The sequence below is a fragment of the Streptococcus sp. oral taxon 071 str. 73H25AP genome (assembly GCF_000146755.1).
Lineage (GTDB): Bacteria > Bacillota > Bacilli > Lactobacillales > Streptococcaceae > Streptococcus > Streptococcus oralis_T.
This window is the reverse complement of record NZ_GL397254.1, coordinates 1,615,728-1,671,968: the sequence shown is the minus strand read 5'-3', so window position 1 is coordinate 1,671,968 and position 56,241 is coordinate 1,615,728. Positions and strand designations below refer to the sequence as shown.

The window sequence follows — 56,241 nt, the reverse complement described above, 5'->3', positions numbered from 1 at the left end:
TCCTAACATCAGAAGAAAATGAAGACAAGTACCTCCGTGGATGCTCACACGAGTGTCGTGTTCACCCACGCAACCGCTACGTCTCAGAAAATGAATTGACACAAGCAGAAGTGGTGGAGCGCCTAGCAGCTATCGGTGAAAGCTTGGATCAAGTCGCTACAGTATAAAGCAAACAGCCCCTGAAGGCTGTTTTTCTATGCTTTTTATCTAAAAATCTAAAGTTTGTTTCTGTATCTTTCAGGAAAAAAGGGTATACTGTGTGTAAACGATTTCAAAGGAGGCCAGTTATGGCGAAAACATTTTTTATCCCAAATAAAGATAGTATTCTAGGACAACAGGAGATCTTGACTGCCAAGTCTATCTTGGCCTTGGTGGAGGGCTTGGAGTCACACAGTTATGATGCAGTCTATCTCCGTCAGCCGCTTAATCGTCTCGAGTATATCGAGTGTGGGATTGTAGGCCAGTCGCAATTTCTCTTCAGGGTGAACTATGCGGATAGTCGAAAAGGCTATCAAGTGGTGATTCCAGACTTCCTTACCAGAGCGGACTGGGAGATTGTAGAGGCTCTCCACCAAGCCCTATCGAACAAGTTGGGGCATGTGGTAGAAGGGTTAGAAGGGTTTGAATTTGAAGCTTATTTCCGACAAATAGTTCAGAATTATCTAGCGGATAAGGCGGCTCGTCTAGTATACTGCCAAGGGCTCTTGTCCCCTATCTATCTCAACAAGGAATACCTAGAGAGCTTTTTGGCTGAGGATGGATTGGCACGTTTTGAAGAACTGGTCAAGAAGGTTCAAGGCTCTGATGCCTACCTTGCCAGTGTGAAATTTTACCCAGACGCCCAAGGCAAGGTACACGGCATCTACCACCTAGCCCAGGGAGTCAAGACAATTTTGCCAAAGGAACCCTTTGTACCAGCTCCTTATACCGAGCAGCTGGCAGGCAAGGAGCTTGTTTGGGAGATTGACCTAGTGACGATTTCTGGTGATGGGTCCAAAGCAGAAGACTATGAAGCCATCGCTCGCTTGGATTATGAAAAATTCCTAGAGTCACTACCAGAAGCATTTTACCAGCAATTAGATGCTAATCAATTAGAAGTACAACCCATTCTAGGACAAGAATTTGAAGGATTGGCAACCATCAAGTAGACACTGTTCAAAAAAGAGTAAGCATAAAAATCCCTGTCATTAACAAATGGCAGGGATTTTGGTTAAAAGAATGTCAGGATGCGAAGGTAGTCCACTGTCAGCGCTAACTCTGCAATGAAGAAGGGTAAGAGAATAGCAGCATCAAGTAAGACAGTTAGCAGGAATCGATAAAATGGGTCGAGGCTACTGGCTTTACTTGGCTTGCTAATCACAAAGAGATTGCCGAGGGCAAAGATGGCCATGCTTAGAAGAGTGAGGATACCAGCAAATCGTAAGCCACCAAAGAGTGCAAAGAAACTTGCTAGAGCCGTTAGAACAAGTGGGATAGCAAAGAGTCTGCTATACCGATCAAAGGCTTCTTGGAATGTGAAGTCGCTCTCCTGATCCAACACACGTCGGACAGTAAAGCCTCCCAAAATGATGGAAAAGTAAAATAGAGCGCTAGCGACCAAGATAGAAAGTCCAGCAAAGAGATCTAAAGGTGGGAGCTGGTTAGGAGAACTATTAGCAATAGAAATCATATAGCCATAGTAGAGGTGCTTGATATGATAGATACTAAAGAAAAGATTAATAGAAGACAGCAAGGTGAGTAGGCCAAAGACACTATAACGATGCCTTTGGTCCGTAGTCTTGCTGGTAGTTGGTTCTTGGATAGCATCCAGCAGCCAAGACCAAAATAGTGCGATTTCTTCCTTTAATCGAGCAGTTTTACGAGGGTCAATGTCTGGGATATAGGGGCTTTCTAAAGCCTTGCTGAGGATGCTTTTTTCTTTTACAGAGTTTTCTTGGTTGCGTTCTTCTTCAGCTTTCCCATCTCCCTCTTCCTCGGTTTGGGTTTCCTCAATCATTTCGGGAGCTTCCTCCTCATGCGTTTCCAACTCTTTAGGTGAGACAGGTGTTTCTTCGCTTGCTTGTGGTTCGGTCTCCACAGTTTCCGAAGTCTCAGGCTCGTCGGGATGGATTTCTGATTTCGTCTGAGGTGATTTCTTTTCAAGATCGGCACTTTCAAACCATTCTTGTGTCATGATGGGACCTCCTTTTTTATGGTCGTTTTCTATTTTTAGATTAGCAGATGAAAGCGTTTTTGTCAATGGTTTCTAGATGGAGCAGAGTGCTCCTCTTTAGGTAGGTAGATATCCTGGTTGGCTTTTGCAATGAGTAAATCCTTGATATCTGCTTTTTCGGTTTTATAAGGGTTGGCAAGTACATTCTCTTTTTGTCCACGATGTTCTTCTTTGGGTTGACGATAGATACCACCATGCTGAGAAGAAATTTCTAGATTGATACGGTCGGTCTCTTTCTGGGAGAGAATGAGTTGTAGAGTTGAATAAGCCTCTAGCTCGACCTTGCCGTGAACTTGGATATTTTCAGCATAGATGTGTGCTCCCTCCGTCTTGACCTGACTATCTGTCAATTCGGCATCAAAGATATTGATGATATGAGGTGCCGTTAGTGTGCTGTTCTTGATAGAACTTTCTGTTAGTCTTAAGAGATAGCCTTTTGTTTTGATGGTTGCATTTTCAAGGTTGGCTTGACGAATATTAGTTTGTCCACGATTGGCTGAGACGGTGATAGCTTGCAGCTTTCTTCCTTTGGGTAGGGAGAGAACGACTTCGTCAAAACGATTAGAATAGTTGCTGGCGATACGAAGTAGGCTTTCGATTCCTGAACCGAGAAAACGATGTTGGGAGGCTTGTTTGTCAGTGACGCTCAGTGTTTTGTCACTCATACCAGTAGTCAAATCGTGACGACCAGACACGGAAGGATGATAGGTGATGTGGAGCTTGTCATCTACAGACTCTGTGATGGTTAGGCTATGTTCCTCAAGGGTCAAATCAAGTTTTTCCACTTCACTTCCAAAGGTTACTTCTTCGATACGATTGTCATAGACGGGGTCTTTTGACATGGCAAGCAAACTTTGAATACCATTGGACTGGGCGCCTACAATGATCATGATAAAACCAAGGATTGTAGAAACCACACCAAAAATGAGAAATCCTTTTGTCAATTTACGCATGTCTGTCACCTCTCTTTCCTTTTTTAAGAATCCATTGCACCAAACGGACGACTAGAAGGCCAAAGAAACGAGCTACATAGGAGATGCCTAGCAGAACAAGAGAAGAAGCACCGATAGCAAGCAAACCAGCCCCGAAAATCAAGATAAAGGCGGATTTGGCTTCGACCAGGATACTAAAACTCTCTACGATAAAGAGTCCGCCTAGCAGGATACCCGTCACAGAGACGGTAAAGAAGGCTAGAATGACGGAGGCAGCCGCGATAAAAAGCCCGATAATGGTTAAGATAATTGCAATTCCAACAGGAATTCCGATAGGGGCTGCTAGTAAGGCCAAGAGAGCAATGTGTAGCAGTTGACGGTCATTCTTTTGAGCAGGGGCTTCATTGACTTTTTTGTTGAGGAGGTTAGAGAGGACATCGTGAGCTGCTTCTTTTGGTGTACCCAGACTGGCGATGAGCTCCTCTTCACCCTCTGTACCTGCATCGTCAAATAGTTCCTTAAAGTAGTCCATGGCTTCGATGCGGTCAGCTTCAGGTAGTTTATGGAGATAGGTTTCTAACTGAGTCAGATAGTCAGTTCTTGTCATGGCGGATACTCCCTTCTATGATGCCGTTGACGGTGTCGGTATAGAGCGTCCACTCTTCCTTTAGAGTAACGAGCTGCTCTACGCCCCGATTGGTCAAGGAGTAGTATTTGCGCATACGCCCCTGAAACTCTCTAGAGTAGGTGGTCAGAAAGCCACTGGCTTCCAATTTTTTGAGAATGGGATAGAGCGTAGATTCTTTGATATTGGCGATGAGCTTAATGGTTTGACTAATCTCATAACCATAAGAATCTCCCTGCTCCAGTACAGCCAAGATGAGAAACTCGATCAAGGCAGAGGATGTTGGGAAGTACATGGGAAACCTCCTTTATATTATATAAAAATTTTATATATACTCTTTTCAAATATATTGTATCTCAAGTTGAAAGCCCTGTCAAGAAATATGTGTAAAAATTTTATATATAAAAAAACTCCTAGTATAAACTAGAAGTTTAGAGGATTATAGTTTATTGTGCATCTAGAAGCGGCGGAAGATTAAAATACTTGTCTCCAATCTTGATTCTGGCACGGAGTATGCCATCTTGATAGGTATAGCCTTCAAATGGAGGGTATTTGTCCAATCTTTCTAGGATGTCATCAGGCAAACATCTAAAATCATAATCCCTCAACGCCCCTGCACCAATCATTCTTTCAGTCAGATGTGCCTTGATTTCTTTTTCATATTTTTTGAGAAATGTTTCTCGATCGATTTCAAAGAGAGCTCTATCACCTTCATCCAACTCATAATAGCGGTCGTAGCCTGCAATCCAAGAGATATGAACACACAGTAGATGTTTTGCTATTTCTGGACAATAACCGATGGCAAACAAATTTTCCCTGTCGACTTGCCGATTTTCTATTGTGATATTTTGTATAAAGCGACTCATAATGGCCTCCGGTTCAAACATTGACTTAAGCAAACTTTCTATCTAAAAATCTTTTAACTCATCAAAGAAATTCAAAAGATTTTCTTTATCGATATTGAATTCGGCTGGGATTAAATCTAAAATGTCATCAAGTGCAGTATAAATATCTTCTCTCTCGACTGTTTCGATGAAATACTTCCCTTTATCCATTTTATTAAAGCCTTCTGTATAGAGTTTTACCAACTCTGTGGCTCCCTGCATCATTTCATCAGGTGAACTTTCAACGAGCTTTACCATACCGGCTCGAGTCTTTCGATATAAGGCTGCCGCTTTCTTGGCATTGGCAGGTGTAATATTCTCTTGTCCGTCCCATGAACGAAATGGGTTGTCCAAGTTTTGCGCTAGCCATTCCGGTTTTCTCGGTTTTGTGACCCAAAGATCAAGTCCTTCTCCCTTGCGCTTTTTATAAAGTTTCTTTGCTACTTTAGCTGCATCTTCAGGTAAACTATTCATCCAAAATCTACGCAAATTCGGAAGGCTATCTGGTCTAGGAATATCTTCTGCGGTAAAACCAAACAAGTCCATCGTTGTCAAGACTTCCAACTATTTAAACTCTGATAATGTATCAAAATGAAGAAGATTTCCCGGTTTTCCCCACAATCTTAACTCTGTAAGTTTTGGATATGCGTTCAAAACTTCCTCAATATCGAGTTCTTCGATTTTGATAACATGTAATTTCCCTAAAGCTTGCAATCCTTTCAACTTAGGAATCACTTTATCACATTGTAACAACAATGTCTGTTCGTTTCCATTCGCCTGTATGTTACAATCTTTCCTTATTTCTCCCAATAAAATAAGTTGCTCCAAACCGTCATTTAAGATAAGTTCTTCTACATCTGTCATATCAATGGAAAGCGTACAAACTGATGTTTTTGAGAAATCCAGTTTTGTTTGGTTATGGTTCTCGAGAACCAGTTCAGAAATAAAAGGAGTGGATTGCAAATACTCATATAAATTTTTGTGCCATTTGTTTAATGTTAGATGAGTCAAACAAGGAAAAACCTTTAATTCCATTGCATCTTCAAAAGGTTTCCACTCATCATTCAAACGGCGCTTGGAAATGCCACACTCCTCTCCTGCAAAGATGACTTTTTCTTCGCTCTTATCTGCTTCCTTAAATGCATCTCTCTGTTCTTTCGGTATTTCCTGCCATTTCAGCTGTCTGTAGACCTCATAACCGTTTCCCCATGTTGCGTATGAATTTGTACTCTCATCAGTTAAAGGAGTAACATTTCCAACAAAAGTATAGTTTGTCGGTACATTCACATCAACATTCGATAGATGTATCCCTCGGTTCCAGTACATAAAGTCCTTATAAAGTGGTTGTAAAGAAGATAATTCTGCCTCTTTCAGAGGCTCTTCTCCCGACCAATCCAATGAAAGTATGACCGCCTTTGGGTTCTTATCATTTTCTTCTATCTTTGTAATTTGACAAGCTGTATATTTTTTTAGATAGTTATTATAAACACAATAGACGTCTCCAGCTTTTGCTAGCATATTTTTCCTCCTTCTGGTTTACAAGCTTGCTATTTGACTATCAGAAATTTATCGGCTTTCTTGTTCGCCTAGAACAGTTAGGCGTCATTGAAAATTTCTATTTCAGATAAAGTTCCGGCTTATCGACCAAGGAACCGTATTTCAATTTTGGCAGTTTCCTTATCTCGCCATAGAGGTCTTTGAGCTCCTTGGATGGCTTAAGTGTTAAGTGCTCTATATTTTCAAGATTTAAAATCGGAGTATAATCCTTGCTTTTTAGTATCCCAGCTAAAAAATTAAAATATCTTAATTGCTTCATCTCATTAAGAAAATCAAAAGAATCTACATGGATATTTTTAGGCGCAAAACAATCTCCTTCGATTGAAAGACTTTCTAGCTTTTTCAGATTTGCAAACGGACTATAGTCGTCTATTTTTGAAAATTTTCCACGGATAAAGTAAGTAAATTGTTTAATTTAGCAATCGGCTCGATACTCTCAACACTGGATCCAGAACCCAGATGCAAATATTCGAGATTAGTCAGATTCGCAATCTTAGAAATATCTGGATAAACACCCCATTCTATATGTAGTTTTCTAAGATTTTGTTGGGCGCAAACAGCATCAAATAATTCTTGAGGCATCCTCGTACAAAATGTCAGTTCGGTAAATGCTGTCGGATTGTAAGTTAAAAAATCACCCCACTCTTGGATAACACGCTTCTTTTCTTTTGCAGTTTTATATTGAGGGGTAAAGCTATCGCCTAATTGAGTGCAGTTGATTGTCAGTGTACTTTCTCCCTTGTACTCCGACACTTCAATAATGCACTTGCTCTGCGGTTCATCTTGATGAAAGTAATCAACACCGTATTTTATTTGTTTGTCTGTTAGAAGACCCATCTGTATCATTCTTCCTGTCAGTATTTTATTCGAAGGGAAGCCCTTGTTGTTTTGGTTGCAGTTGTATACCCTCTTTGCCTTCATAAAAGAGTATTTCTTTGTCTAGGTTGTTTATATAATTATATCACTTTTCTCCTCACTAACTAGTCTATCAAGTGCAGCTGTCATGATATTGGAAGCGATATTCTGAATAGTCAGTCAACGAAAAAAACCAGACAGAGTCTGGCTTTGCATTGTTTATATCTGAGAAGTATTTTAGAAAAATTAAAGAATCTTATCAGCCCGATCCACCATAAAGAGTGAGATAGTCAAGATGATATCGATGGCTAGAAGGGCAAGGACAGCTGGAATCCAAGATTGGAAAAGTTCAAAACTATAACCAAATAAGGTAGGACCAAAGGCCGCTAAGATGTAGCCTCCTGTTTGCGCCAGTCCTGATAGCTGAGCCGTCTTTTCAGGAGAACTGGTTTTAAGAGAGAAGCAAACCATAAGGTAGGGAAAGAGGGCACTGCAGGCTGTTCCAATCAAGAGATGGACGACTAACCAGTAGAGGAAATTATTGGTTGGATACAAGAGCATGGCAATTCCTGTCATACCAGCGATAGAGATAATGGTTAGCATGATTCGACGGTGGCCGTCTGACAGATGAGTCGTCAGACTTGGAACAGTCATTGAAAAAGGAATGCTGATCAGTGAGAAGATAGAAGCGAGGAGGGCCGCATCTTTATTAGAAAGACCAGCACTAATGGCTATCGTTGGCAGCCAGGTCATGCTCGTATAAAAGAGCAAGGACTGAAGACCACCAAAGATAATGATGGCCCAGACATCTTTACTTTTTAGAATATTCTCTTTGACTTGCTTTTCTTTTTGGCTTTCTAGGTGGTGGTTGTGGCGATGATTTGGCAACCAGACTAGAAGAGTGACTAGACAGAGAAAGCTGAGCACGAGGATGAGGCCCTTCCAAGAACTGGCTTGGGTGATAGGGACCGAAAGATAAGAAGCGATGGCCGTTGAAACCCCCATGGCAGTGACATAGAGAGTTGTTAGGAAACTAATCTTTTGAGGCTGATTTGCCTGAATCATACTTGGGAGGAGTACATTGAAAATAGCAATGCTCGCTCCGATGATCAGAGTTCCTAGATAGAGAAGGGGAAGATTGAAAATCCGAATGACAGAGCCAACAGTTAAGAGGAGGAGACAGTAAGTAAAGAGGTGCTCCAACCCGATTTTTTGTGCCAAGCGACTTGCAAAAGCAGAGAAAAGAGCAAACATCAAGAGAGGGAGACTGGTTAAAATCCCAAGAGAACTAACCTCAACTCCTAGTCCCTGAGCGATATCTCCTAAAATGGTTGGAAGAGCAGTGAAAGGAGAGCGTAAAACAGTCCCGATTAAGACAATTCCTAGAACAAAAAAGAGCGATTGTTTTTTCATAAAAACCTCGAATAGATGATTTTAATAACAGCTTATTTTAAGGTTTTTTCTATATAATGTCAAGTAATGACAGCTAAGAAAGTTCGATTGATTTAAGCGAGAATAGAGTGAAAGGAGATACATTTCTTTACTAGAATTTTCCTTGATTTGATATAAAAATAGGAAAGTGAGAAAATTTGTGATAAAATAGTGGAAGGAAATCTATATATTGGAGAAAAACGGTGCCTGAAAAGCAAAAAATCAGCGTCTTGATGTCGGTCTATGTAAAGGAAAGCCCGACGTTTTTGAGAGATGCTATCAAAAGTGTTCAAAATCAAACCTTGAAACCGAGTGAACTTGTTCTTGTTGAGGATGGGCCCCTCACGCCAGAGCTCTATCAGGTGCTAGATGAAGTGGAAGCTCAGTCAGACATTCCAGTGAAACGGTGCCCCTTAGAGCAAAATCAAGGTTTAGGCTTGGCTCTTCGATACGGTGTTTTACAGTGTCAGTATGACATTATTGCACGGATGGATACGGACGATTTAGCCGTTCCGGATCGTTTTGAGAAACAGCTTCAGCTAATGGAGAAAGAAGATCTCGATCTCTTAGGTGGGCAGATTGCAGAGTTCATTGACAATCCAGATGAGATTGTGTCTTATCGTCGTGTTCCAACTCAGCACGCAGACATTGTGGCTTATCAGAGAATGAGAAGTGCTTTTAACCATATGACAGTCATGTTCAAAAAGGACATGGTCCTCAAAGCGGGCAACTACGAAGACGGGCTTTACATGGAGGATGATCTCCTCTGGCTCAATATGATTACGGCAGGTGCCAAGACTGGCAACCTAGATCAAATCTTGTGTAAGGTTCGTGTAGGTGCAGGAATGTTTGAGCGTCGAGGTGGCTTGCGTTACCTTAAATTCTACCGTCAAGCTCGCCAACGGATGCTTGAGCGAGGGCAAATTTCTTACATGGAATATGCTAAAAGTATGTTCATTCAGGCAATTGTTGCACTTTGTCCAGGCTTTGTACGTCAGTTTATCTTTGTCAAACTTTTAAGAAAGAGCAAGTAAGACCTGATAGATTGAACGATTCGGGTTATCATAACAATAGTATCATCTGACTCTTTTAAGGGGGAGTAAATTCCTATGAATAAAAAACTAACAGATTACGTGATTGATCTGGTTGAAATTTTAAATAAACAGCAAAAACAAGTGTTTTGGGGGATATTCGATATTCTGAGTATGGTGGTTTCCATCATCGTGTCTTATATCTTGTTTTACGGCCTAATAAATCCTGCGCCTGTGGACTATGTGATCTACACTCTTTTAGCCTTCCTTCTCTATCAAATCATAATTGCATTTTGGGGGCTGAATGCTAGTATTAGTCGCTACAGTAAGATTACGGATTTTATGAAAATCTTTTTTGGAGTGACACTCAGTAGTGTTCTTTCTTATGGAATCTGCTATGCCTTTCTTCCATTATTTTCAATCCGTTTCATCGTGCTCTTCATTTTGTTGAGTACCTTCCTCATCTTGCTTCCTCGCATCACTTGGCAGTTGATTTATTCCAAACGTAAAAAGGGTAGTGGAGATGGGGAGCATCGTCGTACCTTCTTGATTGGTGCGGGAGATGGTGGTGCCCTCTTTATGAATAGCTACCAACATCCAACCAGTGAGCTTGAGATAGTGGGGATTTTGGACAACGATGAAAAGAAAAAAGGGCAAAAACTAGGTGGAATCCCAGTTCTAGGCTCTTATGACAATCTACCTGAATTGGCCAAACGTCACCAAATCGAGCGTGTTATCGTAGCAATCCCTTCGCTCGATCCATCAGAGTATGAACGTATCTTGCAGATGTGTAATAAATTAGGTGTCAAATGTTACAAGATGCCTAAAGTTGAGACAGTTGTTCAAGGATTACATCAATCAGGTAGTGGTTTCCAAAAAATTGATATCACAGACCTTTTGGGCCGTCAGGAAATTCGCCTTGACGAATCACGTCTGGGTGCAGAAATTACAGGTAAGACCATCTTGGTGACAGGAGCCGGTGGTTCGATTGGTTCGGAGATTTGTCGCCAGATTAGCCGCTTCAACCCAGAGCGTATCGTCTTGCTTGGACATGGTGAAAATTCAATCTACCTTATTTATCATGAGTTGATTCGTAAATTCCAAGGGATTGATTATGTTCCTGTCATTGCAGATATTCAGGATTATGATCGTCTTTTACAAGTGTTTGAACAGTATAAACCAGCAATCATCTACCATGCTGCAGCCCACAAACACGTTCCGATGATGGAGCGCAATCCAAAAGAAGCCTTCAAGAACAATATCCTCGGGACTTACAATGTTGCCAAGGCTGTTGATGAAGCCAAAGTACCTAAGATGGTCATGATTTCGACTGACAAGGCGGTCAATCCTCCGAATGTTATGGGTGCAACTAAGCGCGTGGCAGAATTGATTGTCACTGGCTTTAACCAACGTAGCAAATCAACCTACTGTGCAGTTCGTTTTGGGAATGTTCTGGGTAGCCGTGGTAGTGTGATTCCTGTCTTTGAACGTCAGATTGCTGAAGGTGGTCCTGTAACGGTGACAGACTTCCGTATGACACGTTACTTCATGACTATTCCAGAGGCTAGCCGTCTGGTCATCCATGCTGGTGCTTATGCTAAGGACGGAGAAGTCTTTATCCTTGATATGGGCAAACCCGTTAAGATCTACGACTTGGCTAAGAAAATGGTCCTTCTAAGCGGGCACACAGAAAGTGAAATTCCAATCGTTGAAGTCGGTATTCGTCCAGGCGAAAAACTTTACGAAGAACTCTTGGTTTCGACCGAATTGGTTGATAACCAAGTCATGGATAAGATTTTCGTTGGTAAGGTTAACGTCATGCCTCTAGAAGCCATCGATCAAAAGATTGAAGAATTCCGTTCACTCAGTGGAGATGAGCTCAAAGAAGCGATTATTTCCTTTGCAAATGAGACAACCCACGTTGAGTAAGATCGCCCAACTAATTATAAATAAAAGGCCAAGGTTCTGTTTGTACAGGACCTTGGCCTTTTTACTCTGTAATTTCAAATCGTTGTACTATTTATAGTTGCTTAATGATATCGTCAATGGTACGGGCAATCCAGTCAGGTTGATAGCTGAGCAAATCAGCCTCTTCTCCAAATCCCCAAGTAACAGCGAACTTTTTGATGCTAGTTTCTTGGGCTCCAATCATATCAAACTTGGTATCTCCGATGATAAGGACTTGGTCTGCAGGGAGTTGATGCGTTTGCAAGGCAAAACGGATGACATCCGCCTTGTGTGGTGTTTCCGGACTAGAGCCGTAAATGCCATCAAAGAAATGATGGATTCCCAGATTTTTAGTCATATCATGAGCAGTAGGAGTATTCTTTGTTGTAGTGATGTAGAGAGGGTAGTTTTGTGAAAGTTCTTGGAGTAATTCCGTTATTCGGGGGAAGAGTTGGGCTTCGTGGATCCCTTTTTTCTTGTAGTAAGAACGGTATATCTGCACAGCCTCTGAGATTTGTTCCTTGGGAAGGCATGTTGCAAAACTACTTTCAAGTGGCGGTCCCATAAAACCACGAATGGTTTTGGCATCAGGGCTTGGAACTCCTAGCTCTTTAAAGGTATGGGTAAAGGCATTGTGGATCCCGATGGAACTGTCAACCAGGGTTCCGTCCAGATCAAAAAAGATTGCTGAGATAGAGGGCATAGTTTCTCCTAATAGATATAGATAAGCTTATTCTCCGAAGATTTCTTTTTGTAGGCGACGACCAGTAGGTGTAGCGGCAAGTCCACCCTCAGCTGTTTCACGAAAGGCAGTTGGGAGGCTCGATCCGACTTGGTACATGGCATCGATAACTTCATCGACAGGGATCTTAGACTCGATACCTGCTAAGGCCATATCTGCCGCGATAAAGGCAAAGCTGGCTCCCATGGCATTTCGTTTGACACAAGGAACTTCAACCAAACCAGCGACAGGGTCACAGATGAGACCCAGCATATTTTTAATGACAAAGGCGATGGCTTGGCTAGCCTGATAGGGGGTTCCACCTGCAGCCAAGGTCAAGGCTGCGGCACTCATGGCAGAGGCAGAGCCGACTTCGGCCTGGCAGCCACCTTCAGCACCTGAGATAGAGGCGTTGTTTGCGATAACCAATCCAAAGGCACCAGCAGCAAAGAGGAAATCCAGCTGTTCTTCGTGGCTAAGGTCTAATTTTTGGATAGCGGCAGTGAGAACGGCTGGCAAACAACCAGCACTTCCTGCGGTTGGGGTGGCACAGACCAAACCCATTTTAGCGTTGTGTTCGTTGACCGCGATGGCATTACGGGCTGCTGATAGGATAGTAAAGTCAGACAAGGCCTTGCCACTTTTGAGATGGCGGTCTAGTTTGGCAGCATCGCCACCCGTTAAGCCACTACGGGATTTATTTTCACTGAGACCGAGCTCAACAGAGGCTTTCATGACTTCTAGATTGCGTTCCATGAGGAGGAGAACTTCTGGCCGTTCTCGACCGGTTAATTGATATTCTGTCGCAATCATGAGTTCTGCGACATTTCCTTGGAAGTCTAGATCTGCCTGCTCGACCAATTCTTTGATAGAATAAAACATGTTTCCTCCTACTTAAAGAAATTGACATTGTGGAGATGAGGGATTTTTCGAATTTCTTCAATCGCCTCTTCGCAACTTCGACTATCGACTTCGATAATCATAATGGCTTTTTCTCCAACTTTTTCTCGAGTCACATTCATCTGAGCGATGTTGATATCGAAACGAGAGAGGGCTTCAGTAACATGGGCAATCATACCTGGAACATCCTGATGCACGATGATGATGGTCGGTGTGTTCATGTTGAGAGAGACAGCAAAGCCGTTAAGCTCCGTAACTTGGATATTTCCCCCACCGATAGAAATACCTGTCACGCTAATGGACTTATGGTCATTCTTCACAGTGATTTTAGTGGTGTTTGGGTGAGGAGCGTTGCTGTCTTTCTGAATGGTCCAGACAATCTTGATACCACGTTTATGGGCAATCTCGAGACTATTTGGAATGTCGGGATTGTCCGTATCCATACCTAAAATACCAGCGACGAGAGCAAGGTCAGTTCCATGACCACGGTAGGTCTTGGCAAATGAATTAAATAATTGGAATTCGACTTCTGTTGGCGTATCGTCAAAGATGGAGGAGACGATTTTCCCAATACGAACAGCTCCAGCTGTGTGGCTACTTGATGGGCCTATCATGACTGGTCCGATAATATCAAAGACAGATTGAAAACGAAGTGAGTGCATCTGTTTCCCCTTACAAAGATTCTTGTTTCTATTATATCAAAGAATGAAGTTCTGTGCTTATTTCCCTTATAAAACTGAAAAAATGGATAAAAATAGTATAAAATCTTGTCTTTTATGACAAAAATATCAATGTTTCAGTAAATATAAAACATTTTTGTAATATTTCTACATATAACCGTTAAACAACGGTAACATTTAAAAGGTATCATAGATATATTCAATGGAAGGAGAATTTTTAGATATGTCATTAACAACTAAAAAAATCAAAACAACTATCGCAGGAGTAGCAGCTTTACTTGCTTTCTTTGCCCCAGCTCTTGCCTCTGCACAAGAAACTGTAACATACACTGTTAAATCAGGTGATACTCTTTCAGAAATCGCTGAGAAGTACAACACGACTGCTGAAAAATTGGCAGCAAAAAACAATATCAAAGATATCCACCTTATCTATGTTGACCAAGTTTTGGTCATCGAAGGAACAGCTTCAACTGTAGCTCCAGCTGCGGCAACGGAAGAATCAGCTCCAGCAGCTACAGAAACTGTTGAAGAAGCTCCAGCAGCAACAACAACTTATGAAGCACCAGCTGCACCTGCAGCTCCAGTAGCAGAAAGCAACACTGCAGCAGCTTCAACTGTAAGTGGTTCTGAAGCAGAAGCCAAAGAATGGATCGCTCAAAAAGAATCAGGTGGTAGTTACACAGCTACAAATGGCCAATACATCGGACGTTACCAATTGACAGATTCATACTTGAACGGTGACTACTCAGCTGAAAACCAAGAACGTGTAGCAGATGCCTACGTTGCAGGACGCTACGGCTCATGGACAGCTGCCAAGAACTTCTGGCTTAACAACGGTTGGTATTAAGAACTAGCTAACAGAAAAATATGTAAAAGTCGAGGAATTTCCTCGACTTTTTTATATTTCCTTCGGTTGATAATAGATCTCCACTTCTTTTTTGAGATGAGACAGCATGGAGGTTTCATCGGTTAGTTCCAGAAGGGAGAAACCTTTTTGGATAAGTTTAGAATCATCCGTACAAATCCCAATACGGACATAGCAGATAGCAAGCCTATCGTAGCTTTTCTTGTTCTTGGCATCTTCTAGTAAAGTATAGCATATTTGTTTACACATATTTCTATCTTGATTGTATAAGTAAATGGTGGAGAGGTTGAGTAGGATTGCCATTCGCAAGTCATATAAATGTTGATAGTTTTTATAGACTTCTAAGCGTTGCAAGATTTTTCCAGTGATGAGATGGATATGTTCTATAGGAAAGGTAAAGAGAATGGTATTGAGAATTTTTAAGTCATTCTCGTACCAAGTGTCCTGCTTTTCTATCTTCTTCCATAGCTTCTTTACAGTATTGTTAACTTCGATTGACAGTTTTTTAGTCCCATTTTGGCGGATATAGATAACAATTTTTAGCATATCTCGTATCTCTTTTATAGGGAGGTCGTGGTGAGTTTTGAGGTAGTCTTGACATTTTTGAAATAGTTTTTCGAGTTCACTAGTCCCTAGGATTGAGCTCATATTGAGATAGGTTTGCATAATTTCTGTGCGTTGACTTGGTTGATAAAGTTGACAGATATATTCAAACTCTTCAAAACTCATATTGACTTGTCGGAGAAGAAACTCCATATTCTCATATTTAGGAGTTGTTTTCCCGCTTTCGATTTTTGATAGGCTGGTTCTTGAGAGAACATCCCCACAGACCTCCTCTTGGGTTAAACCTTTTGACTCACGTATTTCTTTATAAACATTTCCAAAATCGTAGCGCATGATTTCCTCCTTATTTGTGAAAAAAGTTAACAAAAAATAGAAATTGATTAAAAATATTGTATCATAAAGACAGAAAAAGTAAAATAAAGATCTAAGATAATTTTGTGAAAAAGCCAACAAAGATCTTTGGCATTACGAAAAAGAGTTATAATATAGCTATAAAAAGATAGGAGAAACATTATGGATAAAAAAGTATTTCGCTTTTTGGTCTTTTTTGCATTCTTGGTCACCTTAGCTTCACAGTTTCCATGGAATTGGCCAATCTAATGTGCTAGTTATTTAATCAAGAGAGGAGGGAGCTTACGACATATAGAGACGTAATGTGCTATCATTAGCCAATTGGTGTTAGATTTGTATAGTGCTAGGGGGTGATATTTTTGAAAAGAAATAAAAATGACTATATAGTTGATTTTATTTTTGGTGTCGTTTTCATGGGATTGTTGTTGACGGGTTGTTATATTTCATTTTTTCAACCAGATATTTATAAGATTCAAATTATATTTTTGATACTGTTAACATTCCCTATTAGTTATGTTGTCATTAAATATTTTATAAGAAAGTAGGTTTGCAAAATAAAAAAATGTTCTCTGTTTCTTTTGACCATAATTTTTCTTAATATATTCTCTCCAACGGCTTTAGCTTTAGAATCTGCTATGAAAAGCAAATCTAATTTGACAACGTCTGATTTTCAATCCAATCCGTCGTATGTTCGTGTTGTAGATTCACATAATCTAGCAATCACAAACGAAGATGGAACGGTGTCAAAAGTATATATTGATGACGAACACAATGTTTTTATTGATGGGGTCTTAGAACTAACCTCAGATGAATTTGATAGTATGGTTCAAGTAAGTAAAAATGAATAGCAGTCAACTGAACAGCCTGTTATGGCGAGATCAGCTACTACTTGGTATTATCTTGATACACATACTTATAATATCGACTTTCAAAATAGAAGTCGTACAGTATTGCTAGGTGTTATTTCTGCTCTAATCCCTTATTTAACCCCTGCGATTGGTATTGGTTCAATATTAGATGCCTTATTAGGACAAGGAGCTCCGGGCATGTATGTAAAACTAAACAGATACTATCGAAAAGGGTATCAATTTTACAAATACTGTTACCATTTTTACTATGATGCAGCAATGAGATATAAGGTCGCTTATAGAGAAGAAATCAAACGAATGTGGTAATATATTACAATTTCTAGTTTTAAGAATAAAGATAATAGTTAAAATATTTTTCAAATCAAGGGAGTCAATATGGGACTCCCTTGTATTCTTCAAAAAATGTTATAATCAATCTTGTTTAAAGAACAGAACTTCGATGTTTACAAATGAATAATTCTATCTTTTTTTCTGAAAATACTGTATAATATGAAGCAAATATGAAAAAAATGGTGTAGCAACCGTAATGGCATGCGGTTTGCTTGCTACTACAAATGCTTTAGCAGTATGGGTTGATGGTGGTCAATGGAATTATGGAGTAGGTTGGACAGGAACTTTTGGATATTCTGATTATTTACATTCTACTCGATCTCATACAGCAACGGTCCGACATGGTAGTAGAATCTCTAAGGAGCGTGAAGCTCCCTAGGTTTGGGCTCAAGCTTCCCTCACAAAGATTCCGCCAACAGGATTAGAATATTTCTATGGATTTTAAGTGGAATTTTCCCTCTCCTATTAGGAGAGGGAGAACTTTATTGGAGGTATCTTTATGAAAAAAATCAGTAATTTCTGTATGTTACTCCTGCTTTTGTGTACCACTTTTTTTGTTTTTAATATAAACTACACACGAGAAGTGGTGCGGATTCGGGAAATGGGAAAGACTGTAGATTCTTTGGATTTGTATTTGAAAGATATTAATGAACCTGCAGTATCTGTTCTTCGATTTTTTGAGGATGTATCAAAGGAGTACAAAGTCTCCATTATCAAAACAGACAGTGGTGATGAGGTGGTCAAGTCTGGTGTTTTTGATAAAGATACCTTCCCCTACCAAGAGTTTGGGATTTCTTCTCTTGATTTTACCACAGATGGTGAGGGAGTTTACAGTAATAAAGAAATTTCCAATAAACTTGGTACGATTCCGACTTTTCTAAAAGCCAAGCCTATTCAGCTTATGACTTTTCAAACCTATATCAAGGATACATCTCGTAGTTTAAATGGTCGCTATACGATAACTTCTACACAAGAGATGGACAAGGATAGGATTGTACAGAAATGGAGCGATTTTTTCAAGATAGACCAGGCTACCTTGCTAGAGCCGACCTATAAAAGTGCAGTGGAAGTCATAAATCGAGATTTGCTCTTATCTGCCATTGTTTTTGTCTTGGCTATTTTGCTTCTTGTCTTAGTAACAGTGTATCAGCCGATGATGGAAATGAAAAGAGTTGGGGTACAAAAATTACTTGGTTTTCAAGATAGGGCTGTTTTAGCTGATGTTGTAAAAGGCAACCTTTACCTCCTCCTAGGTGGAGCGCTTGTGATCAATCTAGGAGTGTTTTTCTTGCTTGATTACAAGCCAAAAGATTTGTTCCCTATGTTATGGTTGTCGCATTTTTTGCTTTTGCAACTTTATCTCTTTATCAGTTGGTTGACTTACCTCTTAATCCAAAAAATGACAATCAGCTCTCTGCTGAAAAGTTTTTCATCTTTCAAATTTGGTCTACTCTTTAATTATTTGATGAAAATTGGAACTACTATTTTACTGACAGTCTTGCTAGTTGGGGTAGGAAAAAGTTTGGAGCAAGAAAACAAAGAGTTGGATTACCAGAAACAGTGGATCAGTCAAGGAAATTATCTGACCTTGGAAACTTTCCAACTCAATGATAACCTGTGGCAAGAGCAGTTGGCAGGCTCAGGGCAGGCAGTAGATTATTTCTATCGATTTTATCAGGATTTGGTAGAAAAAACGCAGGCGGGCTATGTGCAAACTAGCAACCTGCCTATAAAAAATTTTGCCACTGCAGAACAAGTGCAGCGGTATCAACTGGCTGATATGCTAACTGTTTACTATGCCAATCGTCATTTTTTAGAAAGTCAGGGATTCAAGTTACCAGATACCGGCGCAAAAAAAGTTATTTTGATGCCAGCAAGTACGAAAGGTGAAGAAGATAAAAATCAGCTCTTGGGGAAATTAATTGCCTATCTTTCGATGAAGTATGAAGAGCAGCAAAAACGAACGATAGAGGAGATGGATGTCGAGATTGCCTATTATGAAGGAGATTGGTCGTTCTTTCCATATAGTGATAAGCGAAAGGAAAATCTCTACAATCTAATTATTAGCTTGGTCAATGATTCTGATATGATGTGGGATGAAAAAGCTCGCCTGTCAACAACAGGTTTAAATAACCCGATTAAAATCGAAAATACGGCTCAACACCAAAAAGAGGTGACAGCGTTAGTTGAGAAATTATCAGATGGGAATTATTTAAAATTTTCATCTATTCAAGCCATTCAACAAGAGAAAGTAGATTCTTATCGAGATGCTGTTCGGAATTTCAACATACTCTTTGCTTTGGTTGGCCTTCTTAGTATGATGATTTCCTACTTCTTACTAGCAACAACTTTCTTATTGAAGCGAACAGATATTATTACCAAGAAGTTCATGGGTTGGAAATTGATAGATCGGTATCGTTCTTTCTTGAGGATTCTCTTGTTGGTATATAGCTTCCCTTTTATAGTCCTGCTATTCTTTACACAGGCACTGTTCCCGCTCTTGCTTTTCGCAGGATTTACAGGCTTAGATATTCTGTTTGTACTTTTCTTGGGCTCTAAGATGGAAAAACGAAATGTAGTGCAGTTATTGAAAGGGGATCACTTATGATAAAGTTGGAAAATGTTACGAAAACCATTGGGGAAAAAGTTATTTTGGAGAACTTATCTCTAAAAATTAACCAAGGAGATTTAGTTGCCATTGTTGGAAAAAGTGGCAGTGGCAAGTCAACCTTGTTAAATCTCTTGGGTTTGATAGATGGCGATTACAGTGGACATTATGAAATTTTCGGTCAGCAAAATGTACCTGTCAATTCTGTTAAGTCGCAAGCGATTATCCGCGAACATATCTCCTATCTGTTTCAAAACTTTGCTCTGATTGATAATGAAACGGTAGAGTATAATCTCATGCTCGCTCTAAAGTATGTAAAATTATCCAAGAAGGACAAAGTCAAAAAGATAGAAGAAATTTTAGAGAGAGTGGGGTTGCCATCAATTCTACATCAAAAGGTTTCAGAGTTATCTGGAGGAGAACAGCAGCGAATCGCAGTTGCTAGAGCCATTTTAAAACCCAGCCAGCTCCTTTTAGCAGATGAACCAACCGGTTCTCTAGATTCTGAAAATCGAGATTTGGTTTTGAACTTTCTCTTAGATATGAACAAGGAAGGTAAAACGGTCATTATCGTTACCCACGATGCCTATGTGGCTCAACAATGCCATCGAGTTATTGAATTGTGAAAGAGAATGTGGAGAGTTCGTTGATCTCTTCATCTTACTTGTAATTGGACAATTGTATTTTTAAAAAAATTAAATAGTATAAATAAGCTTATTATATGTAAAAATATATCATGTAATAAGCTTTTTCTTGATTAAAATGAAATAAAATACAGTTTTCTATTGACAAACGAGGATGAGAAGAGTATTATTTATACAATAATAAAGTATAAAAATAAAAGGAGGCTTTTCTATGAATAAAGTGAAGAAGGTGTTGATGACGATGTTTGGTTTGCTTATGCTTCCCTTATTATTTGCTTGTAGTAACACTCAATCCCAAGGTGTTGAAGCCATTAAGGCTAAAGGAAAATTGGTGGTGGCCCTAAATCCAGAGTTTGCTCCATTTGAATACCAGAAATTGGTCGATGGGAAAAATCAGATTGTAGGTTCAGATGTTGAGCTCGCCAAAGCCATCGCAAAGGAACTAGGTGTAGAAGTGGAGTTCTCTCCAATGAGTTTTGACAATGTACTGGCTAGTCTTGATTCAGGCAAGGCCGATCTTGCCATATCAGGTGTTTCTAAAACGGAGGAGAGAAGTCAAGTTTACGATTTTTCAATTCCCTACTACACTTCGAAAAATAAGGTTATCGTAAGAAAATCTGAATTAACGAATTATCAATCAGTGAAGGATTTGGCTCAGAAAAAGGTTGGAGCGCAGAAAGGTTCTATCCAGGAAACTCTGGCCAAAGAAACCTTGCAGAATGCTTCTCTCGTTTCACTTCCTAAAAATGGAAATTTGATAACAGATTTGAAATCAGGGCAACTAGATGCGGTTATCTTTGAGGAACCAGTGGCGAAAGGATTTGTAGAGAATAATCCAGACCTAGCCATCGCTGAGTTTGATTTTGACAATGACAAAGAAGATTCCTACGCTGTTGCGATGAAAAAAGACAGTAAAGAATTAAAAGAGGCGGTTGACAAAACCATCCAGAAGTTGAAGGATTCTGGGGAATTGGAAAAATTGATTGACGATGCTTTTAAAGCCTCTATCGAAAAATAGAAAGAAGGAAGAGAAATGAGTAAGGAAAAAGTTATTTTAGCCTATTCAGGTGGATTGGATACATCAGTTGCTATTACATGGTTAAAAAAAGACTATGATGTGATCGCTGTTTGTATGGATGTGGGCGAAGGAAAAGATTTGGAGTTCATCCATGATAAAGCTCTCAAGGTTGGGGCTGTAGAGTCTTATGTCATTGATGTTAAGGAAGAATTTGCTAATGACTATGTTTTAGTGGCTCTTCAGGCACATGCTTACTACGAACAGAAGTATCCCTTGGTATCTGCTCTGAGTCGCCCTCTTATTTCAAAAAAACTCGTTGAAATAGCTCATCAGACGGGGGCAACCACAATTGCCCATGGTTGTACAGGTAAGGGAAACGACCAAGTTCGGTTTGAAGTCTCTATTGCAGCTTTGGATCCCAATTTAAAAGTAGTTGCGCCTGTTCGTGAGTGGAAATGGTCTCGTGAAGAAGAAATCCAATATGCCAAAGAAAACGGCGTCCCAGTTCCTGCTGACCTTGACAATCCTTACTCTGTCGATCAAAATCTTTGGGGACGCGCAAATGAATGTGGTGTCTTGGAAAATCCTTGGAACCAAGCACCAGAAGAAGCATTTGGAATCACATCTTCGCCAGAAGAGGCGCCAGACAGTCCTGAATTTATTGACATTGAGTTTAGCTGCGGGGTGCCTATCTCCCTTAATGGAGAGAAGATGAAGCTGGCTGAATTGATCCAAAAGCTAAATGAAATTGCAGGCAAACACGGTGTTGGTCGTATTGACCATGTGGAAAATCGCCTAGTCGGTATTAAGTCAAGAGAGATTTATGAGTGCCCAGGTGCTGTGACTTTATTGGCAGCTCATAAGGAGATTGAGGACTTGACTCTTGTGAGAGAAGTGGCTCATTTCAAACCTATTATCGAAAATGAGTTGTCCAATCTCATCTATAATGCCTTGTGGTTTAGCCCAGCAACTCAGGCTTTGATTGCCTATATCAAGGAGACACAGAAAGTTGTCAATGGAACTGTAAAAGTTAAACTCTATAAGGGGAATGCTCAGGTAGTGGCTCGGAAATCTCCAAATTCTCTTTACGATGAAAATTTGGCGACTTATACTAGTGCGGATACCTTTGACCAAGATGCGGCTGTTGGTTTTATCAAGCTTTGGGGGCTTCCGACTAAGGTTTATTCAGAAGTTCAGAAAAATGTTGAGTAGTGACGCGATAGAAAGGGACGACAGAATATGTCGAAAAATACAAAATTATGGGGTGGTCGATTTGAAGGCACTGTGGAAGATTGGGTAGAGCAGTTCGGTGCGAGTATTTCCTTTGACCACCAGCTGGCAAAATTTGATTTGATGGGTTCCCTAGCTCATGTTCAAATGCTTGGACAGACTGGGATTTTGAGCTTGGAAGAGGCAGAGCAGATCCAAGATGGTCTGCAAGCTTTGTTGCGAGATTTAGAGGCAGGAGAGCTTCATTTTGATATTGCAAATGAAGATATTCATATGAATATGGAAGTGTTGCTGACAGAGAAAATCGGTCCTCTGGCTGGGAAACTACATACGGCTCGTTCTCGGAATGACCAAGTCGCAACGGATATGCACTTATATCTAAAGGAGCAGCTTGGCCATGTCTTGGATAAGTTGGCGAATCTGAACAGTGTTTTGCTGGATTTGGCTGAAAAACATGTGGAAACCATCATGCCAGGCTATACCCATTTACAACACGCCCAACCGATTAGTTTTGCCCACCATCTCATGGCTTATTACAATATGTTTCAAAGGGACAGCGAGCGATTCGCATTTAACCTGAAACATACGGACCTATCTCCACTGGGTGCAGCTGCCTTAGCGGGGACAACTTTTCCAATCGATCGTCAATTATCGAGTGATTTACTGGGCTTCCAACAACCTTATACCAATTCCTTGGATGCTGTGAGTGACCGTGATTTTATCTTGGAATTTCTATCAAATGCCAGCATTTTGATGATGCATATGAGTCGTTTTTGTGAAGAAATCATCAATTGGTGCAGTTTTGAGTATCAGTACATTAGCTTGTCTGATAGCTTTTCAACGGGTTCATCTATCATGCCCCAGAAGAAAAATCCTGATATGGCCGAGTTGATTCGAGGGAAGACAGGACGGGTTTACGGGCACTTACTTGGACTATTGACCGTCATGAAGTCTTTGCCTCTGGCTTACAATAAGGATTTGCAAGAGGACAAGGAAGGCATGTTTGATACAGTAGAAACGATTTTAAATTCTCTGGATGTGTTGGCAGGTATGCTATCGAGCATGCAGGTTAATAAGGTCAAAATGCAGCAATCTACAGAGAATGATTTTTCGAATGCGACCGAACTGGCAGATTATTTGGCAGAAAAAGGCCTCCCCTTTAGAGAAGCACATGAAATTGTAGGGAAATTGGTTCTAGACTCTATCAAGCATGGTAAAAATATCCAAGATTGGGATTTGAAGGAGTTGCAAGTCTACCATCCCCTGATTGAAGAGGATATTTATATCTACTTGCGTCCAGAAACCGCTGTTCAGAGACGGAATTCCTTAGGAGGAAGCGGCTTTGAGCAAGTGAAATACCAGATAGAACAAGCGAAGAAAGAACTTAAAGGGGAAAATTGATTCATTTGCAAAGTATGAAAGAGAGGCTGAGATGATTTATCAGCCTCTTTCTTGTCTTCTCCAACCAAGCGTGTTATAATGAATACTGCTCAAGCGACCTTCAATCGTTGAAGCACACACGACCTTCAATCGTGAACTAGTCATTTCGTTTATCTTTTATTACGTCGTTAACTCGAAATGAGATGCAAGCAGAGCTTGTCTGATTTATAACCTCAATCAGTCTCCCAGACTGATTGAGCGAACTCAAGTTATGCCTGCGACTCGTTGCCTAGTCCTAAAAGCAAACGAAAAGACTATACTTAAAGAAATTCTATTGAAAGTCATAGTAAATAGAATTTTGAAGGGTATGAATAAACGAATAGATGGGAGACTTACCATGAGTGATAACTCTAAAACACGTGTTGTTGTGGGGATGAGTGGTGGTGTTGATTCGTCGGTGACGGCTCTCTTGCTCAAGGAGCAGGGCTACGATGTGATCGGTATCTTCATGAAGAACTGGGACGACACAGATGAAAACGGCGTCTGTACGGCGACCGAAGATTACAAGGATGTGGCTGCGGTTGCAGACCAGATCGGCATTCCTTACTACTCTGTCAATTTTGAAAAAGAGTACTGGGACCGCGTCTTTGAGTATTTTCTAGCGGAGTACCGTGCAGGACGTACGCCAAATCCAGATGTTATGTGCAACAAGGAAATCAAGTTCAAGGCCTTTTTGGACTATGCCATGACCTTGGGTGCAGACTATGTAGCGACGGGGCATTATGCTCGAGTGGCGCGTGATGAGGATGGTATCGTTCACATGCTTCGTGGCGTGGACAATGGCAAGGACCAGACCTATTTCCTCAGCCAACTTTCGCAAGAACAACTCCAAAAGACTATGTTCCCCTTGGGACATCTGGAAAAGCCTGAGGTACGAAAACTAGCAGAAGAAGCAGGACTTGCCACTGCTAAAAAGAAAGATTCGACAGGGATTTGCTTTATCGGAGAAAAGAACTTTAAAAACTTTCTCAGCAACTACTTACCAGCTCAGCCTGGTCGCATGATGACTGTGGATGGTCGCGATATGGGCGAGCATGCAGGCCTTATGTACTATACGATTGGCCAGCGTGGTGGACTGGGTATCGGTGGACAACACGGCGGTGATAATGCGCCTTGGTTCGTTGTTGGAAAAGACCTCAGCAAGAATATCCTCTATGTCGGACAAGGTTTCTACCATGATTCGCTCATGTCAACAAGTCTAGAGGCCAGTCAAGTTCACTTTACTCGTGAGATGCCAGAAGAGTTTACGCTCGAATGTACGGCTAAGTTCCGCTACCGTCAGCCGGATTCTAAGGTGACAGTCCATGTCAAAGGAGACAAGGCAGAGGTCATCTTTGCAGAACCGCAACGCGCCATCACACCAGGACAGGCAGTTGTCTTTTACGATGGCGAAGAGTGTCTCGGTGGTGGCTTGATTGACAATGCTTACCGTAACGGTAAGGTTTGTCAGTACATATAGATTGACAAATTTTCTTAATTTGCTACAATAATAAAAGCAATAGAAATGATGGTCAAAGCTCATGGATGTTGCAGGCTTTTTTGTCCTGCACTTCTTTGGAGTTTTGACTGTTTTTGTGTCGTTTAAGGGAAAGGACAAGAATGACTCAGCAAGACTTTCGGACAAAAGTGGGGAATACGGTTTTTGGTGTTCGGGCGACAGCCTTGATTGTCCAAAATGGCAAGCTCCTAGTCACCAAAGATAAGGGCAAGTATTACACTATTGGCGGTGCGATTCAAGTCAATGAAAGAACGGAGGACGCTGTAGTTCGTGAAGTGAGGGAAGAACTAGGTGTCAAATCTGAGGCTAGCCAACTAGCTTTCGTGGTTGAAAATCGTTTTGAACAAGACGGTATTTCCTATCACAATATCGAGTTTCATTATCTGGTGGATTTGCTTGAGGATGCCCCATTGACCATGCAGGAAGATGAGAAAATGCAACCCTGTGAATGGATTGACTTGGATAAGCTTGAGGCTTACCAGTTAGTTCCAGCCTTTTTAAAAACAGCCTTACCCGATTGGGACGGCCAACTAAGACACATTCATCTTGAGGAATAGGAGAGAAAATAATGGTTAAGCTTATTGCCCATGTACTTGTTCATAGTGGTGATGATTATTTGCTCATTCAGCGTTCGGAAATTAAAAGAGGAGAACCCAACGTTTATCCAACTTACTGGGATATTCCTGGTGGTGGGGTTGAAAAGGGTGAACTTCCGCGAGATGGAGCTCTTAGAGAATGTGTTGAAGAAGCGGGAGTTAGGCTAGATAGCAATTCGCTCAAACTTCTTCACGAAGATAGTCAACTGGATACCTCTAAGGATACTGTCTTTACTCGCTTAGTTTATAAAGCAGAGTGGGTTGGGGAGAAGCCAATTATCAGATTAGATCCTGAAGAGCATACGCACTTTAAATGGGTTACTATGGATCAAGCTCTAGAGGAGGAGAAGATAGTTCCTTATTTACGAGAAATTTTTGAAAGGTTAAGAAATGACTTATAATTTTACGGAAGAATACGATATTATTGTAATCGGTGCGGGACACGCTGGGGTGGAGGCATCCCTAGCTGCTAGCCGTATGGGCTGTAAGGTCTTGCTTGCGACTATCAACATTGAAATGTTGGCGTTCATGCCTTGTAATCCTTCTATCGGTGGTTCTGCCAAGGGGATTGTCGTGCGTGAAGTTGATGCCCTCGGTGGTGAGATGGCCAAGACTATTGACAAGACTTACATCCAGATGAAGATGCTCAACACAGGGAAGGGTCCTGCCGTTCGTGCCCTTCGTGCGCAGGCTGACAAGGAGCTTTACTCTAAGGAAATGCGCAAGACGGTTGAAAATCAAGAGAATCTGACCCTCCGTCAAACCATGATTGATGAGATTTTGGTGGAAGATGGCAAGGTTGTTGGTGTTCGTACAGCGACCCATCAGGAATATGCTGCTAAGGCCGTTATCGTGACCACAGGGACTGCCCTCCGTGGGGAAATTATCATCGGGGATCTCAAGTACTCATCAGGACCAAACCACAGCTTGGCTTCGATTAACCTTGCTGACAATCTTAAGAAACTGGGTCTCGAAATCGGTCGTTTCAAGACAGGAACGCCTCCACGTGTCAAGGCTTCTTCAATTAACTACGATGTGACTGAGATTCAGCCAGGAGATGAAGCACCCAATCACTTCTCTTATACTTCGCGCGATGAGGATTATGTCAAGGATCAGGTGCCATGCTGGTTGACCTACACCAATGGTACCAGTCATGAGATTATCCAAAATAACCTCCACCGTGCGCCTATGTTTACAGGTGTGGTCAAGGGAGTGGGACCTCGTTATTGCCCGTCGATTGAGGATAAGATTGTGCGCTTTGCGGACAAGGAACGCCATCAGCTCTTCCTTGAACCAGAAGGACGCAATACAGAGGAAGTCTATGTCCAAGGCTTGTCAACCAGTCTGCCTGAGGATGTCCAACGCGAGCTGGTTCATTCCATCAAAGGTTTGGAAAATGCAGAGATGATGCGAACAGGTTATGCCATTGAGTATGACATGGTCTTGCCACACCAATTGCGTGCGACTCTGGAAACCAAGAAGATTTCAGGACTTTTCACAGCTGGTCAGACAAATGGAACGTCAGGTTACGAAGAGGCTGCTGGTCAAGGGATTATCGCTGGTATCAATGCGGCTTTGAAAATCCAAGGCAAGCCTGAATTGATTTTGAAGCGCAGTGACGGCTATATCGGGGTGATGATTGATGACTTGGTAACCAAGGGAACCATTGAACCCTACCGTCTCTTGACCAGTCGTGCCGAATACCGTCTCATCCTACGTCATGACAATGCTGATATGCGTTTGACCGAGATGGGACGTGAGATTGGGCTTGTGGATGATGAACGCTGGGCTCGTTTTGAGATTAAGAAAAATCAATTTGACAATGAGATGCTGCGTCTCGACAGCATCAAACTTAAGCCAGTCCAGGAAACCAATGCTAAGGTTGAAGCGATGGGCTTCAAGCCGTTAACAGATGCGGTGACAGCCAAGGAATTTCTCCGTCGCCCAGAAGTTTCTTATCAAGATGTGGTGGCCTTCATCGGTCCAGCTGCAGAGGACTTGGATGACAAGGTCATTGAATTGATTGAAACAGAGATCAAGTACGAGGGTTATATTTCCAAAGCCATGGATCAGGTTGCCAAGATGAAACGCATGGAAGAAAAACGCATTCCAGCCAATATTGATTGGGATGATATTGATTCTATTGCGACGGAAGCCCGTCAGAAGTTCAAAGTCATCAATCCAGAAACCATCGGCCAAGCCAGCCGTATTTCGGGAGTAAACCCAGCAGATATTTCTATTTTGATGGTGTATCTTGAAGGTAAAAATCGTAGTATTTCTAAGAATCAAGAAAAGAAAGCATAGAGAAAAACAGCCCCGTCTTCGGAGCTGTTTTGTTGCTTTATTCTTCATCTGGTGTGAGGATCATTGGAATGATGATCGGTTCACGTTCCGTATTTTCATAAAGGAAGGGACGAATAGCGTTGACAATAGCACCATTGACAGATTGGATGCTAGCATCTTTGTTTTTCAATGCGATACGGATAGCATTGAAAAGGATGCGTTGGCTTTGACGAATCAAGTCTCCAGACTCTCTCATGTAGACAAAGCCTCGGCTGAGGATGTCTGGACCAGACAGAATCATCTGCGATTTGAAGTCAACAGTTGCGACTGCTAGAACGACACCGTCTTCGGATAGATCGCGACGATCTTTGAGGACAGCAGCGCCGATTTCACCGATACGATTGCCATCAACATAGATATCTTGAGCATTGAAGTGCCCTGCGATACGGGCAGAGTTAGCAGTGAGGGCAAGTACATCACCATTGCTCATGATAAAGATATTGTCCTTGTCGACACCTGTATCCACTGCTAGTCCAGCGTGGACTTTCTGCATACGGTATTCACCGTGGACAGGCATGAAGTATTTGGGCTTAATCAAGCGGAGCATGAGTTTTTGCTCTTGCTGACCACCGTGTCCAGAGGTGTGGATATTGTTAATCTTTCCGTGAATGACTTCGACACCAGCTTCTGAGATAATGTTAATCAACTTGTTGACGCTAGTGGTATTTCCAGGGATTGGACTAGAAGAGAAGATAACGGTATCGCCGGGTTGGAGTTGTACCTGACGGTGGGTTCCGTTAGCGATACGAGAGAGGGCTGCCATCGGCTCGCCCTGACTACCTGTACAGAGGATAAGAACCTCGCCTGCAGGGTAGTCTTTGATTTCATTTGGCTCGATAAAGGTTCCCTTAGGAGCTTTGATGTAGCCAAGCTCGATTCCGTTGACAATGGCCTTTTCCATAGAACGTCCAAAGACCGCAATCTTACGTCCAGTCTTAACAGCGGCATCTGTTGCTTGTTGGAGACGGAAGATATTTGAGGCAAAGGATGCAAAGATGATGCGTCCTTCAATACCTTGAATGATCTTCATGATGGACTGACCAACGACTTTTTCAGAGTTGGTAAAGGTTGGCACTTCTGCATTAGTTGAGTCAGAGAGGAGGCAGAGCACACCCTCTTCACCAAGGGTAGCCATCCGGTGCAAGTCTGCAGGTTCTCCAACTGGAGTGAAGTCGAACTTAAAGTCACCCGTACAGACGATTTTCCCTTGAGGAGTATGAATGACAATCCCCAAAGGCTCTGGAATAGAGTGAGTCGTTCTAAAGAAAGTTGCCTTGAGATTTTTAAAGGTCAACTCAGTGTTGTGATTGATTTCGTAAAGTTTGGCGTTGCGCAAGAGGCCGTGTTCTTCGAGTTTTCCACGGATCAAAGCCAAGGCAAGTGGTCCAGCATAGATAGGGACATTTGCTTGCTTGAGCAGGAATGGAATCCCACCGATGTGGTCCTCGTGTCCGTGGGTAATCAAAACAGCCTTGACGCGGTCGATATTGTCTACGATGTAAGAGTAGTCGGGGATAACGTAGTCGATACCCAGCAAGTCATCTTCTGGAAATTTAATCCCAGCATCAACGATAATAATCTCATCTTGGTATTCAATTCCGTATGTGTTTTTCCCGATTTCTCCCAGACCACCGATGGCAAAAACGCCGACTTCTTCAGGTTTAAGAGTGTAGGCCATATTAGAACTCCGTAATCTCGAAAGCGCCAGTTTCTTTTTCGTAATCTAGCAATTTGTCAGACAAGAGTTCGATATACTCGATGTTGTACTCTGGGCGGTTTTCTTCGACAAGTTGGCGAGCAGCGATACGGCCCTCAAGTTCTGAGTTGGCATCGATGTCTAGGTAAAGTGAGCGTGTTGTTTCACGACGTGGGCTACGTTCTTTTGTTTCTTGATAAAAAACTTTGTAAATCATATAGTTCCTTTCTATTTATAGGTCAACTTATTCCAAACTTTTAGCAGAGATTTGCTTGATTTCATTCCATTTTGTGTCTAGATTGACCTTGATTCGTTACAATTATTTCAATTATACCACAAAATGAAAAATTAGTAAAAGACGGAAATGGAGAAAGTCGGGAGGGAAAGAAGGAGCAAAAAGACAGGTAGGGCTTGGTTGGATAGCTCTAAGGTGTTATAATGGAAAGGGAAGTTTATGGATGGGAATATTTCCTATAGTTTTTAAAATAAGGAGGATTAAGGATGTTTAGTTTGTTTGAATTTGCAGTAGGGGTTCGCCTCTTGATGTTTATAGTTTTTGTAGCCTGTGTCTATGGTGGAAATCTTATTTTTACGTATCTAGAGCACCGTAAAACAAAATTCCTTTGGAAGCTTGCTTTTGTGACGCTCTATTCAATTTTTCTCCTCCTTGTCACCTACGTTGTATGGCTCGTTTTTCACTTTGGTTTAAATGTTTGAGCTCAATTATTCATCTAAATATAGAGAAAAACCACCTCATCTTGATAGATGAGGTGGTTTTTGCATTTTTCTAAAATGACATGACAATGGAATAAATGTTTGCTTTCAGAATTTACTCTTATTTTTATGTTAACAATTCTTCTGTTCAAAAATAGAGTTGAAGCATAAAAATAAAACAATACAAACAGATAGGTCAATTGGTAAGGGGATCCTAGTTATGTTTAAATCATTTAGAAGATAGAGCAAGCAATAGCCGAAGAAGAGAAAAAAGTTAACCCTTCTAAAAATGTAATTTTTATCTAGCATGACTTATCCAAATTTCTTACGAAGATCTTTCCCGATAGTGTAAGCAGCCATGAATAAAGCGATGCCAACACCTACACCAAAACCACCCTTGATTTCTTGCAATTCCTTATTAGAAATTTCACGATAGTTGTTCAAATCTTTAATCATATTAATCTCCTCCTAAAAAATAACCAGCTGCCAAACCAGAACCTATAAGTGCTGCTCCACCTGCGATAGCTTTCCAAGATACTGCTACTCCAAAGATAACCAAGGGAGCGAGACCGCCATCAATATCTGATAATTCATTTTCAGACAGGGATAAAAATTGATTATCAAGAACGTCAAAATTTGTCATTGAACTTTCCTCCTTTTTATTGTTCACTTTTATATTCGGAAAAGAAAAGGAAAAGTGAAGATTTTTTGAATTTTATTTGCGAATTGTTTTTTAGTTAAGTGTAGGCATTTTTGTTTGGGGGCAAAGAAAATTCCCATGCGTCAGCTTTTGTAGTATAATAGTAAGCAGACAAAAAGATAGGAATGTGTTATGAAAGTATTAGCTTTTGATACGTCTAGCAAGGCTCTTTCTCTCGCCATTTTAGAGGATAAGCAGGTTCTTGCCGAGACGACGATTAATATTAAGAAGAATCACAGTATTACCCTCATGCCTGCCATCGATTTTTTGATGTCGAGTCTGGATCTGACGCCCAAAGATTTGGATCGCATCGTGGTGGCAGAGGGACCTGGTAGCTACACAGGTTTACGAATTGCGGTAGCAACTGCCAAGACCTTGGCTCATACCCTGAACATTGAGTTAGTTGGGATGTCTAGTCTATTGGCTCTGGTGCCACGCCAACAAGAAGGCTTGGTGGTTCCTATCATGGATGCACGTCGCAATAATGTTTATGCAGGATTTTATGAAAATGCTCAACCTGTCTTCCCTGAAGCACACCTGTCCTTTGCGGAAGTGCTAGAAAAAGTCACGGATGCTGAACAGGTAACCTTTGTCGGAGAAGTTGGTCCCTTTGTGGAGCAGATCCAAGAACAGCTACCACAAGCTAGCTACCAAGAAACCTTGCCAAATGTAGCTAATCTAGCTCTTTGGGCATGGGACAAGAAAGAAGACTCCTTGCACGACTTTGTGCCAAATTACCTCAAGCGTGTCGAAGCCGAGGAAAATTGGCTCAAGAACCACACCGAGTCTGGTGAGTCTTACATTAAACGCTTATGATAGAAATCAAACGAATCCAAAAACAGCCTGAACTAGCTCAAGCCATCTATGCTGTCATGGCAGCTGTTTACCCAGTCAGCCCTTGGACGCTGGAACAAATCCAAGCAGACCTGTCCCAAGACCAGACTTGGTACGCTCTAGCTTATGATGGGGCAGAAGTGATTGGCTTTCTAGCTGTGCAGGAGAATCTCTTTGAGGCAGAAGTCCTGCAAATCGCTGTCAAAGGAGCCTATCAGGGCCAGGGGATTGCGTCAGCCTTGTTTACTCAATTGCCGGTAGATAAGGAAATTTTCCTAGAAGTCAGAAAGTCAAACCAACGAGCGCAAGCATTTTACAAGAAAGAAAAGATGGCGATCATCGCTGAGCGAAAGGCTTACTATCATGAACCAGTTGAGGACGCCATTATCATGAAGAGAGAAATAGATGAAGGATAGATATATTTTAGCATTTGAGACATCCTGTGATGAAACCAGTGTCGCTGTCTTAAAAAACGACGACCAGCTCTTGTCCAATGTCATTGCGAGTCAAATTGAGAGTCACAAACGTTTTGGGGGCGTAGTGCCAGAAGTGGCTAGCCGTCACCATGTCGAGGTTATTACAGCCTGTATCGAGGAAGCACTGGCAGAAGCAGGAATTACCGAAGAGGATGTAACAGCTGTGGCGGTTACCTACGGACCTGGATTGGTTGGAGCTCTGCTAGTTGGTTTGTCAGCTGCCAAGGCCTTTGCTTGGGCACATGGCCTGCCACTTATCCCCGTCAATCACATGGCTGGCCACCTCATGGCGGCTCAGAGCGTTGAGCCTTTGGAGTTTCCCTTGCTAGCTCTCTTGGTTAGCGGTGGGCACACGGAGTTGGTCTATGTTTCTGAGGCTGGGGATTATAAGATTGTTGGGGAAACTCGGGATGATGCAGTTGGTGAGGCCTATGATAAGGTCGGCCGTGTCATGGGCTTGACCTATCCAGCAGGTCGCGAGATTGATGAGCTAGCTCATCAGGGGCAGGATCTTTATGATTTCCCTCGTGCCATGATTAAGGAGGACAATCTAGAGTTTTCATTCTCAGGTTTGAAGTCTGCCTTTATCAATCTTCACCACAATGCCGAGCAAAAGGGAGAAAGCCTGTCTACAGAGGACTTGTGTGCGTCCTTCCAAGCTACTGTCATGGATATTCTCATGGCAAAAACCAAGAAGGCTTTAGAAAAATATCCCGTAAAAACCCTAGTTGTGGCAGGTGGTGTGGCAGCTAATAAAGGGCTCAGAGAACGCCTAGCAGCTGAAATCACAGATGTCAAGGTCATCATCCCACCTCTGCGCCTCTGCGGAGACAATGCAGGTATGATTGCCTATGCCAGCGTCAGCGAGTGGAATAAAGAAAACTTTGCAGACTTGGACCTTAATGCCAAACCGAGTCTCGCCTTTGATACCATAGAATAAAGAGTCAGCTTGAGGCTGGCTTTTTAACTCCGGAAAATGTCAGAATATTTTGACATAAATGTAAAAATGATGATATAATATGTAAAAATTAGGAGGTGGTCAGATGATTGAGAGAATGGAATTGGGAGAATTTTACAAGGAACTGCGTCTGGCGCGAAAACTCAAGCAGTCAGATATTGCTTGTGATGGACTGACAGCATCCCAGCTATCCAAGTTTGAACTGGGACAGTCTATGCTGTCTGCGGATAAGCTGATCCTAGCTATCCAAGGGATAAATGTGACCTTCGATGAATTTGGACACAAGCTCAACAACTATCAAGAATCCCCACACATGCGATTTGGACGAAAAGTTGTAGATCGTTTTGCCCATCAAGATATAGCTGGCTTAGAGCAACTATTAGAGGAAGTTGAGCAGGAACAGATGGCACAGACTTATCGTCGTTTAAATGCTATTGTGATTAAAAATGCTATCCATTCCTTGGATAAAAGCTATCTACTCGAAGAGGAGGATCGTGAGTTTTTGACCACCTACCTTTATGCTATCGAGTCTTGGACCTGGTTTGAACTCTATCTTTTTTGTAACACCATGCCCTTCTTGAGTAATCAGGACCTAATCTTTTTATCAACCTCTTTACTTGAAAAATCAAAGGAATTTAAAGAATTGGCACACAATAGACTGTATATGAAACAAGGGCTGTTAAATATTATCTCAGAGCTCATGGAACGCAAACTTTTTTCCTATATCCCAATCTTTGAAGCCGAGTTGGAGAGCATGCTCCGACCATACGATGTTTTTGAGAAATTATTGTGGCAGTTTTTAAAGAAGATGAGCATTTTCCTTCAAACTAAGAGGAGCAATCAAAAAGAGATTGAACACTTTATCCAATCTCTGCAAATATTAGAAAATCCACAATTAACAGCCCTTTTTGAACTACGCTTACAGCAATATAAAGAACTTATCGATTAGCTAAAGATGGGAAATGATAATAATATCAGCAACGATTGTCAATAATGCTATGATTTGTTTCTTCATTTCATGTCCTCCTACATAATGGTAACTATATTATATCAGTGAAATAATCAAATCAATCAAAATCGCAAATGTGAAATTTCCATGAGAAAAAATATCAAATATGCGATTTTCTAAAATAAGCCAATTTTCGTGTTATACTGTCCTTGTAAGACATTTGAAGCAAATCCTAGGTCGCAGAAGTGGTTTACAAATAACATAATTGAAGGAGTGTAAATGATGTTGAATTTACAATTTGCAGAAACAATGGAACTAACAGAAGTGGAGTTAGAGGCAGTTTACGGAGGAAACCTTGTGGTTAACCCAGGCAATGGTGGTGGAATTGCTTTACCGATTTGGGGAGGCGGAGGTATTGGACCAAGCCCTTACGGAGCTTTTGATTGGATGAAAGGACTCTGGGCAGGTTTGGCTGAAAGAAGACGTAAATAAAACTTAAAAGGATCAACTATGAAAGGGAAAGAAACGAAATTTTATCTAGGGACCATTTTGGTGCTTGTGTCCTATTACTTGATTTTTAATTTAGTAGTGAGATTAGAGTTTATGGATCAATTATCAGATTTTGGATTTTATGGGATTCAAATTTTATTGATAGTAATTGAAGGAATTGCTGCTACTGTGGTTCTTGTTAAGAGTCAACGTTGGAAAGAGTACGGTCGATTCCAGTTTCGTTGGTCCTATCTGGGTATCTTCTTTCTTTCCTTTATATTGATGTTTTTGTGGGTAAATATAACGACTCGGATCTTTCCCAGCACGCAAAATGGGAGTGCTATAAAAGAAACCGTAGCCAATTTGACGGGAATTAGTTATTTTGTGACACGTATTTTCTACGGCAGTCTTATTGCTCCGATAGTTGAGGAGTTAGTTTTCCGTGGACTTCTGATGACAGCCTTATCTAAATTTAAAAAGCGCTATGTTGATATAATTGTTTCCTCAACTCTATTCAGTCTTATCCATGTTTTGCAATATGGATGGGTGATAACAGACTTCATCATTTATGCAGGAGCAGGTCTGCTACTCTGCATGCTCTTTCGTTATACACGTTCAATTTATTGGTCAATGGCACTCCACATCTTGTGGAATACCTTTTTAATTATCGTGAGCTTATTGGTGTTTGGATATTAGAAAGATGAAATATGAAAAAGATAATCTCACGCTACTACCTTTTTATAGCTTTTCTACTAGTTATTGCTGACCAGAAGTTCAGTGGTCTAGTTTTACGCAGCGACCTTGTTACTGGTCTATCTGACTTTGCCTATTATCTGTCGGATATGATGTTGAATTTTCTTGTGGTTTTATTTGCTCTTATTGCTATGATTTGGTCGGGGAAATGGCAGAAAATTTAGAGGTTCCTATCTTTTTTATTCCTTTCTAGCTCTTCTTGCTTTTGTTATTTGGAATTTCGTCACCTTTTTTCTTTTCCCACCCACAAAAAATGAAATTGCTTATCAACTGGATGTTCCTACTTTTACAGGAGCTACGGCATTTTTTATGTATTTTTTCTATCCTGTGATTGCAGGTCCTATTTTTGAAGAGATGATTTATCGTGGATTGGTGATGACCGCTCTGGAAAAAGGAAAGAAATGGGGACTGGATGTGCTCGGTTCGGCTGCTTTGTTTGGAATCTTGCACATTAGTAATCATGGTTGGGTTTTGACAGACTTTTTCTCATATATGGGTGGTGGTCTCATATTTGCAGTCTTGTTTAGAGTGACAAAGTCCATTTATTGGCCTATTGGACTGCACATAGTCTACAATGGCATTGGTCAAATTTTACCGTTGCTGTAATTTTAGGTGCTCAATAATATCGGTCTATCCTTGGGGAAAAGTTCCCATTTGAATTCAAAAAGGAGTTGCGATGAAAGTATTTATTCAAAATAGAGATTTTAGGCAATTAACCATCAACCAGTGGATTTCAACGGTTGGGGATACGATTTTTTATCTTGCTTTTTTGAATTATGTGGCAGATGCTTCGTTTGCTCCCTTGGCGATTTTACTCATCACGATTTCAGAGACTGTTCCTCAAGTCCTGCAAATCTTTATGGGAGTTTTGGCTGACTTTCAACACCATCGTGTTCTAAAGTATACGGTTATTAGTCTTGTCAAATTTGTACTCTATGCTATAGTGGCACTTTCGCTTTCAGGGCGGTCCTTTTCCTTATGGCTTGTATTCTTTATTTGTTTAATGAATCTCTTGTCGGATACATTGAGTTACTTTTCAGGAGCCATGCTAACTCCTATTTTTATAAGAATCATTGGGAAAGAACATCTGACAGAAGCTATTGGCTTTAAACAATCAACAGTTAGTTTAGTTCGGACAATCAGTAATATTCTAGGAGGGGTTTTACTAGGAATTCTTTCCATTCAGTTCATTTCCTTGCTAAACGCTCTGGCGTTTCTGATAGCATTTGTAGGTATTCTCTTCATAAAAAATGATCTTTTGAAAGTTGAAAAAACAATTAACTATCAAGAAGGTCTTTCTATAAAATCGTTTTGCCAGCATTTGTTCCAATCATCAAAATTGATCTGGAATTTGGATAGAGTGATCTTCATTTTATTTATCGTCTCTATCAGCCAAGCTGTGATCAATGTCACTGTTCCTATTTCGACTCTTTTTTTAAGAAACCAACCGTTTTTGGATTTACAAACTGGTCAATCACTCGCTTTGTTATCAACACTAGAATTGTCAGCACTTATTGTCGGAAGTCTTGTAAGTGGCTATTTGAAAAATACGATTTCTATAAAAACAGCTCTATACGCTTCGGTCGTCATCCAGTTACTCCTTCTAGTAGGATTTGCCACAGTTCATTTTGGCTTGATTCTGCTTTTCAGCTCTTTGGATGCCTTCATCGCAGGAATACTCTCTCCTAGATTGCAAGAACTCGTCTTTAAACAAATACCTGAGGAGTCAATGGGAGCGGTTCAATCCTCTATTGGTGCTATTACGGTTGTTTTACCAAGTCTATTCACAATCGTTTTCGTAACGATTGCTACAAGTTTTGGGACCCTAGCAGTCAGCTTTATTCTATTGCTATTACTCCTAACCGCATTTGTCATGCTCTTGAATATTCGTGAGAGCATTTAGCGGAAAATTTGTATAATAGGTGTTTGAGACTGGATTGCCAGTCTTTTTATGATGGCCAAAATCAGCAGACTTTTTTCTCTTCTTTGAATATGTTATAATAGTCAGTGCTGTGGCTGTGATGACGAACAGACTCAATTGGAGAGAATATGAGGAGAAAGATGAAAGAAAAAGGATTCTGGGAAGGTGCACAGGCAGCCATGCCAACGGCCCTTGGTTATGTCAGTATCGGACTGGCCTGTGGGATTATCGGTGCGCCCTATGTGACACCTGTTGAGATGGGCTTGATGAGCCTCTTTGTTTATGCTGGGAGCGCCCAGTTTGCCATGTTGGCATTGATTGCAGTACAAGCGCCTGTCGCAGCCATTACTATGACAGTCTTTTTGATCAACTTGCGCCTCTTTTTGCTGAGCTTGCATGCATCGACCTATTTCCGCCATACTAGTCTCTGGCAAAATATCGGCATGTCCAGTCTCTTGACAGATGAGACCTACGGGGTTTTGATGGGAGAATTAGCCCATACAGATAAAGTCCATCCCATGTGGATGCACGGGAACAATCTCAATAGTTATGTAGCCTGGTTTGTTGGGACAGTTGCGGGGACAGCTTTAGGTGGCCTTCTTCCAAATCCTGAAGTCTTTGGCTTGGACTTTGCCCTTGTTGGGATGTTTATCGGGATTTTTACCTCGCAATTTCAGATTATGCAAAGACGGGTTCCTGTACGGAATCTACTGATGATCCTAGCCGTTGTTGCGGTGTCCTTCTTTTTGCTCTTGACAGTGGTGTCTCAGTCGCTAGCTGTTCTTTTTGCGACCTTGCTAGGTTGTACCATGGGGGTGGTCTTAGATGGTCAGTAAATATCTTTTGTTAGCCGTTATCTTTTCAGGCCTAGTGACTTGGGTTCCCCGTATGATTCCTTTCATCTTGGTCAAGTACAAGGGTTTGCCAGCTATCGTTGAGCGTTTTTTGAAGTTCTTGCCTGTTTCCATTATCTTTGCCTTGATTCTTTCAAGCGTAGTGACTGGCAAGGTTGGGAGCCTTCCTCAGATCAAATGGCTGGACTTTTTAGCAGTCTTTCCAACGGCTTGGATAGCCTTTCGCTACCGCAATCTAGTGGGGACAGTTCTTTTTGGGGTGGTCTTGATTGCAGTCTTGCGTCTGGTCTTTTAGTCAGCCATAAGAAAAACCTATCACCGAGATAGAAATCATATAATGGCGAAAAAAAATATTTTCTGTTAAGATAGTAAAGTATTCTATTTTGGAGGAAATGACATGAAAAAAATCGTTAAATATTCATCTCTTGCTGCTCTGGGACTTGTTGCCGCAGGTGTATTAGCAGCTTGCTCAGGTGGAGCTAAGAAAGAAGGAGAAGCAGCTGGTAAGAAAGAAATTATCGTTGCAACCAATGCTTCACCAAAACCATTCAACTACGAAGAAAATGGTGAGTTAACTGGTTATGAGATTGAAGTAGTCCGTGCTATCTTTAAAGACTCTGACAAATACGATGTCAAGTTTGAAAAGACAGAGTGGTCAGGTGTCTTTGCAGGCCTTGATAGCGATCGCTACCAAATGGCTGTGAACAATATCAGCTATACCAAAGAACGTGCTGAAAAGTACCTTTATGCAGCTCCAACTGCTAAAAATCCTAACGTCCTTGTAGTGAAGAAAGATGATTCTAGCATTAAATCGCTTGATGATATCGGTGGAAAATCAACAGAAGTTGTTCAAGGGACAACATCAGCTAAACAGCTAGAAGATTACAACAAACAACACGCTGACAATCCAACGGTTCTTAACTACACCAAGGCTGATTTCCAACAAATCATGTCTCGCTTGAGCGATGGTCAGTTTGACTACAAGATTTTTGATAAAATCGGTGTAGAGACAGTTATCAAAAACCAAGGTTTGGACAACCTGAAAGTTATTGAACTTCCAAGCGACCAACAACCTTACGTTTACCCACTTCTTGCTAAAGGTCAAGATGAGTTGAAAACATTTGTAGACAAACGTATCCAAGAACTTTACAAAGACGGAACGCTTGAAAAATTGTCAAAACAATTCTTCGGAGACACTTATCTTCCAGCAGAAGCTGACATTAAATAATTAAAAACACCTCTGTTAATGACAGGGGTATTTTTTATGTAAGCACATTCAAAAAATGACCTCTTTACCTCATATCCTTTGACAGAAGGCGCTTACATGGGTTATAATAGTATATAATACCTTTAAAGGAGATTGTCATGAAATATAAAAAAGTTCTATCCTCATTTACATTAGCGACTGCTTTGTTAGCAGCAAGTGCGATAAATCAGGAAGTTCAAGCTAATGAAAAGCCTGTAGATGCTAAGGAAAAAGCTGTTGCACCATCATCATCTGAAAAACAGATTACAGATGCGCAAGAGGAAGTTAAAAAAGCTCAAGCCTCTGTAGATGAAAAAGCTCCGAAAGAAGCGGAGGCTAAAAAGGATGTAGCCAAGGCTGATAAGAAGATTGCCGATACTAAGAAAGCTATTGAGATAGCTAAAAATGCTGATGCTATCATCGAAAAGGAATCAAAGGTAGCATCTGAGAAGAGTGCTGAAAAAGCGGAAGCTGACAAAGCTTTGGCAAATGCAGAATCTACAGCAACAGCAGCTAAATCTGCAGAAACAGAAGCTAAAACAGCTAGCCAATCTGCCAATGAAAAGCGTGACGCTAAAGCAGCAGAGGTAAAAGAAAAACAAGCTGAACTAGATGGCATGACTGATGAAAGTCTTAAAAATCAAATCTCTAATGCAGAAAACGAGGTTAAAAAAGCCGATCAGTCTCTTCAAGAACAAACGAAAGCAGCAAATGCAGTAGCGAACAAGATCGCAGACAAACAAAAGGAGCTTGATAATTACAAACCAACAGTTTTGAAAAAGGTCTTGAATCCAGAAGAACAAGGACGTAAAGCTCCAGCTTTTGATAGTGATTATGACTATAACAAGCAATATCGTCCTAAAGATGCCTCAGGCAATCCTTTGATGGAGAATGTTTACTTCCAAGGTGTTCGTGAAGTTGAAATAGAAGCAACTGAAGAAATGAAACGCTTCACTAAGGCTATGGCTGACTACAATGCAAATCCATCCAAATATAAAACAAGACCAGTCTTTAAGTTTGTTGTGGACAATCGCAAATTGACAGAAGCTTTCATTGAGCTAGTAAATGAACTCCGTCATGCTAATGGTGTTACACAAGACTTAGCCCTAGATGAAGCCTACATTAAACATGCACAAGAACGTTCAAATGAAATGGCTACCACTGGAGTCCTCAGCCATGATACCAAGTTATCACACCCAGATGGAGAAGATGTTCGTGTAGAAAATATTGGAATGTCTTATCTAATTCCTGGATCCGATGGTGGACCAAACTTTGTGGAAGTTAAAAACGGTCAAACGATTTATAATTTCGATAAGATCATGACTTATAAACAGTTTGCTTATCAATCACTCTTAGCTTGGTATGCAGACTTTAATAATATAAAAGGAATCGACTACGGACACCGCAGAGCCCTGCTTACACCGGTTGGAGGAAAAGTAGGTGTAGCCCAAGGAACAATTGAAGGAAAAAATCCTAATTATATTTATCATACATATATAAGTAATGCCTATACACCTGAAACAGTGAAGGAATACCGTTCTAATTTCTATGCCTTTAATGAAGACGATAAATTGCATCCGACCTTCTATGGTAAACGCATGAAGTTCTTGCCTGAGCATCACTTTGTATATGTTGAAAAAACAGTTATTGACAAATCTGCTGATCTTAAGGCTGAACTTGCATCGTTGAAAGCAGAAAAAGCTGACAAAGATGCTAAAAAAGTAGCTACTGAAACTAAAAAAGCGGACTTGTTAGCAAACTTGGATAAATTAAATAAACAAGCCAATAATTTAGTCAATGCGCGTGAACAAGTTAAAAAGGATTTGGAACAAGCTAAATCTGATTTGGCAACCTTAACTGCTGATGCGAAAGCAAAATCTGAATTAGTTGCTACAAAATCACAAGAGGCAACTAAAGCAAGCCAAAATCTAAAAGCCTTGCAAGCCAAGGTAGCAGAATTGGCTACAGCTATTAAGAATGCAGAAGAAAAACGCGATAAAGCAATGGCCTTGAAAGGTCAAGCATCAGCCTTAGAAACAACATTGAAGCAAGCAGAAGAGGATAGAGCAAAGGCTCAGAAAGTTAGTGATCAAGCAGAGGCTGAATTGAAAGTGGCTCAAGCAGCCCTAGCAGAAGCCAAAGTGAAGCTACAAGCTTTATTAGATGTACTTGAAGCAGAAAATATGCTAAAAGTGGCAGAAAAAGATGGAATGATTATTGGCCTACCAAAAAATGCACCAATTCAAGCCCCACTTCCAGAATTTGATCTTCGTAAACTTGCTGATAAACCTCAAGGTGCAGAAGCTAATAAACCTGGAGAAAAAGCTTCTACAAAAGCATTACCAAATACAGGAACAAACTCAGGTGTAGATGGACAAACGACTCTGTTCGGAGTTTACGGTTTACTTGCGAGCCTCGGCTTAGCAGGCATCGCAACACGACGCAGAAGACAAGGTAAATAATTCTTAAAAGCTATCTAGCGAGCAGCTAGCTAGCTTTTTATGTAGAGGTCCAGAAGCGAATGTCGTTTAATATTAGCTTAATATGTATAGTTTCAAACTATAGGTCTTCCTATCTATTAACAATTTGCGAAATCAAATAAAGTATGAGATACTATTACGGTATTATTTTTAAAGGAGATGGAATCATGAAAATTAAAAAATGGCTCGGTGTAGCAGCGCTTGCTACAGTCGCAGGTTTGGCTCTTGCAGCTTGCGGAAATTCAGAAAAGAAAGCGGACAATGAAACAGTTGTCAAAATTGCAACAGTTAACCGTAGCGGTTCTGAAGAAGCGCGTTGGGACAAAGTCCAAGAATTGGTTGAAAAAGATGGCATTAAATTGGAATTCACAGAGTTCACAGACTACTCACAACCAAACAAGGCAACTGCTGACGGTGAAGTTGACTTGAACGCTTTCCAACACTACAACTTCTTGAACAACTGGAACAAAGAAAACGGGAAAGATCTTGTAGCGATTGCAGATACGTACATCTCACCAATCCGCCTTTACTCAGGTAAAAATGGAGAAGAAAACAAGTACACCAAAGTGGAAGAAATCCCAGATAACGGTGAAATTGCCGTACCAAACGATGCAACAAACGAAAGCCGTGCGCTTTACTTGCTTCAATCAGCTGGCTTGATCAAATTGGATGTTTCTGGAACTGCACTTGCAACAGTTGCGAACATCACAGAAAATCCAAAGAACTTGAAAATTACTGAATTGGACGCTAGCCAAACAGCTCGTTCATTGTCATCAGTTGATGCTGCTGTTGTAAACAATACCTTCGTTACAGAAGCAAAATTGGACTACAAGAAAGCACTCTTCAAAGAACAGGCTGATGAAAATTCAAAACAATGGTACAACATCATCGTTGCGAAAAAAGATTGGGAATCATCGCCTAAGGCTGATGCTATCAAGAAAGTGATCGCGGCTTACCACACTGATGAAGTGAAAAAAGTTATCGAAGAAACATCAGACGGTTTGGACCAACCAGTTTGGTAATAAGAAACAGGGAGGTGGGAGAGAAAATTCCACCTCTTGCTTTTGTCTAGATTGTTGGTTTTGAAGAAGATGATCTTGTAGTCCGTCCATAGACACAAGTCCTCAGTAGAAAGTGAGAGAAAAAATGGTTTTTCCTAGCGAACAAGAACAGATTGAAAAATTTGAAAAGGATCATGTAGCCCAACATTATTTTGAAGTTTTGCGTACCTTGATTTCCAAGAAATCAGTCTTTGCCCAGCAGGTCGGGCTCAGGGAAGTCGCAAACTATCTGGGTGAGATTTTCAAGCATGTGGGAGCTGAAGTCGAGATTGATGAGAGCTACACGGCGCCTTTTGTCATGGCGCATTTCAAGAGTTCGCGTCCAGATGCTAAGACCTTGATCTTCTATAACCACTATGACACCGTACCAGCGGATGGAGATCAGATCTGGACAGAGGATCCCTTTACACTTTCTGTTCGAAATGGCTTTATGTATGGGCGTGGGGTTGACGACGACAAGGGCCATATCACGGCTCGTTTGAGCGCTCTGAGAAAATATATGCAGCACCACGATGACTTACCTGTCAATATCAGCTTTATCATGGAAGGGGAAGAGGAGTCTGCTTCTATGGATTTAGATAAGTATTTAGAGAAACACGCAGACAAACTTCGTGGAGCAGATTTGCTAGTTTGGGAGCAAGGAACTAAAAATGCCTTAGAGCAATTAGAAATTTCTGGTGGGAACAAGGGAATCGTAACCTTTGATGCCAAGGTGAAAAGTGCGGATGTGGACATTCACTCGAGTTATGGTGGTGTCGTGGAGTCAGCACCATGGTATCTTATCCAGGCCTTAAGTAGCCTACGCGCTGCAGATGGCCGTATCTTGGTTGAAGGCTTGTACGAGGATGTGCAAGAGCCAAATGAACGGGAGTTAGCCTTGGTTGATACCTATGCACAGGGCAATCCAGAGGAAATCAGTCGCATTTACGGCTTGGAATTGCCTCTCTTACAAGAGGATCGTGCAGCCTTTCTAAAACGTTTCTTTTTCGAGCCCGCCCTCAATATAGAAGGATTCCAGTCTGGTTATCAAGGGCAAGGGGTTAAAACGATTTTGCCAGCAGAAGCTAATGCCAAGTTAGAAGTTCGTCTGGTTCCTGGCTTAGAACCGCATGATGTTCTGGAAAAAATTCGGAAACAGCTAGACAAAAATGGTTTTGATAAGGTAGAATTATATTATACCTTGGGAGAGATGAGCTATCGAAGCGATATGAGTGCGCCAGCCATTCTCAATGTGATCGAATTGGCCAAGAAATTCTACCCTCAGGGCGTATCGGTCTTACCGACAACAGCGGGAACAGGACCTATGCATACGGTCTTTGATGCCCTAGAGGTACCAATGGTGGCCTTCGGTCTAGGAAATGCCAATAGCCGAGACCACGGTGGAGATGAAAACGTGCGAATCGCCGATTACTACACCCATATTGAATTAGTAGAGGAGCTGATTAGAAGCTATGAGTAGAGATATTATCAAGTTAGATCAGATCGATGTGACTTTTCACCAAAAGAAGAGAACCATCGCAGCGGTTAAGGATGTGACCATTCACATCCAAGAAGGGGATATCTACGGAATCGTTGGATATTCTGGAGCAGGGAAATCCACTCTTGTACGGGTGATTAACCTCTTGCAAAAACCATCTGCAGGCAAAATTACCATTGATAACGACGTCATTTTTGATGGTAAGGTGACCTTGACAGCAGAGCAGTTGCGTCGTAAGCGTCAAGACATTGGGATGATTTTCCAGCATTTCAACCTGATGAGTCAAAAGACAGCAGAGGAAAATGTAGCCTTTGCCCTCAAACACTCTGGACTCAGCAAGGAAGAAAAGAAAGCCAAAGTAGCTAAGTTGTTGGATTTGGTTGGGTTGGCGGATCGTGCTGAAAACTACCCTTCACAACTATCTGGGGGACAAAAACAGCGCGTGGCTATTGCGCGTGCCTTGGCCAATGATCCGAAAATTTTGATTTCAGATGAGTCAACGTCTGCCCTCGACCCTAAGACAACCAAGCAAATTCTAGCCTTGTTGCAAGATTTGAACCAAAAATTAGGTTTGACTGTTGTTTTGATTACACACGAAATGCAGATTGTCAAAGACATTGCTAACCGTGTGGCAGTTATGCAGGATGGTCGTTTGATTGAAGAGGGCAGTGTTCTTGAAATCTTCTCAGACCCTAAACAACCTTTGACCCAAGACTTTATCTCAACTGCGACAGGTATTGACGAAGCCATGGTCAAGATTGAGAAGCAAGAAATCGTAGAGCATCTATCTGAGAACAGTATCTTAGTGCAGCTCAAGTATGCAGGGGCTTCGACAGACGAGCCACTTTTGAATGAATTGTACAAGCGTTACCAAGTAACGGCTAATATCCTTTATGGAAATATCGAAATTCTCGATGGCACTCCAGTCGGAGAATTGGTTGTGGTCTTGTCAGGTGAAAAAGCAGCGCTAGCAGGTGCTCAAGAAGCTATTCGTCAAGCAGGCGTACAGCTAAAAGTATTGAAGGGAGGACAGTAAGATGGAGTCATTGATTCAAACCTATTTACCAAATGTCTATAAAATGGGCTGGGCTGGTCAAGCAGGCTGGGGAACAGCCATCTACCTAACCCTTTATATGACAGTTCTTTCCTTCATCATCGGAGGGTTCTTGGGGTTGGTAGCAGGTCTTTTCCTCGTCTTGACAGCTCCAGGTGGTGTCTTGGAAAATAAGGTTATCTTTTGGATTTTAGACAAGATTACCTCTATTTTCCGTGCGGTTCCCTTCATCATCCTCTTGGCAATCATGTCGCCACTGTCTCACTTGATTGTGAAGACTAGTATCGGGCCAAATGCAGCCCTTGTCCCCCTTTCTTTTGCAGTCTTTGCCTTCTTTGCCCGTCAGGTGCAGGTGGTCTTGGCTGAACTAGATGGCGGTGTCATTGAGGCAGCCCAGGCTAGTGGAGCGACCTTCTGGGATATCGTGGGTGTTTACCTATCAGAAGGTCTTCCAGATTTGATTCGTGTGACGACTGTGACTTTGATTTCCCTTGTTGGGGAAACAGCAATGGCCGGTGCGGTTGGTGCTGGTGGTATCGGTAACGTGGCCATTGCCTATGGGTTTAACCGCTACAATCACGATGTGACCATCTTGGCGACCATCATTATCATCTTGATTATCTTTACAATCCAGTTCTTGGGAGATTTCTTGACCAAGAAATTAAGTCATAAATAATGGAAGGAGTTCAATGGGACTCCTTTTTGTTTTCTCACCGAAATGCAAGAAGGATAAAGCTTCTTTTTAGAAATATGCTATAATAAAGAAAGGTCCCTCAATTAGCAAATCGGAAAGTTTGCTGTAGGAGGGATGATAATGTAAAGGAGTCTAGCTGGTATGAATTATTTCGAGGGAAATGAGTTTTTCCTTCTCTTATTTGTAGTTTTACTAATTGGTTTTGTGGTAAACTTTTTTGAAAAACGTAAGGACTACTATATTTTGGTGCTCTCCCTCTTATTTGCAGGAGCTATCTATGGTAAGAGTCGAGCGATGATGGTCTATTTGCTTGCCTTTGTCGTTTATCAATATTTTCTGGTTTTTCTAGCGCAGAGGATAGAAGCAAAGAGGCTGAAACCACTGGTTTTCCTTTCCATTCTTCCTTTAGTAATCAATAAAGTCTTTGCCCTGACTTCTCTGCATTTGTTGGCCTTTATTGGAATTTCTTACATGTCCTTTAAGACCATTCAGATCATGCTAGAGATATTGGATGGCTTGATCAAAGAAAAAATCAGTGTAAAAGATTATTTACAGTTTTTGCTCTTTTTCCCAACAGTTAGTGCTGGTCCGATTGATCGGAGTAGGAGATTTTTAAAAGAGATAAACGAGGTCATGCCACGAAAAGAGTATCTAGAGTTAGCAGGGGACGGTGTGTATCGTATTGTTCTAGGCCTTCTTTACAAGGTTGTTTTATCAACCTATGTTTACCAGATGTTACTTGCTCTAAGCAATACGGGCACAGTCGTCTATTCAATCAAGTATATGTACCTCTATACCTTGTATCTGTTCTTCGACTTTGCAGGCTATAGTCTAATGGCCGTTGGAAGTAGTAATATTCTAGGTATTCAGACACCGATGAACTTTAACAAACCTTTCTTGAGTGTCGATATCAAGGATTTCTGGACCAGATGGCATATTACCTTGTCGACCTGGTTGAGAGATTTTGTATTTTCAAGAGTATTGATGCAGGTTATCAGGAAAAAATGGTTTAAAAATAGACTACACAATGCAACCTATGCCTATATGGTCAATATGTTGGTCATGGGTTTTTGGCATGGTCTCAGTGTTAGTTACATTGTCTATGGTTTTTACCATGGTGTCTTGATGGCTGGATTTGAAGTGTATCAAAAGAAAAGCAATTTTTATAAGAAAAATAAAAACAAAAACTGGTATAAGCTACTAAGTTGGTTTGTGACCATGAATTTGGTTATGGTTGGTTTCTTTATCTTTTCAGGTGAACCCTATAAAATCTTACTTACGATTTTAAAGAGATAAGAGATTGAAAAGAAATCGGACAGATCGAAGGGATAGGATAAAACGAGATGATTAAATTAAAAGCATTTTTACTATCGCTTGTGCTCGTAATTGCGACGCTTGCCCTTTTAAATGTGACGTATGTCAAGAAGATTGACGATTATTATAAAGTCAAGGATAACAGTATTCGTTATAGCACCTCGTATGAAAAGTATAAAAGTAGAGATATTATAACAAGCAATATCACCCCCAATACACTGGTTCTAATGGGTTCTTCAGAGTTGGTTGCAACGATAAATGAAGACTATCATCCAAATAAAATTTTTAACTACAACGATTTTAATATCATGCAGATTGGGACTAGTTATTCTCAAAACATCATTCAGGCTACGACCTTGGGCTCTATTGAAGGGTCTATGAGTAAGCGAAAAGTAGCTATAGTAGAGTCGGTTCAGTGGTTTGAAAAAGATGGGACCCATCAAGATGCCTTTTTGAACAAGGCTTCTCAGGAACATATTTTCCACATGCTAGATAATGACAAGATTAGTAAGGAAACGAAAGAGAAACTGATCAATCGTATTATTGAAATCACCAAGGGAAACAAGCAACAAAATGACATCTATAAAAAATATAAAAGTTATTTCATAGATGGAAAAGGAACTATTGTTGATAAAAAACTATTAGAGTTAGATAACGCGATGTATTCCTTTAAGCTCAAACAGACTTTTTATCAAAAGCATGCCAAATCAGATTATCCTTCGCTAGGAGACAAAACCCCAGACTATGATTGGCAGAAGATGACGGATCAGTTTGTGGAAGAGGTCAAAAAGAAAACAGACAATAATGATTATGCTGTTGATAATAACTACTACAATACTTACTTAAAAGACCGCTATGCATCGCTGAAAGATTCTAATAAAGATTTGAGTTACCTAGAGTCACCAGAATATTCAGATATGGAACTTTTCTTGACAGTTGCTAAGGAATTGGGCATTGAAGTTGAGGTTATTATTTTCCCAGTAAACGGGAAATGGAACGACTACACTGGTGTCTCAAGAGAAATGCGAGAAAAAACTTATAAAAAAATAGAAGATGTCGCAAAAAGCCATGGTGCAACGGTACTAAACTATGGAAACAGAGAGTATGATGATTACTTTTTATTTGACGTGATGCACGTTGGAGTGAAAGGATGGATGGAAGTTGAAAAAGAACTTTACAAATTTGCAAACCAAGCTAACTAACACACAGCGTTTAATCTTGTGGACACTATTTTTCTATACGGTTATCTTAAGCATCGTGATTTACTGTTTTGTGACCGATTTTTCGAATATTCAAGAATTTATCTATAGTGAATTCTAAGATTGTATACAAAAAGGCCCTGGAACTAGGCATTGCTAGTCTTCAGGGCTTTTACCTTACATTTTATCGGTGATTTTTTGACTTAGAAATTGCCCCATCACAGCCCCCATCAAGGCACCTAGGAGGATGCTTGAAACAAAGAGAAGGATTTTGTCCAACTCGGGAGCGACCATGATACGGTCGATGTATTCTTGTGACTTCCCACGCGCAAGTAAGGTGGCCATGTAAGCTTTGGGACGGATCCACATGAGGAAGATAGGCCCACTTGTGCTGAAAGCAAAGACAAGGAAGGAGAGGATGTTTTTGATTCGGTCTTTGTAGTTTCCGAGACGAGCGATGGCATCTGCTGCAAGACCACAGGCGACTCCTGGGAGAAAGGCACCAGCGCCATGCTTGCTAGCTAGGAAAAAAAGTGCCATAAAAAGGCCTAGAGTTGTAATAGCGCCAAAACGAGGAACCTTTGCTAAAAGAAGCATGTAGACACTGCCACCGACAAGGGCAGAAAAGGCAGGCGCGTAGAACATATTGCCTGTTTGGTCGACCAGATGTCCTAGGAAGACTCCAATCCCCACACAGAGGAAGTAGAGGACGGCGGCTAAGAGGGTGGTTAAGATATTTTTCTTCATGAGAATCTCCTTGATGCAAACTAACAAAACCAATTGTATCACGCTTTTTAAGGATTGTAAATGGGAGTTCTATATTTTTGAAAACGTTTGAAATATGATATAATAGTTACATCGTTAGTTTAAGGAGAGTAGCATGGGAAAATTTCTAGAATTCGTCTTTAATCGTATCTTTTTGGGAATGATTGCGACGGCTTATTTCTGGCTATTAACACTAGCAGGAGGAGTAGTTTTGGGTTTGGCACCAGCTAGTGCCACCCTGATGAGTTTGTATGCGGAGCACGGTTATACTTATCGGGCTTATAGTTTGAAAGAAGCTTGGGAACTATATAAGAGTAACTTTGTCAAGAGCAATCTAGCTTTCTATAGTTTTGTATTTGTAGATTTAGTGTTAGTTTATGGTCTGTATCTTTTGGTTCAATTGCCCCATCAAACTATTTTTCATCTCTTGGCAACCTTTCTTAATATTCTTGTAGTTGCCCTTGTCTTTCTAGCCTATACTGTTTCTTTGAAACTTCAGGTATATTTTGATTTATCCTACCGAAATACCGTGAAATTATCCCTTATCGGGATTTTTATGAATTTGCCGGCAATTGCCAAGGTTTTATTTGGTACAGTCATGCTTGTAGGAATTGGTTACTATATGCCTGCCCTCCTCTTTTTTGTAGGAATTGGTGTGTGGCATTTCTTTATCAGTGATATGTTGGAACCTATTTATGAAAGTATCCATGAAAAATTGGCGACAAAATAGAATGAAGCAGTTCTGGCTTCACTCTCTTTTACGGATTTATAGTTTGGTTATGATTGTGATCATTGCCAGTTTTGCGATTATGCTCTCGTATGCTGACTGGGATTCACGTGAGAAAGAAGCCCAACGGGTAGCTCAACGTGTGACGACTCGGACAGTAAGTGAGATTGAATATTACCATAGAGAGTCGACTCAGATTGCCCAGGCTTTGGTTGAAAATCAAGCTCGCATCGAAGGGATTTACAAGTACTTTAGTCTCAGTACACCAGACTATTTTTATTGGCAATTAGAGCGCAAGGCTTCGCCCTATATCTCGGTATCCTTGTATGAAAATATCGACGATCTCTATGTTCGGAATGATTTTGTGACTGGAGTGGCTATTGTCCTTCAGGACTATAAGGAAGTGTATGTTTCGACTAGAGAAAAACGCAGCGGAGAGAAAGTCCCTGCGGAGGATTTTAAGCCGACAGCCAACAGTTTTGCCATTCCCGTTTCCGATCCTGTGTCTGACAAGGATTTAGGAGTTATCTATATCTCCTTATCGTCAGATGTTCTCCATGGAGCTATTGACAATACAAGGGGCCATATCCCGATGGCTGTAACAGTAACTTCGCCTTTTGAGACTGAGATGTTCCATATTGGGGAGAAGGTATCAGTCGAGAGGGAGAACTGGTTTGTAGGTGTTACCTCTCACGGTTATCAGGTTCGAGCTGCTGTTCCTAAAAATTTTGTTCTTACTGGAACTTTGACGAGTTCAGCTGTCATTATTGGGCTAAGTATTCTCTTTATCATCATTTTGTACGTGACCCTTAGACAGACTTTCTCAAATTACCAAAAACAGGTCGTAGATCTAGTAGATTCGATCGAGGTGATTGCTCAAGGAGAAGAAGGCCTTCGAATTGATACCTCTGAAAAAGACCAAGAGTTGCTTCTCATTGCAGAAACAACCAATGATATGTTGGATCGCCTAGAAAAAAATATCCACGATATCTATCAGCTAGAGCTCAGTCAAAAGGATGCCAATATGCGAGCCCTACAAGCTCAAATCAATCCTCACTTTATGTACAATACTCTAGAGTTTTTGCGGATGTATGCCGTTATGGCAAGTCAGGATGAACTGGCAGATATTATCTATGAATTTAGCAGTTTGTTACGAAATAATATCTCCGACGAGCGGGAAACCACGCTGAAGCAGGAGTTGGAATTCTGCCGAAAATATAGCTATCTCTGTATGGTACGTTATCCTAAATCCATTGCTTATGGTTTCAAGATTGCACCAGAATTGGAAGAAATGAGGATTCCAAAATTTACACTCCAACCATTAGTAGAAAACTACTTTGCCCATGGTGTTGACCATCGCAGAACAGATAATGTCATCAGTATCAAAGCCTTGAAGGGTCAAGGATTCGTTGAAATCTTAGTAGTAGACAATGGTCGGGGAATGTCCTCTGAGAAACTAGCTAGCTTGCAAGAAAAATTAACTCAACGAAGTTTTGAACACGAAGCAAGCTACAGTGGAGAGCGGCAATCAATTGGAATAGTGAATGTACACGAACGCTTTGTTCTCTACTTTGGGGATCGCTACCAAATCAGTGTAGAGTCAGCTGAGCAAGAAGGTGTTCGTTACCATATCACTATCCAGGATGAATAGAAAGGGTAGAAATGTATAAAGTTTTATTAGTAGACGATGAGTACATGGTGACAGAGGGGCTCAAGCGATTAATCCCCTTTGAAAAATGGGATATGCAAGTCGTCGCGACAGCTAATCACGCAGATGATGCTTTGGATTACGTCAAGGAAAATCCAGTGGATGTGATCATTTCCGATGTCAACATGCCAGATAAGACAGGGCTTGAGATGATTAGGGAAATGAAAGAGCTACTTCCAGATACCTATTATATCTTGCTGTCTGGTTATCAGGAGTTTGATTATGTCAAAAAAGCCATGAACCTGAGTGTCGTGGATTATCTAGTCAAGCCAGTAGACAAGGTGGAGTTGGGCAATTTATTAGAAAAGATTGCGCTACAGCTTCAAGAAAAGGTGGAGCAAAGTCAGACCCTCAGTCAAGAATTAGATGAAGAAGGCTTTATCAGTTTCTTAGCAGGTAAAGAAAACTGGTGGATAGGACTTTCAAAGGAAAAGCAAGGCTCTTTTACCATTCCTTACTATGTTTTGGGGCAAGACTGGCAGATTTTCATCTCTGATCAACCGCTCGATGGCATCGTCGTGACACCATTTGAAGCACCCTACCAGCAGTCCTTTGAGAATTGGAAGATCAATGCTGAAAAAGCCCTCTTCTACGGTTCAGTCAATCTAGAAAAATCCGAGAGTTTGTTTGCTTATTACGAGCCGATTTATCGGGTGATTATCCAAGGGAATATCAATCAAATCATTGAAGAATTAACCCTGCTAGAGAAGGTTGTTTTGAAGAATACCCCGCGCGTTGCCATCACGAAGCAGCTCTTCACTCAGTTTGTCATGGATGTCTTCCACTTGTTTGAGCATCTAAAAGCGGATGATATGACGGAGATTGTCAAAGCCATCCATGCCATTAACTCCTTTGAAGAATTGGTTGCCTATATCAAAGAAACCTTGACCAAGTTCTTTGGCCAGTACCGCATGAATGAAAATGTGGTGAGCGTTCTGGAGGTGATTGGGCGTGATTATCAGAAAGAGCTCTCGCTTAAGGATATCAGCAAGGATCTCTTTATCAATCCTGTCTATCTCGGTCAGCTAATCAAGCGAGAAACCAACTCGACCTTTGCTGAATTGCTCAACAAACAGCGAATTAAGGCAGCACAACAGCTCTTGCTTTCAACCAATGATAGTATTGAAGATGTTTGCTATGCAGTTGGCTACAGTAATGTTGGATATTTCTACAAGGTTTTCCGTAAATTGTGCGGAAAATCACCAAAAGCTTATCGCAAACAAGTCGAAACCAGCTTGTAAAAGTTGTATTCCTGTACAAAAAATGCTATAATGTTCAAAATATCTTATGGAGGAAAACATGAAAAAGAATCCTATTTATCTTTGGGTCTTGCTAGTCCTATCAGCCCTTATTTCATCTATGTCACTATTTGGAATCTTGAGTCCATTGCCAAGTAAAGATGCTCTTCGTGCTAGCCTGGCGAATAGCGGGACGCTCACTGCCCAGCAATTAGAAGACACGGTCAACTATACTTACAAAGTGTCAGAATCCTCTCACTCTATTTTTAATATGTTGTTGATTATTTTATCTGCAATTTTAGTTGTAGTGGCCTTTGTATTTCTCGTACGTAAAAACGTGCAATTTGCAAACTATACTTATATTGGCTATGTTTTACTAGCTATTGTTGGTTTGGTTTATAGCTATATGAACATTCAAGATGCAGTTCAATTAATCAAAGATAGTGCCCTTGGCTTAGGAATGGGAGCATTAGCAAAAGGGACGGATATTTTGTTCATCATCATCAATGTTCTCTTTTTAGCCTTAGTCTTTTACAAGATGTGGCGTCAACAAAAGGACTTGACTGAGGAAGTCGAAGCAGAAGAGGCTGCCTAAGTATTGACAAAAAAGAACTATCAAGTTACAATTTTGGTAGTTCTTTTAATATCCAAAAATAAAAATCGAGGTCAATATGAAAAAAATATCCTTAGTTTATATCAGTTTGAGCGGGAATACAGAGAGTTTTGTAAGCCGTCTCAAGGACTATCTCTTGTCCCAGTACGAAGGGATTGAGGTCCAAAAAATCCATATAAAGGATTTGGTCAAGGAAGGGAAAGATTTCTTTGAAATGGATCACCCCTATGTCGCCTTTTTACCAACCTATCTAGAAGGTGGAAATGGTGTCGATAACGGCGATGTTGAGATTCTGACGACTCCAGTGGGTGATTTTATCGCCTATGGAGACAATGCTAGTAAGTGTTTTGGGGTAGTGGGATCTGGCAATCGCAATTTTAACAATCAGTACTGCCTGACAGCCAAGCAGTATAGCCAGCGCTTTGGCTTCCCAGTTCTAGCAGACTTTGAAATGCGTGGTATGCTGGGAGATATCAAGAAGGTTGCTGGGATCATTGCAGAGCTCTACGAGCTTGAGGTTTCGTAAGAGGAAGATTTTCTAAGCTAGAGTTTTGTTCTATGGATAAAGGATTTACTTCAAAAGGGAACAATCGAAATGAGTAAACTACAGAGATCATTTTTAAAGTATATAAAACGCAAACCAAGCTTCAAGGATATTCTGCTATGCAGTGCCTTGCTACTCTTAGCGATTACTCTGATGCAGTTATCCGCGAACTTTCTTGATGAAAGTTTGTCAGAATACGGAACCATGGCATCACTAGGAATAGTTATACTGGTGGGAATCTTAGTTATCAGGAAAAAATAGAAAAGGACTCGAGATGAAGATTCTTCTCGAGTCTTTTTATTATTTGCGAATTTCGTCAACGATTTCTTTTGCAATTGGAATTCCTAAACGGTAGCTTTTATTGATGTAGTCAATGACATCATTGATGTTTTCTATCGTTTGAATCTTCTCTTCAATAGTTGTACGAAAAGCTTGGTCTTTTAATAGTTGGTCTTGAAGCAGTCTCTGAAGTTTCTCTTTTTCATATTTATTGACAAGAAATAGAAAAATAAAGTAGTACTGAGGGGCAGTTGAGATTTTCAACTGCTTTTAAGTATGCAAAAAGCACCTTGTAAGGGTGCCGATTTATAAACTATCCTGCTTTTCCGATGGCAAGTGCATAGATAAAGAAAATAGCAAAGCTAAAGAGGAAAATCAATCCTACGATAGCGAGGAGTTTTAGCCAAGAAGGAAGATTTTTATTCTCATGTGTCACTAAAACATAGTTCAGAAGAGCGAAGAATGGTGTTGTCAGGAAAGAACCAATCATGGCGAAGCGAAGCATGGTTGAAACTTGACCAGCAAAGAACTTGATGATGACGATACCGATGATAGCGGTAATGGTCATCCAGATGTTCAAAGATTTGCTATCATCCTCTTTTTGACTTAACAAGAGTCGTAGGGAAACCTGATTAACGCGGGAATAGCCATCAATAACAGTAATAACTGTTCCAAAGATACAAAGAAAGGCGATAAAGGTGATCAAATAACGGGACCATTCTCCAAGGACAGAGGCATACATACCCACGAATTGAGAGATGTATTTGGCTGAAGCGGCTTCAACTGCTTGTCCTGTAGGATACTGAATGAGTGCTCCGAGTGCTACAAAGAATACAGCCAGGATAGCAGTTCCAATGTAACCAACGTTAAAGTCGAAAAGGGCGTCCTCTGTATTAAAGTTGACAGTCTTTTTCTTTTCAGCAGACCAGAGTGAGTTGATGGCTGAAATTTCAATAGGGGCAGGCATCCATCCTAGGAGGGAAACGATAAAAGGGAGGGCTGCCATTTGCCAAGGTGTCTTCTCAACAAAATCAGAGCTGTATTCTGGATGCTTAATTGCTGCAATGATAACTGCAAGAACAGTTGCAATAGTTAAAGCTGACATGATCCATTTTGCCATACCATCCAACAGTTTGTAGCCACCAAAGAGTAGCATGGCCCAAATGACTGCAACAAGGATGAGGGACCATTGAGTGATGCTAAGACCGATCATTGGAAAAGCGCTAGCGATGATGGCTGAGCAAAGGATAGCGACCCCAGCTGTATTGACCATAGCAGAAAAGACATTGAGGATAAAGAAAATCCAGAGATAGAGTTTCCCTTTTTCAGCGTAGCCTTCGACCAAGGTTTTACCAGTATCAGCAGTA

The 56,241-nt window shown here is 40.9% G+C and carries 58 protein-coding genes and 2 pseudogenes (2 of these 60 running past the window's edge); 40 read left to right on the top strand and 20 right to left on the bottom strand.

The features are described from left to right. Both HMPREF9189_RS10390 and HMPREF9189_RS10385 read left to right on the top strand, forming a co-directional pair. Positions 1-167 carry the end of a rhodanese-related sulfurtransferase gene (locus tag HMPREF9189_RS10390; RefSeq protein WP_001030013.1) on the top strand. Its footprint begins 820 nt before the window's first position, so only the last 167 of its 987 coding nucleotides appear in the window; its start codon lies off the left edge, out of view; the stop codon is at positions 165-167. Between the two features lie 120 nt (positions 168-287). Further along, positions 288-1,148: a DUF4299 family protein gene (locus HMPREF9189_RS10385; RefSeq protein WP_001140318.1), complete on the top strand. Its 861-nt coding sequence runs from the start codon at positions 288-290 to the stop codon at positions 1,146-1,148. 62 nt (positions 1,149-1,210) lie between these two features. On the opposite strand, the gene HMPREF9189_RS10380 is transcribed toward HMPREF9189_RS10385, so the two are convergent. The 9 genes from HMPREF9189_RS10380 to HMPREF9189_RS10340 all read right to left on the bottom strand — a co-directional run bounded on the left by HMPREF9189_RS10380 (position 1,211) and on the right by HMPREF9189_RS10340 (position 8,478). Then, positions 1,211-2,173, bottom strand: coding sequence for a DUF6574 domain-containing protein (locus HMPREF9189_RS10380; protein ID WP_000191326.1), 963 nt, complete (start codon positions 2,171-2,173; stop codon positions 1,211-1,213). A gap of 62 nt (positions 2,174-2,235) precedes the next feature. After that, entirely contained in the window at positions 2,236-3,165 is a 930-nt protein-coding gene (locus HMPREF9189_RS10375) for a DUF4097 family beta strand repeat-containing protein (RefSeq protein WP_001229048.1), read from the bottom strand. Beyond that, a complete protein-coding gene (locus HMPREF9189_RS10370) occupies positions 3,158-3,751 on the bottom strand; it encodes a DUF1700 domain-containing protein (protein ID WP_000198658.1) in 594 nt (197 codons plus the stop codon). Before HMPREF9189_RS10370 ends, HMPREF9189_RS10375 begins: the two co-directional genes overlap by 8 nt. Next, positions 3,738-4,064 (bottom strand): PadR family transcriptional regulator, encoded by a 327-nt coding sequence (locus HMPREF9189_RS10365; RefSeq protein ID WP_000273860.1) that lies wholly within the window; start codon positions 4,062-4,064, stop codon positions 3,738-3,740. The genes HMPREF9189_RS10370 and HMPREF9189_RS10365 overlap by 14 nt, the downstream gene beginning before the upstream one ends. Positions 4,065-4,215: 151 nt before the next feature. After that, positions 4,216-4,656: a hypothetical protein gene (locus tag HMPREF9189_RS10360; protein WP_000462759.1), complete on the bottom strand. Its 441-nt coding sequence runs from the start codon at positions 4,654-4,656 to the stop codon at positions 4,216-4,218. A gap of 21 nt (positions 4,657-4,677) precedes the next feature. Then, on the bottom strand, positions 4,678-5,199 hold the full coding sequence (locus HMPREF9189_RS12590; protein ID WP_000362881.1) for a hypothetical protein: 522 nt from the start codon (positions 5,197-5,199) through the stop codon (positions 4,678-4,680). Between the two features lie 18 nt (positions 5,200-5,217). After that, entirely contained in the window at positions 5,218-6,171 is a 954-nt protein-coding gene (locus tag HMPREF9189_RS12585) for a hypothetical protein (protein ID WP_000879814.1), read from the bottom strand. A 408-nt stretch (positions 6,172-6,579) separates the two neighbouring features. Next, positions 6,580-7,131 carry a hypothetical protein gene (locus HMPREF9189_RS10345; protein ID WP_009755455.1) on the bottom strand — a complete coding sequence of 184 codons (552 nt, stop codon included), beginning with the start codon at positions 7,129-7,131 and terminating at the stop codon, positions 6,580-6,582. Between the two features lie 180 nt (positions 7,132-7,311). After that, positions 7,312-8,478 carry an MFS transporter gene (locus HMPREF9189_RS10340; protein ID WP_000744865.1) on the bottom strand — a complete coding sequence of 389 codons (1,167 nt, stop codon included), beginning with the start codon at positions 8,476-8,478 and terminating at the stop codon, positions 7,312-7,314. Positions 8,479-8,699: 221 nt separating this feature from the next. Between HMPREF9189_RS10340 and HMPREF9189_RS10335 the strand changes: the two genes are divergently transcribed. Continuing rightward, positions 8,700-9,530 carry a glycosyltransferase gene (locus HMPREF9189_RS10335; protein ID WP_001114312.1) on the top strand — a complete coding sequence of 277 codons (831 nt, stop codon included), beginning with the start codon at positions 8,700-8,702 and terminating at the stop codon, positions 9,528-9,530. Between the two features lie 75 nt (positions 9,531-9,605). Beyond that, positions 9,606-11,456, top strand: coding sequence for a nucleoside-diphosphate sugar epimerase/dehydratase (locus HMPREF9189_RS10330; RefSeq protein ID WP_001035719.1), 1,851 nt, complete (start codon positions 9,606-9,608; stop codon positions 11,454-11,456). A 91-nt stretch (positions 11,457-11,547) separates the two neighbouring features. On the opposite strand, the gene HMPREF9189_RS10325 is transcribed toward HMPREF9189_RS10330, so the two are convergent. From HMPREF9189_RS10325 to sdaAB, 3 genes are read right to left on the bottom strand one after another with little or no spacing between them, the layout of a single operon-like run. Continuing rightward, positions 11,548-12,177 (bottom strand): HAD hydrolase-like protein, encoded by a 630-nt coding sequence (locus HMPREF9189_RS10325; protein WP_001139311.1) that lies wholly within the window; start codon positions 12,175-12,177, stop codon positions 11,548-11,550. A gap of 27 nt (positions 12,178-12,204) precedes the next feature. Further along, positions 12,205-13,077, bottom strand: coding sequence for an L-serine ammonia-lyase, iron-sulfur-dependent, subunit alpha (gene sdaAA, locus HMPREF9189_RS10320; protein WP_000500031.1), 873 nt, complete (start codon positions 13,075-13,077; stop codon positions 12,205-12,207). A gap of 8 nt (positions 13,078-13,085) precedes the next feature. Beyond that, a complete protein-coding gene (sdaAB, locus tag HMPREF9189_RS10315) occupies positions 13,086-13,757 on the bottom strand; it encodes an L-serine ammonia-lyase, iron-sulfur-dependent subunit beta (protein ID WP_000555872.1) in 672 nt (223 codons plus the stop codon). Between the two features lie 241 nt (positions 13,758-13,998). Between sdaAB and HMPREF9189_RS10310 the strand changes: the two genes are divergently transcribed. After that, positions 13,999-14,622: a LysM peptidoglycan-binding domain-containing protein gene (locus HMPREF9189_RS10310; RefSeq protein ID WP_000060313.1), complete on the top strand. Its 624-nt coding sequence runs from the start codon at positions 13,999-14,001 to the stop codon at positions 14,620-14,622. Positions 14,623-14,673: 51 nt separating this feature from the next. Here HMPREF9189_RS10310 and HMPREF9189_RS10305 read toward each other — a convergent pair whose 3' ends face one another. Continuing rightward, positions 14,674-15,537, bottom strand: a complete 864-nt coding sequence (locus tag HMPREF9189_RS10305; protein ID WP_001268188.1) for a helix-turn-helix domain-containing protein — start codon at positions 15,535-15,537, stop codon at positions 14,674-14,676. Between the two features lie 887 nt (positions 15,538-16,424). On the opposite strand from HMPREF9189_RS10305, the gene HMPREF9189_RS12580 reads away from it, so the two are divergent. From HMPREF9189_RS12580 to mnmG, 11 genes and pseudogenes are all read left to right on the top strand, one after another. Continuing rightward, positions 16,425-16,730: a hypothetical protein gene (locus HMPREF9189_RS12580; RefSeq protein ID WP_000124146.1), complete on the top strand. Its 306-nt coding sequence runs from the start codon at positions 16,425-16,427 to the stop codon at positions 16,728-16,730. 205 nt (positions 16,731-16,935) lie between these two features. Continuing rightward, positions 16,936-17,199 (top strand): annotated as a pseudogene (locus HMPREF9189_RS10295) (lactococcin 972 family bacteriocin); the annotation flags it as partial. A 54-nt stretch (positions 17,200-17,253) separates the two neighbouring features. Beyond that, complete coding sequence (locus tag HMPREF9189_RS10290) at positions 17,254-19,362, top strand: bacteriocin-associated integral membrane family protein (RefSeq protein WP_009755452.1); 2,109 nt, start codon at positions 17,254-17,256, stop codon at positions 19,360-19,362. After that, positions 19,359-19,988, top strand: coding sequence for an ABC transporter ATP-binding protein (locus HMPREF9189_RS10285; RefSeq protein ID WP_000593107.1), 630 nt, complete (start codon positions 19,359-19,361; stop codon positions 19,986-19,988). Before HMPREF9189_RS10290 ends, HMPREF9189_RS10285 begins: the two co-directional genes overlap by 4 nt. 229 nt (positions 19,989-20,217) lie before the next feature. Next, a complete protein-coding gene (locus HMPREF9189_RS10280) occupies positions 20,218-21,024 on the top strand; it encodes an ABC transporter substrate-binding protein (RefSeq protein WP_001045259.1) in 807 nt (268 codons plus the stop codon). 15 nt (positions 21,025-21,039) lie between these two features. Next, complete coding sequence (locus HMPREF9189_RS10275) at positions 21,040-22,236, top strand: argininosuccinate synthase (protein ID WP_000031902.1); 1,197 nt, start codon at positions 21,040-21,042, stop codon at positions 22,234-22,236. A 27-nt stretch (positions 22,237-22,263) separates the two neighbouring features. Beyond that, entirely contained in the window at positions 22,264-23,655 is a 1,392-nt protein-coding gene (gene argH / locus HMPREF9189_RS10270) for an argininosuccinate lyase (RefSeq protein WP_000042243.1), read from the top strand. Between the two features lie 376 nt (positions 23,656-24,031). Further along, positions 24,032-25,153, top strand: coding sequence for a tRNA 2-thiouridine(34) synthase MnmA (gene mnmA / locus HMPREF9189_RS10265; RefSeq protein ID WP_001282940.1), 1,122 nt, complete (start codon positions 24,032-24,034; stop codon positions 25,151-25,153). 140 nt (positions 25,154-25,293) lie between these two features. Beyond that, positions 25,294-25,749 (top strand): NUDIX hydrolase, encoded by a 456-nt coding sequence (locus HMPREF9189_RS10260; RefSeq protein ID WP_000193653.1) that lies wholly within the window; start codon positions 25,294-25,296, stop codon positions 25,747-25,749. An 8-nt stretch (positions 25,750-25,757) separates the two neighbouring features. Continuing rightward, positions 25,758-26,189, top strand: a complete 432-nt coding sequence (locus HMPREF9189_RS10255) for an NUDIX hydrolase (protein ID WP_025168534.1) — start codon at positions 25,758-25,760, stop codon at positions 26,187-26,189. Beyond that, on the top strand, positions 26,179-28,092 hold the full coding sequence (mnmG, locus tag HMPREF9189_RS10250) for a tRNA uridine-5-carboxymethylaminomethyl(34) synthesis enzyme MnmG (protein ID WP_000221916.1): 1,914 nt from the start codon (positions 26,179-26,181) through the stop codon (positions 28,090-28,092). Before HMPREF9189_RS10255 ends, mnmG begins: the two co-directional genes overlap by 11 nt. A 37-nt stretch (positions 28,093-28,129) precedes the next feature. Here the strand turns inward: mnmG and HMPREF9189_RS10245 are convergent, their stop codons facing one another. Next, the gene (locus HMPREF9189_RS10245; RefSeq protein WP_000331989.1) at positions 28,130-29,809 is read right to left on the bottom strand and encodes a ribonuclease J1; all 1,680 of its coding nucleotides are present in this window, start codon (positions 29,807-29,809) and stop codon (positions 28,130-28,132) included. A gap of 1 nt (position 29,810) precedes the next feature. Then, a complete protein-coding gene (locus HMPREF9189_RS10240) occupies positions 29,811-30,044 on the bottom strand; it encodes a DNA-dependent RNA polymerase subunit epsilon (protein ID WP_000639582.1) in 234 nt (77 codons plus the stop codon). 284 nt (positions 30,045-30,328) lie between these two features. Between HMPREF9189_RS10240 and HMPREF9189_RS10235 the strand changes: the two genes are divergently transcribed. Further along, positions 30,329-30,544, top strand: coding sequence for a hypothetical protein (locus tag HMPREF9189_RS10235; RefSeq protein WP_000492025.1), 216 nt, complete (start codon positions 30,329-30,331; stop codon positions 30,542-30,544). 309 nt (positions 30,545-30,853) lie between these two features. On the opposite strand, the gene cibB is transcribed toward HMPREF9189_RS10235, so the two are convergent. Both cibB and cibA read right to left on the bottom strand, forming a co-directional pair. After that, positions 30,854-30,997, bottom strand: a complete 144-nt coding sequence (gene cibB, locus HMPREF9189_RS10230; protein ID WP_000588594.1) for a fratricide two-peptide bacteriocin subunit CibB — start codon at positions 30,995-30,997, stop codon at positions 30,854-30,856. Between the two features lies 1 nt (position 30,998). Beyond that, positions 30,999-31,184, bottom strand: a complete 186-nt coding sequence (cibA, locus tag HMPREF9189_RS10225) for a fratricide two-peptide bacteriocin subunit CibA (RefSeq protein ID WP_000180840.1) — start codon at positions 31,182-31,184, stop codon at positions 30,999-31,001. 189 nt (positions 31,185-31,373) lie between these two features. Here cibA and tsaB point away from each other — a divergent pair, with 189 nt between their 5' ends. The 18 genes and pseudogenes from tsaB (at position 31,374) to dltD (ending at position 49,003) form a co-directional block, all read left to right on the top strand. Next, positions 31,374-32,057 carry a tRNA (adenosine(37)-N6)-threonylcarbamoyltransferase complex dimerization subunit type 1 TsaB gene (gene tsaB, locus HMPREF9189_RS10220; protein WP_000865729.1) on the top strand — a complete coding sequence of 228 codons (684 nt, stop codon included), beginning with the start codon at positions 31,374-31,376 and terminating at the stop codon, positions 32,055-32,057. Further along, complete coding sequence (gene rimI / locus HMPREF9189_RS10215) at positions 32,054-32,491, top strand: ribosomal protein S18-alanine N-acetyltransferase (RefSeq protein WP_000569812.1); 438 nt, start codon at positions 32,054-32,056, stop codon at positions 32,489-32,491. Before tsaB ends, rimI begins: the two co-directional genes overlap by 4 nt. Then, positions 32,481-33,491 carry a tRNA (adenosine(37)-N6)-threonylcarbamoyltransferase complex transferase subunit TsaD gene (gene tsaD, locus HMPREF9189_RS10210; RefSeq protein ID WP_000655079.1) on the top strand — a complete coding sequence of 337 codons (1,011 nt, stop codon included), beginning with the start codon at positions 32,481-32,483 and terminating at the stop codon, positions 33,489-33,491. Before rimI ends, tsaD begins: the two co-directional genes overlap by 11 nt. A gap of 103 nt (positions 33,492-33,594) precedes the next feature. Beyond that, positions 33,595-34,458, top strand: a complete 864-nt coding sequence (locus HMPREF9189_RS10205; protein WP_000572838.1) for an XRE/MutR family transcriptional regulator — start codon at positions 33,595-33,597, stop codon at positions 34,456-34,458. Between the two features lie 282 nt (positions 34,459-34,740). Then, complete coding sequence (locus tag HMPREF9189_RS10200) at positions 34,741-34,950, top strand: hypothetical protein (RefSeq protein ID WP_000933482.1); 210 nt, start codon at positions 34,741-34,743, stop codon at positions 34,948-34,950. 18 nt (positions 34,951-34,968) lie between these two features. Next, positions 34,969-35,643 carry a CPBP family intramembrane glutamic endopeptidase gene (locus HMPREF9189_RS10195; protein WP_000676512.1) on the top strand — a complete coding sequence of 225 codons (675 nt, stop codon included), beginning with the start codon at positions 34,969-34,971 and terminating at the stop codon, positions 35,641-35,643. 11 nt (positions 35,644-35,654) lie between these two features. Then, positions 35,655-36,306, top strand: a pseudogene (locus HMPREF9189_RS10190) (lysostaphin resistance A-like protein). Positions 36,307-36,376: 70 nt separating this feature from the next. Next, positions 36,377-37,603, top strand: a complete 1,227-nt coding sequence (locus HMPREF9189_RS10185; RefSeq protein ID WP_000862374.1) for an MFS transporter — start codon at positions 36,377-36,379, stop codon at positions 37,601-37,603. 158 nt (positions 37,604-37,761) lie between these two features. Beyond that, positions 37,762-38,457 (top strand): AzlC family ABC transporter permease, encoded by a 696-nt coding sequence (locus tag HMPREF9189_RS10180; RefSeq protein WP_000659745.1) that lies wholly within the window; start codon positions 37,762-37,764, stop codon positions 38,455-38,457. Continuing rightward, positions 38,447-38,770, top strand: a complete 324-nt coding sequence (locus HMPREF9189_RS10175; protein ID WP_000253944.1) for an AzlD domain-containing protein — start codon at positions 38,447-38,449, stop codon at positions 38,768-38,770. The genes HMPREF9189_RS10180 and HMPREF9189_RS10175 overlap by 11 nt, the downstream gene beginning before the upstream one ends. Positions 38,771-38,872: 102 nt before the next feature. After that, positions 38,873-39,703, top strand: a complete 831-nt coding sequence (locus HMPREF9189_RS10170; RefSeq protein ID WP_000724946.1) for an amino acid ABC transporter substrate-binding protein — start codon at positions 38,873-38,875, stop codon at positions 39,701-39,703. Positions 39,704-39,840: 137 nt separating this feature from the next. Then, positions 39,841-42,183 carry a CAP domain-containing protein gene (locus HMPREF9189_RS10165; protein WP_000875646.1) on the top strand — a complete coding sequence of 781 codons (2,343 nt, stop codon included), beginning with the start codon at positions 39,841-39,843 and terminating at the stop codon, positions 42,181-42,183. 185 nt (positions 42,184-42,368) lie between these two features. Then, positions 42,369-43,223 carry a MetQ/NlpA family ABC transporter substrate-binding protein gene (locus HMPREF9189_RS10160; RefSeq protein WP_000694528.1) on the top strand — a complete coding sequence of 285 codons (855 nt, stop codon included), beginning with the start codon at positions 42,369-42,371 and terminating at the stop codon, positions 43,221-43,223. A gap of 124 nt (positions 43,224-43,347) precedes the next feature. Next, positions 43,348-44,721, top strand: coding sequence for a M20/M25/M40 family metallo-hydrolase (locus HMPREF9189_RS10155; protein WP_000231816.1), 1,374 nt, complete (start codon positions 43,348-43,350; stop codon positions 44,719-44,721). Continuing rightward, entirely contained in the window at positions 44,714-45,775 is a 1,062-nt protein-coding gene (locus HMPREF9189_RS10150; protein WP_000085647.1) for a methionine ABC transporter ATP-binding protein, read from the top strand. The genes HMPREF9189_RS10155 and HMPREF9189_RS10150 overlap by 8 nt, the downstream gene beginning before the upstream one ends. Position 45,776: 1 nt before the next feature. Further along, positions 45,777-46,469: a methionine ABC transporter permease gene (locus HMPREF9189_RS10145; protein WP_000444640.1), complete on the top strand. Its 693-nt coding sequence runs from the start codon at positions 45,777-45,779 to the stop codon at positions 46,467-46,469. Between the two features lie 159 nt (positions 46,470-46,628). After that, complete coding sequence (gene dltB / locus HMPREF9189_RS10140; protein ID WP_001105744.1) at positions 46,629-47,783, top strand: D-alanyl-lipoteichoic acid biosynthesis protein DltB; 1,155 nt, start codon at positions 46,629-46,631, stop codon at positions 47,781-47,783. A gap of 47 nt (positions 47,784-47,830) precedes the next feature. Then, positions 47,831-49,003, top strand: a complete 1,173-nt coding sequence (gene dltD, locus HMPREF9189_RS10135) for a D-alanyl-lipoteichoic acid biosynthesis protein DltD (RefSeq protein WP_000593504.1) — start codon at positions 47,831-47,833, stop codon at positions 49,001-49,003. A 174-nt stretch (positions 49,004-49,177) separates the two neighbouring features. Here dltD and HMPREF9189_RS10130 read toward each other — a convergent pair whose 3' ends face one another. Continuing rightward, a complete protein-coding gene (locus HMPREF9189_RS10130) occupies positions 49,178-49,747 on the bottom strand; it encodes an MptD family putative ECF transporter S component (protein WP_000739507.1) in 570 nt (189 codons plus the stop codon). A gap of 133 nt (positions 49,748-49,880) precedes the next feature. Here HMPREF9189_RS10130 and HMPREF9189_RS10125 point away from each other — a divergent pair, with 133 nt between their 5' ends. From HMPREF9189_RS10125 to nrdI, 5 genes are all read left to right on the top strand, one after another. Then, the gene (locus HMPREF9189_RS10125; protein ID WP_000514464.1) at positions 49,881-50,495 is read left to right on the top strand and encodes a YesL family protein; all 615 of its coding nucleotides are present in this window, start codon (positions 49,881-49,883) and stop codon (positions 50,493-50,495) included. Next, positions 50,473-52,143 (top strand): sensor histidine kinase, encoded by a 1,671-nt coding sequence (locus HMPREF9189_RS10120; protein ID WP_009755444.1) that lies wholly within the window; start codon positions 50,473-50,475, stop codon positions 52,141-52,143. The genes HMPREF9189_RS10125 and HMPREF9189_RS10120 overlap by 23 nt, the downstream gene beginning before the upstream one ends. A gap of 11 nt (positions 52,144-52,154) precedes the next feature. Then, entirely contained in the window at positions 52,155-53,441 is a 1,287-nt protein-coding gene (locus HMPREF9189_RS10115) for a response regulator transcription factor (protein WP_000278912.1), read from the top strand. Positions 53,442-53,499: 58 nt separating this feature from the next. Further along, positions 53,500-54,033, top strand: coding sequence for a hypothetical protein (locus HMPREF9189_RS10110; protein WP_000740033.1), 534 nt, complete (start codon positions 53,500-53,502; stop codon positions 54,031-54,033). Positions 54,034-54,109: 76 nt separating this feature from the next. Next, on the top strand, positions 54,110-54,577 hold the full coding sequence (gene nrdI, locus HMPREF9189_RS10105; RefSeq protein ID WP_000724231.1) for a class Ib ribonucleoside-diphosphate reductase assembly flavoprotein NrdI: 468 nt from the start codon (positions 54,110-54,112) through the stop codon (positions 54,575-54,577). Between the two features lie 318 nt (positions 54,578-54,895). On the opposite strand, the gene HMPREF9189_RS10095 is transcribed toward nrdI, so the two are convergent. Next, positions 54,896-55,138, bottom strand: a complete 243-nt coding sequence (locus tag HMPREF9189_RS10095; protein WP_000704100.1) for a hypothetical protein — start codon at positions 55,136-55,138, stop codon at positions 54,896-54,898. A 49-nt stretch (positions 55,139-55,187) separates the two neighbouring features. Continuing rightward, a protein-coding gene (locus tag HMPREF9189_RS10090; RefSeq protein ID WP_000084712.1) for an NRAMP family divalent metal transporter crosses the window boundary here: on the bottom strand, positions 55,188-56,241 show its 3' portion. The gene runs 209 nt beyond the window's last position; only the last 1,054 of its 1,263 coding nucleotides appear in the window; the start codon falls outside the window, past its right edge; the stop codon is at positions 55,188-55,190.

Excerpts from the sequence above, each read along its gene's own strand:
- HMPREF9189_RS10385 (WP_001140318.1), top strand. The coding sequence starts at position 288 with ATGGCGAAAACATTTTTTATCCCAAATAAAGATAGTATTCTAGGACAA.
- HMPREF9189_RS10380 (WP_000191326.1), bottom strand. The coding sequence starts at position 2,173 with ATGACACAAGAATGGTTTGAAAGTGCCGATCTTGAAAAGAAATCACCT.
- HMPREF9189_RS10375 (WP_001229048.1), bottom strand. The coding sequence starts at position 3,165 with ATGCGTAAATTGACAAAAGGATTTCTCATTTTTGGTGTGGTTTCTACA.
- HMPREF9189_RS10370 (WP_000198658.1), bottom strand. The coding sequence starts at position 3,751 with ATGACAAGAACTGACTATCTGACTCAGTTAGAAACCTATCTCCATAAA.
- HMPREF9189_RS10365 (WP_000273860.1), bottom strand. The coding sequence starts at position 4,064 with ATGTACTTCCCAACATCCTCTGCCTTGATCGAGTTTCTCATCTTGGCT.
- HMPREF9189_RS10360 (WP_000462759.1), bottom strand. The coding sequence starts at position 4,656 with ATGTTTGAACCGGAGGCCATTATGAGTCGCTTTATACAAAATATCACA.
- HMPREF9189_RS12590 (WP_000362881.1), bottom strand. The coding sequence starts at position 5,199 with ATGGACTTGTTTGGTTTTACCGCAGAAGATATTCCTAGACCAGATAGC.
- HMPREF9189_RS12585 (WP_000879814.1), bottom strand. The coding sequence starts at position 6,171 with ATGCTAGCAAAAGCTGGAGACGTCTATTGTGTTTATAATAACTATCTA.
- HMPREF9189_RS10345 (WP_009755455.1), bottom strand. The coding sequence starts at position 7,131 with ATGAAGGCAAAGAGGGTATACAACTGCAACCAAAACAACAAGGGCTTC.
- HMPREF9189_RS10340 (WP_000744865.1), bottom strand. The coding sequence starts at position 8,478 with ATGAAAAAACAATCGCTCTTTTTTGTTCTAGGAATTGTCTTAATCGGG.
- HMPREF9189_RS10330 (WP_001035719.1), top strand. The coding sequence starts at position 9,606 with ATGAATAAAAAACTAACAGATTACGTGATTGATCTGGTTGAAATTTTA.
- HMPREF9189_RS10325 (WP_001139311.1), bottom strand. The coding sequence starts at position 12,177 with ATGCCCTCTATCTCAGCAATCTTTTTTGATCTGGACGGAACCCTGGTT.
- sdaAA (WP_000500031.1), bottom strand. The coding sequence starts at position 13,077 with ATGTTTTATTCTATCAAAGAATTGGTCGAGCAGGCAGATCTAGACTTC.
- sdaAB (WP_000555872.1), bottom strand. The coding sequence starts at position 13,757 with ATGCACTCACTTCGTTTTCAATCTGTCTTTGATATTATCGGACCAGTC.
- HMPREF9189_RS10310 (WP_000060313.1), top strand. The coding sequence starts at position 13,999 with ATGTCATTAACAACTAAAAAAATCAAAACAACTATCGCAGGAGTAGCA.
- HMPREF9189_RS10305 (WP_001268188.1), bottom strand. The coding sequence starts at position 15,537 with ATGCGCTACGATTTTGGAAATGTTTATAAAGAAATACGTGAGTCAAAA.
- HMPREF9189_RS12580 (WP_000124146.1), top strand. The coding sequence starts at position 16,425 with ATGGCGAGATCAGCTACTACTTGGTATTATCTTGATACACATACTTAT.
- HMPREF9189_RS10290 (WP_009755452.1), top strand. The coding sequence starts at position 17,254 with ATGAAAAAAATCAGTAATTTCTGTATGTTACTCCTGCTTTTGTGTACC.
- HMPREF9189_RS10285 (WP_000593107.1), top strand. The coding sequence starts at position 19,359 with ATGATAAAGTTGGAAAATGTTACGAAAACCATTGGGGAAAAAGTTATT.
- HMPREF9189_RS10280 (WP_001045259.1), top strand. The coding sequence starts at position 20,218 with ATGAATAAAGTGAAGAAGGTGTTGATGACGATGTTTGGTTTGCTTATG.
- HMPREF9189_RS10275 (WP_000031902.1), top strand. The coding sequence starts at position 21,040 with ATGAGTAAGGAAAAAGTTATTTTAGCCTATTCAGGTGGATTGGATACA.
- argH (WP_000042243.1), top strand. The coding sequence starts at position 22,264 with ATGTCGAAAAATACAAAATTATGGGGTGGTCGATTTGAAGGCACTGTG.
- mnmA (WP_001282940.1), top strand. The coding sequence starts at position 24,032 with ATGAGTGATAACTCTAAAACACGTGTTGTTGTGGGGATGAGTGGTGGT.
- HMPREF9189_RS10260 (WP_000193653.1), top strand. The coding sequence starts at position 25,294 with ATGACTCAGCAAGACTTTCGGACAAAAGTGGGGAATACGGTTTTTGGT.
- mnmG (WP_000221916.1), top strand. The coding sequence starts at position 26,179 with ATGACTTATAATTTTACGGAAGAATACGATATTATTGTAATCGGTGCG.
- HMPREF9189_RS10245 (WP_000331989.1), bottom strand. The coding sequence starts at position 29,809 with ATGGCCTACACTCTTAAACCTGAAGAAGTCGGCGTTTTTGCCATCGGT.
- HMPREF9189_RS10240 (WP_000639582.1), bottom strand. The coding sequence starts at position 30,044 with ATGATTTACAAAGTTTTTTATCAAGAAACAAAAGAACGTAGCCCACGT.
- HMPREF9189_RS10235 (WP_000492025.1), top strand. The coding sequence starts at position 30,329 with ATGTTTAGTTTGTTTGAATTTGCAGTAGGGGTTCGCCTCTTGATGTTT.
- cibB (WP_000588594.1), bottom strand. The coding sequence starts at position 30,997 with ATGATTAAAGATTTGAACAACTATCGTGAAATTTCTAATAAGGAATTG.
- cibA (WP_000180840.1), bottom strand. The coding sequence starts at position 31,184 with ATGACAAATTTTGACGTTCTTGATAATCAATTTTTATCCCTGTCTGAA.
- tsaB (WP_000865729.1), top strand. The coding sequence starts at position 31,374 with ATGAAAGTATTAGCTTTTGATACGTCTAGCAAGGCTCTTTCTCTCGCC.
- rimI (WP_000569812.1), top strand. The coding sequence starts at position 32,054 with ATGATAGAAATCAAACGAATCCAAAAACAGCCTGAACTAGCTCAAGCC.
- tsaD (WP_000655079.1), top strand. The coding sequence starts at position 32,481 with ATGAAGGATAGATATATTTTAGCATTTGAGACATCCTGTGATGAAACC.
- HMPREF9189_RS10205 (WP_000572838.1), top strand. The coding sequence starts at position 33,595 with ATGATTGAGAGAATGGAATTGGGAGAATTTTACAAGGAACTGCGTCTG.
- HMPREF9189_RS10200 (WP_000933482.1), top strand. The coding sequence starts at position 34,741 with ATGTTGAATTTACAATTTGCAGAAACAATGGAACTAACAGAAGTGGAG.
- HMPREF9189_RS10195 (WP_000676512.1), top strand. The coding sequence starts at position 34,969 with ATGAAAGGGAAAGAAACGAAATTTTATCTAGGGACCATTTTGGTGCTT.
- HMPREF9189_RS10185 (WP_000862374.1), top strand. The coding sequence starts at position 36,377 with ATGAAAGTATTTATTCAAAATAGAGATTTTAGGCAATTAACCATCAAC.
- HMPREF9189_RS10180 (WP_000659745.1), top strand. The coding sequence starts at position 37,762 with ATGAAAGAAAAAGGATTCTGGGAAGGTGCACAGGCAGCCATGCCAACG.
- HMPREF9189_RS10175 (WP_000253944.1), top strand. The coding sequence starts at position 38,447 with ATGGTCAGTAAATATCTTTTGTTAGCCGTTATCTTTTCAGGCCTAGTG.
- HMPREF9189_RS10170 (WP_000724946.1), top strand. The coding sequence starts at position 38,873 with ATGAAAAAAATCGTTAAATATTCATCTCTTGCTGCTCTGGGACTTGTT.
- HMPREF9189_RS10165 (WP_000875646.1), top strand. The coding sequence starts at position 39,841 with ATGAAATATAAAAAAGTTCTATCCTCATTTACATTAGCGACTGCTTTG.
- HMPREF9189_RS10160 (WP_000694528.1), top strand. The coding sequence starts at position 42,369 with ATGAAAATTAAAAAATGGCTCGGTGTAGCAGCGCTTGCTACAGTCGCA.
- HMPREF9189_RS10155 (WP_000231816.1), top strand. The coding sequence starts at position 43,348 with ATGGTTTTTCCTAGCGAACAAGAACAGATTGAAAAATTTGAAAAGGAT.
- HMPREF9189_RS10150 (WP_000085647.1), top strand. The coding sequence starts at position 44,714 with ATGAGTAGAGATATTATCAAGTTAGATCAGATCGATGTGACTTTTCAC.
- HMPREF9189_RS10145 (WP_000444640.1), top strand. The coding sequence starts at position 45,777 with ATGGAGTCATTGATTCAAACCTATTTACCAAATGTCTATAAAATGGGC.
- dltB (WP_001105744.1), top strand. The coding sequence starts at position 46,629 with ATGAATTATTTCGAGGGAAATGAGTTTTTCCTTCTCTTATTTGTAGTT.
- dltD (WP_000593504.1), top strand. The coding sequence starts at position 47,831 with ATGATTAAATTAAAAGCATTTTTACTATCGCTTGTGCTCGTAATTGCG.
- HMPREF9189_RS10130 (WP_000739507.1), bottom strand. The coding sequence starts at position 49,747 with ATGAAGAAAAATATCTTAACCACCCTCTTAGCCGCCGTCCTCTACTTC.
- HMPREF9189_RS10125 (WP_000514464.1), top strand. The coding sequence starts at position 49,881 with ATGGGAAAATTTCTAGAATTCGTCTTTAATCGTATCTTTTTGGGAATG.
- HMPREF9189_RS10120 (WP_009755444.1), top strand. The coding sequence starts at position 50,473 with ATGAAAAATTGGCGACAAAATAGAATGAAGCAGTTCTGGCTTCACTCT.
- HMPREF9189_RS10115 (WP_000278912.1), top strand. The coding sequence starts at position 52,155 with ATGTATAAAGTTTTATTAGTAGACGATGAGTACATGGTGACAGAGGGG.
- HMPREF9189_RS10110 (WP_000740033.1), top strand. The coding sequence starts at position 53,500 with ATGAAAAAGAATCCTATTTATCTTTGGGTCTTGCTAGTCCTATCAGCC.
- nrdI (WP_000724231.1), top strand. The coding sequence starts at position 54,110 with ATGAAAAAAATATCCTTAGTTTATATCAGTTTGAGCGGGAATACAGAG.